55 protein-coding genes and 1 tRNA gene (1 of these 56 cut by a window edge) are annotated in these 55523 nt (G+C 60.5%); 24 read left to right on the top strand and 32 right to left on the bottom strand.

Going from position 1 to position 55523, the window contains the following annotated elements:
* The 3 genes from BLO49_RS07980 to BLO49_RS18395 all read right to left on the bottom strand — a co-directional run.
* Positions 1-368: the 5' portion of a hypothetical protein gene (locus BLO49_RS07980; protein ID WP_090646772.1), read on the bottom strand. The gene continues 82 nt to the left of window position 1, outside the view; only the first 368 of its 450 coding nucleotides appear in the window; it begins with the start codon at positions 366-368; the stop codon falls past the left edge of the window.
* The gene (locus BLO49_RS07975) at positions 368-868 is read right to left on the bottom strand and encodes a hypothetical protein (protein ID WP_090646769.1); all 501 of its coding nucleotides are present in this window, start codon (positions 866-868) and stop codon (positions 368-370) included. The genes BLO49_RS07980 and BLO49_RS07975 overlap by 1 nt, the downstream gene beginning before the upstream one ends.
* A 231-nt stretch (positions 869-1099) precedes the next feature.
* Positions 1100-1270: a hypothetical protein gene (locus tag BLO49_RS18395; RefSeq protein WP_170828259.1), complete on the bottom strand. Its 171-nt coding sequence runs from the start codon at positions 1268-1270 to the stop codon at positions 1100-1102.
* Positions 1271-1449: 179 nt separating this feature from the next.
* On the opposite strand from BLO49_RS18395, the gene hisS reads away from it, so the two are divergent.
* Together hisS and BLO49_RS07965 are read left to right on the top strand one after the other, a co-directional pair.
* Complete coding sequence (gene hisS, locus BLO49_RS07970; protein WP_090646766.1) at positions 1450-2919, top strand: histidine--tRNA ligase; 1470 nt, start codon at positions 1450-1452, stop codon at positions 2917-2919.
* 436 nt (positions 2920-3355) lie between these two features.
* Entirely contained in the window at positions 3356-5443 is a 2088-nt protein-coding gene (locus BLO49_RS07965; RefSeq protein WP_090646765.1) for a M13 family metallopeptidase, read from the top strand.
* Positions 5444-5539: 96 nt separating this feature from the next.
* On the opposite strand, the gene BLO49_RS07960 is transcribed toward BLO49_RS07965, so the two are convergent.
* The gene (locus BLO49_RS07960) at positions 5540-5779 is read right to left on the bottom strand and encodes a hypothetical protein (protein ID WP_090646762.1); all 240 of its coding nucleotides are present in this window, start codon (positions 5777-5779) and stop codon (positions 5540-5542) included.
* Positions 5780-6051: 272 nt separating this feature from the next.
* On the opposite strand from BLO49_RS07960, the gene BLO49_RS07955 reads away from it, so the two are divergent.
* Together BLO49_RS07955 and BLO49_RS07950 are read left to right on the top strand one after the other, a co-directional pair.
* Positions 6052-6663, top strand: a complete 612-nt coding sequence (locus BLO49_RS07955; protein ID WP_245678938.1) for a TetR/AcrR family transcriptional regulator — start codon at positions 6052-6054, stop codon at positions 6661-6663.
* Positions 6636-6878 (top strand): hypothetical protein, encoded by a 243-nt coding sequence (locus BLO49_RS07950; RefSeq protein WP_139159647.1) that lies wholly within the window; start codon positions 6636-6638, stop codon positions 6876-6878. Before BLO49_RS07955 ends, BLO49_RS07950 begins: the two co-directional genes overlap by 28 nt.
* 359 nt (positions 6879-7237) lie before the next feature.
* Here BLO49_RS07950 and BLO49_RS07945 read toward each other — a convergent pair whose 3' ends face one another.
* Positions 7238-9373, bottom strand: a complete 2136-nt coding sequence (locus BLO49_RS07945; protein WP_090646754.1) for a M13 family metallopeptidase — start codon at positions 9371-9373, stop codon at positions 7238-7240.
* Between the two features lie 258 nt (positions 9374-9631).
* Between BLO49_RS07945 and BLO49_RS07940 the strand changes: the two genes are divergently transcribed.
* A complete protein-coding gene (locus BLO49_RS07940) occupies positions 9632-11506 on the top strand; it encodes a cation:proton antiporter domain-containing protein (RefSeq protein ID WP_090646752.1) in 1875 nt (624 codons plus the stop codon).
* Positions 11507-11524: 18 nt separating this feature from the next.
* On the opposite strand, the gene BLO49_RS07935 is transcribed toward BLO49_RS07940, so the two are convergent.
* Together BLO49_RS07935 and BLO49_RS07930 are read right to left on the bottom strand one after the other, a co-directional pair.
* Entirely contained in the window at positions 11525-12283 is a 759-nt protein-coding gene (locus BLO49_RS07935; protein WP_245678937.1) for a prephenate dehydrogenase/arogenate dehydrogenase family protein, read from the bottom strand.
* A gap of 143 nt (positions 12284-12426) precedes the next feature.
* Complete coding sequence (locus tag BLO49_RS07930; protein WP_090646749.1) at positions 12427-13116, bottom strand: EF-hand domain-containing protein; 690 nt, start codon at positions 13114-13116, stop codon at positions 12427-12429.
* Between the two features lie 339 nt (positions 13117-13455).
* Here BLO49_RS07930 and BLO49_RS07920 point away from each other — a divergent pair, with 339 nt between their 5' ends.
* Positions 13456-14181 (top strand): EF-hand domain-containing protein, encoded by a 726-nt coding sequence (locus tag BLO49_RS07920; RefSeq protein ID WP_139159646.1) that lies wholly within the window; start codon positions 13456-13458, stop codon positions 14179-14181.
* A gap of 58 nt (positions 14182-14239) precedes the next feature.
* On the opposite strand, the gene BLO49_RS07915 is transcribed toward BLO49_RS07920, so the two are convergent.
* Entirely contained in the window at positions 14240-14443 is a 204-nt protein-coding gene (locus BLO49_RS07915; protein ID WP_090646738.1) for a hypothetical protein, read from the bottom strand.
* 157 nt (positions 14444-14600) lie between these two features.
* Here BLO49_RS07915 and BLO49_RS07910 point away from each other — a divergent pair, with 157 nt between their 5' ends.
* The 4 genes from BLO49_RS07910 to BLO49_RS07900 are packed head-to-tail and all read left to right on the top strand — an operon-like array spanning position 14601 to position 16704.
* The gene (locus BLO49_RS07910) at positions 14601-14930 is read left to right on the top strand and encodes an MmcQ/YjbR family DNA-binding protein (RefSeq protein ID WP_090646735.1); all 330 of its coding nucleotides are present in this window, start codon (positions 14601-14603) and stop codon (positions 14928-14930) included.
* A gap of 10 nt (positions 14931-14940) precedes the next feature.
* Positions 14941-15273, top strand: coding sequence for a DUF3916 domain-containing protein (locus BLO49_RS07905; RefSeq protein ID WP_090646732.1), 333 nt, complete (start codon positions 14941-14943; stop codon positions 15271-15273).
* Positions 15243-15470, top strand: coding sequence for a DUF3916 domain-containing protein (locus tag BLO49_RS18715; protein ID WP_170828258.1), 228 nt, complete (start codon positions 15243-15245; stop codon positions 15468-15470). The genes BLO49_RS07905 and BLO49_RS18715 overlap by 31 nt, the downstream gene beginning before the upstream one ends.
* Before the next feature lies 1 nt (position 15471).
* Positions 15472-16704 (top strand): M24 family metallopeptidase, encoded by a 1233-nt coding sequence (locus BLO49_RS07900; RefSeq protein ID WP_090647352.1) that lies wholly within the window; start codon positions 15472-15474, stop codon positions 16702-16704.
* Here BLO49_RS07900 and BLO49_RS07895 read toward each other — a convergent pair.
* The gene (locus BLO49_RS07895; protein WP_090646730.1) at positions 16701-17405 is read right to left on the bottom strand and encodes a peptidylprolyl isomerase; all 705 of its coding nucleotides are present in this window, start codon (positions 17403-17405) and stop codon (positions 16701-16703) included. The two genes, BLO49_RS07900 and BLO49_RS07895, sit on opposite strands and share 4 nt — an antisense overlap.
* Before the next feature lie 59 nt (positions 17406-17464).
* A complete protein-coding gene (locus tag BLO49_RS07890) occupies positions 17465-19657 on the bottom strand; it encodes a glycoside hydrolase family 3 C-terminal domain-containing protein (protein WP_220083714.1) in 2193 nt (730 codons plus the stop codon).
* Between the two features lie 178 nt (positions 19658-19835).
* Here BLO49_RS07890 and BLO49_RS07885 point away from each other — a divergent pair, with 178 nt between their 5' ends.
* Positions 19836-20534: a DUF899 family protein gene (locus BLO49_RS07885; RefSeq protein WP_090646727.1), complete on the top strand. Its 699-nt coding sequence runs from the start codon at positions 19836-19838 to the stop codon at positions 20532-20534.
* Here BLO49_RS07885 and BLO49_RS07880 read toward each other — a convergent pair.
* The 6 genes from BLO49_RS07880 to BLO49_RS07855 all read right to left on the bottom strand — a co-directional run bounded on the left by BLO49_RS07880 (position 20528) and on the right by BLO49_RS07855 (position 26177).
* Entirely contained in the window at positions 20528-21184 is a 657-nt protein-coding gene (locus BLO49_RS07880; RefSeq protein WP_090646724.1) for a DUF6629 family protein, read from the bottom strand. The genes BLO49_RS07885 and BLO49_RS07880 overlap by 7 nt on opposite strands.
* A 57-nt stretch (positions 21185-21241) precedes the next feature.
* The gene (locus tag BLO49_RS07875; RefSeq protein WP_090646722.1) at positions 21242-21673 is read right to left on the bottom strand and encodes a hypothetical protein; all 432 of its coding nucleotides are present in this window, start codon (positions 21671-21673) and stop codon (positions 21242-21244) included.
* A 151-nt stretch (positions 21674-21824) separates the two neighbouring features.
* A complete protein-coding gene (locus tag BLO49_RS07870) occupies positions 21825-22472 on the bottom strand; it encodes a LuxR family transcriptional regulator (protein WP_090646719.1) in 648 nt (215 codons plus the stop codon).
* Positions 22473-22551: 79 nt separating this feature from the next.
* On the bottom strand, positions 22552-24663 hold the full coding sequence (locus BLO49_RS07865) for an AsmA family protein (protein ID WP_245678936.1): 2112 nt from the start codon (positions 24661-24663) through the stop codon (positions 22552-22554).
* Positions 24664-24731: 68 nt separating this feature from the next.
* Complete coding sequence (locus BLO49_RS07860; protein ID WP_090646717.1) at positions 24732-25349, bottom strand: peptidylprolyl isomerase; 618 nt, start codon at positions 25347-25349, stop codon at positions 24732-24734.
* A 78-nt stretch (positions 25350-25427) separates the two neighbouring features.
* Positions 25428-26177 carry a hypothetical protein gene (locus BLO49_RS07855; RefSeq protein WP_090646715.1) on the bottom strand — a complete coding sequence of 250 codons (750 nt, stop codon included), beginning with the start codon at positions 26175-26177 and terminating at the stop codon, positions 25428-25430.
* Positions 26178-26299: 122 nt separating this feature from the next.
* Here BLO49_RS07855 and BLO49_RS07850 point away from each other — a divergent pair, with 122 nt between their 5' ends.
* Both BLO49_RS07850 and BLO49_RS07845 read left to right on the top strand, forming a co-directional pair.
* Complete coding sequence (locus BLO49_RS07850) at positions 26300-26671, top strand: endonuclease domain-containing protein (protein WP_090646712.1); 372 nt, start codon at positions 26300-26302, stop codon at positions 26669-26671.
* Between the two features lie 418 nt (positions 26672-27089).
* Positions 27090-27671 carry a hypothetical protein gene (locus BLO49_RS07845; RefSeq protein WP_090646710.1) on the top strand — a complete coding sequence of 194 codons (582 nt, stop codon included), beginning with the start codon at positions 27090-27092 and terminating at the stop codon, positions 27669-27671.
* Between the two features lie 135 nt (positions 27672-27806).
* On the opposite strand, the gene groL is transcribed toward BLO49_RS07845, so the two are convergent.
* Both groL and groES read right to left on the bottom strand, forming a co-directional pair.
* Positions 27807-29453 carry a chaperonin GroEL gene (gene groL, locus BLO49_RS07840; protein WP_090646708.1) on the bottom strand — a complete coding sequence of 549 codons (1647 nt, stop codon included), beginning with the start codon at positions 29451-29453 and terminating at the stop codon, positions 27807-27809.
* A 56-nt stretch (positions 29454-29509) separates the two neighbouring features.
* On the bottom strand, positions 29510-29800 hold the full coding sequence (groES, locus tag BLO49_RS07835) for a co-chaperone GroES (protein ID WP_090646706.1): 291 nt from the start codon (positions 29798-29800) through the stop codon (positions 29510-29512).
* Between the two features lie 206 nt (positions 29801-30006).
* On the opposite strand from groES, the gene BLO49_RS07830 reads away from it, so the two are divergent.
* Entirely contained in the window at positions 30007-30309 is a 303-nt protein-coding gene (locus BLO49_RS07830; RefSeq protein WP_090646703.1) for an ElaB/YgaM/YqjD family protein, read from the top strand.
* A 39-nt stretch (positions 30310-30348) separates the two neighbouring features.
* On the opposite strand, the gene BLO49_RS07825 is transcribed toward BLO49_RS07830, so the two are convergent.
* The 8 genes from BLO49_RS07825 to BLO49_RS07790 form a co-directional block, all read right to left on the bottom strand.
* Complete coding sequence (locus tag BLO49_RS07825) at positions 30349-31176, bottom strand: endonuclease/exonuclease/phosphatase family protein (protein ID WP_090646701.1); 828 nt, start codon at positions 31174-31176, stop codon at positions 30349-30351.
* Positions 31177-31245: 69 nt separating this feature from the next.
* Entirely contained in the window at positions 31246-31749 is a 504-nt protein-coding gene (locus BLO49_RS07820) for a winged helix-turn-helix transcriptional regulator (RefSeq protein ID WP_090646699.1), read from the bottom strand.
* 194 nt (positions 31750-31943) lie between these two features.
* The gene (locus BLO49_RS07815) at positions 31944-32462 is read right to left on the bottom strand and encodes a hypothetical protein (protein ID WP_245678935.1); all 519 of its coding nucleotides are present in this window, start codon (positions 32460-32462) and stop codon (positions 31944-31946) included.
* A gap of 963 nt (positions 32463-33425) precedes the next feature.
* Positions 33426-34118: a hypothetical protein gene (locus tag BLO49_RS07810; RefSeq protein ID WP_090646694.1), complete on the bottom strand. Its 693-nt coding sequence runs from the start codon at positions 34116-34118 to the stop codon at positions 33426-33428.
* 2 nt (positions 34119-34120) lie between these two features.
* Positions 34121-34810 carry a hypothetical protein gene (locus tag BLO49_RS07805; RefSeq protein WP_090646691.1) on the bottom strand — a complete coding sequence of 230 codons (690 nt, stop codon included), beginning with the start codon at positions 34808-34810 and terminating at the stop codon, positions 34121-34123.
* 120 nt (positions 34811-34930) lie between these two features.
* Positions 34931-36559: a ribosomal protection-like ABC-F family protein gene (gene abc-f, locus BLO49_RS07800; protein WP_090646689.1), complete on the bottom strand. Its 1629-nt coding sequence runs from the start codon at positions 36557-36559 to the stop codon at positions 34931-34933.
* 104 nt (positions 36560-36663) lie between these two features.
* Positions 36664-37929 (bottom strand): hypothetical protein, encoded by a 1266-nt coding sequence (locus BLO49_RS07795; RefSeq protein WP_090646686.1) that lies wholly within the window; start codon positions 37927-37929, stop codon positions 36664-36666.
* On the bottom strand, positions 37926-38444 hold the full coding sequence (locus tag BLO49_RS07790; RefSeq protein ID WP_090646683.1) for an Lrp/AsnC family transcriptional regulator: 519 nt from the start codon (positions 38442-38444) through the stop codon (positions 37926-37928). Before BLO49_RS07790 ends, BLO49_RS07795 begins: the two co-directional genes overlap by 4 nt.
* Positions 38445-38661: 217 nt before the next feature.
* Between BLO49_RS07790 and BLO49_RS07785 the strand changes: the two genes are divergently transcribed.
* Complete coding sequence (locus tag BLO49_RS07785; protein ID WP_170828257.1) at positions 38662-39696, top strand: glycosyltransferase; 1035 nt, start codon at positions 38662-38664, stop codon at positions 39694-39696.
* 81 nt (positions 39697-39777) lie between these two features.
* Positions 39778-39854, top strand: a tRNA-Met gene (locus BLO49_RS07780).
* A gap of 146 nt (positions 39855-40000) precedes the next feature.
* Here BLO49_RS07780 and BLO49_RS07775 read toward each other — a convergent pair.
* Positions 40001-40582 carry a hypothetical protein gene (locus BLO49_RS07775; RefSeq protein ID WP_090647342.1) on the bottom strand — a complete coding sequence of 194 codons (582 nt, stop codon included), beginning with the start codon at positions 40580-40582 and terminating at the stop codon, positions 40001-40003.
* A 288-nt stretch (positions 40583-40870) separates the two neighbouring features.
* Here BLO49_RS07775 and BLO49_RS07770 point away from each other — a divergent pair, with 288 nt between their 5' ends.
* On the top strand, positions 40871-41656 hold the full coding sequence (locus tag BLO49_RS07770; protein WP_090646679.1) for an ABC transporter ATP-binding protein: 786 nt from the start codon (positions 40871-40873) through the stop codon (positions 41654-41656).
* Here BLO49_RS07770 and mnmA read toward each other — a convergent pair.
* Positions 41653-42831, bottom strand: a complete 1179-nt coding sequence (gene mnmA / locus BLO49_RS07765; RefSeq protein ID WP_090646677.1) for a tRNA 2-thiouridine(34) synthase MnmA — start codon at positions 42829-42831, stop codon at positions 41653-41655. The genes BLO49_RS07770 and mnmA overlap by 4 nt on opposite strands.
* A gap of 52 nt (positions 42832-42883) precedes the next feature.
* Positions 42884-44218, bottom strand: a complete 1335-nt coding sequence (locus BLO49_RS07760; RefSeq protein WP_090646674.1) for a hypothetical protein — start codon at positions 44216-44218, stop codon at positions 42884-42886.
* 223 nt (positions 44219-44441) lie between these two features.
* Here BLO49_RS07760 and BLO49_RS07755 point away from each other — a divergent pair, with 223 nt between their 5' ends.
* From BLO49_RS07755 to BLO49_RS07745, 3 genes are read left to right on the top strand one after another with little or no spacing between them, the layout of a single operon-like run.
* On the top strand, positions 44442-44774 hold the full coding sequence (locus BLO49_RS07755) for an ArsR/SmtB family transcription factor (RefSeq protein ID WP_090646671.1): 333 nt from the start codon (positions 44442-44444) through the stop codon (positions 44772-44774).
* The gene (locus BLO49_RS07750; RefSeq protein WP_090646669.1) at positions 44768-45451 is read left to right on the top strand and encodes an aquaporin; all 684 of its coding nucleotides are present in this window, start codon (positions 44768-44770) and stop codon (positions 45449-45451) included. The genes BLO49_RS07755 and BLO49_RS07750 overlap by 7 nt, the downstream gene beginning before the upstream one ends.
* A complete protein-coding gene (locus BLO49_RS07745) occupies positions 45448-45870 on the top strand; it encodes an arsenate reductase family protein (RefSeq protein ID WP_090646666.1) in 423 nt (140 codons plus the stop codon). Before BLO49_RS07750 ends, BLO49_RS07745 begins: the two co-directional genes overlap by 4 nt.
* 5 nt (positions 45871-45875) lie before the next feature.
* Here the strand turns inward: BLO49_RS07745 and BLO49_RS07740 are convergent, their stop codons facing one another.
* Both BLO49_RS07740 and flgK read right to left on the bottom strand, forming a co-directional pair.
* On the bottom strand, positions 45876-46802 hold the full coding sequence (locus BLO49_RS07740; RefSeq protein WP_090646663.1) for a flagellin: 927 nt from the start codon (positions 46800-46802) through the stop codon (positions 45876-45878).
* 10 nt (positions 46803-46812) lie between these two features.
* Entirely contained in the window at positions 46813-48978 is a 2166-nt protein-coding gene (flgK, locus tag BLO49_RS07735) for a flagellar hook-associated protein FlgK (RefSeq protein WP_245678934.1), read from the bottom strand.
* A 512-nt stretch (positions 48979-49490) separates the two neighbouring features.
* Here flgK and BLO49_RS07730 point away from each other — a divergent pair.
* The 4 genes from BLO49_RS07730 to sciP all read left to right on the top strand — a co-directional run bounded on the left by BLO49_RS07730 (position 49491) and on the right by sciP (position 54362).
* Positions 49491-51635 carry a flagellar hook-length control protein FliK gene (locus BLO49_RS07730; protein ID WP_170828256.1) on the top strand — a complete coding sequence of 715 codons (2145 nt, stop codon included), beginning with the start codon at positions 49491-49493 and terminating at the stop codon, positions 51633-51635.
* Positions 51636-51645: 10 nt separating this feature from the next.
* The gene (locus BLO49_RS07725; protein WP_090646658.1) at positions 51646-52311 is read left to right on the top strand and encodes a flagellar hook assembly protein FlgD; all 666 of its coding nucleotides are present in this window, start codon (positions 51646-51648) and stop codon (positions 52309-52311) included.
* A 40-nt stretch (positions 52312-52351) separates the two neighbouring features.
* A complete protein-coding gene (locus BLO49_RS07720; RefSeq protein ID WP_090646655.1) occupies positions 52352-53848 on the top strand; it encodes a flagellar hook protein FlgE in 1497 nt (498 codons plus the stop codon).
* 232 nt (positions 53849-54080) lie between these two features.
* On the top strand, positions 54081-54362 hold the full coding sequence (gene sciP / locus BLO49_RS07715) for a CtrA inhibitor SciP (RefSeq protein WP_090646652.1): 282 nt from the start codon (positions 54081-54083) through the stop codon (positions 54360-54362).
* A gap of 66 nt (positions 54363-54428) precedes the next feature.
* Here the strand turns inward: sciP and BLO49_RS07710 are convergent, their stop codons facing one another.
* Entirely contained in the window at positions 54429-55457 is a 1029-nt protein-coding gene (locus tag BLO49_RS07710; RefSeq protein ID WP_090646647.1) for an aspartate-semialdehyde dehydrogenase, read from the bottom strand.
* Positions 55458-55523: the final 66 nt, after the last annotated feature.

The raw sequence follows: 55523 nt of genomic DNA, 5'->3' as shown, positions 1-55523 counted from the left end.
TGACCGGAAACGATAATCGCCTGTCCAAGGCCCAGCTTGAGCAATGACGGATAGACCGGACCGTTTTTCGCCACGATGGCCTCCAGCCTTATACCCTGGCCGATATTGATTTCCAGGTCGGCCGTGCCATCCAGCGTCGAAATGCGCAGATCCTGCACCCGGCCCTGCCAGTTTTCAAACCGGTCAAAGGTCTTGAATTTCGTACAAAAATCGTCCGAGGCCGAGCCGGTGCGGGGAATGGCCAGAAAGGCGGTCTGGCTCGCCGGCAGGGACGTGCCTTGCGCAGCGGGCGTGGCCGCCGGTTTTGGCTTGTCGCAGGCCGAAAGCGCGAGCAACGCGATAAGGGCCAGCCCGGCAATGCGGCGCATCAGGCGTCGGGTCCGAATTCGACGGTGCAGTCCAGCCCGGAATCGGCGGTGGCCGGCGTCATGATCACATCGATATTGTCGCTCAGCAGGCTTGCCATGTTGTTCAGCGCCGTTTTCATGTCGGCGTCGCTTTTCGCCGCCTCTATCGCGGTCAGCTTGATCGGCAGATCGCGTGACAGGCCGGTGAGGATGCATTTCAGGTCACGGTCGGTGCCGCGCGCTTTCAGCGTAATGTGGCCCTGCAGGTCACCGGCGGAAAGAGCCCTGATCGCCTGGGCATAGGTCTGGAAATCCGGGTGTGTCAGGAGGGAGGGGGTCGGCGTGAAGCCTTCGGTTTCGGCTTTCAGGCGTCCGGCTTCTGTCACCAACCCGGCGAAGAAGGGTTCCTGCGATATGGCGCTTTTCGCCAGCGAACCGGCGGCGGCCTCTGCGGCGAAAACAGGCGCGCCGCAAGCCAGCAGCAGGCTGACCACACAGGCGGTAATGAGAGGACGTTTCACGGCGCGCTCCGGGAGTGACACAAACTGTCCGGCACTATGCAATATGGCGGCCAAGAAAGCGTTAACGAAAAGGTGACGCCATTACAAAAGACACCACTGACGCCGCTCCGATGGGGCACGGAGCGGCGTTAATGGCCGCGTATCAGGAATGCACCTGCCAAGCGGCTCGATCACATGGACTGAGCCGGAGGACATTCCTGCAAATGACGGATGGCGAAGCCTGGAGCTTCGTCAGTAACTGACGTGCGTGGGCTCACCGCCCTTGTGACACGGAACACCGGCGGCACAACCTATCGAGTCGAAGGTCGAGAAGGCCCAGACGACAGCGCCGATCAGGGCGACGACGACGACCATGGCTACGACAAAACGCGAAAAGTTCTCTGCTGTATGCGACTTACTCATTGTTTTGCCCTCCTTAAGGGAACCATATTTATAACACTGTTTTACCGCATTTTGAAGGGGTTGATCGCATTTTTTTGACTTAAGTGTCAAAATACCGTTGTGTCCTTATTTCCCCTTGCAGGCGAACGGGTTTTTGTTTCGGCTTGTCTCCGGCGGCGGGATGCTTTAATTCGCCCGCCATGACCCAGAACAACGAAACTACCTTCCGTCCGGAAGCCCGCAGCCCGCGCGGTTTTATCGATAAGCGCAGCGGCCAGATCGCCATCGAGCGCCGGCTGATCGAAACCGTCTCGAAGGTGTATGAGGATTTCGGCTTCGAGGCCCTGCAAACCCCGGCCTTTGAATATGCCGATGCGCTCGGCAAGTTCCTGCCCGATTCGGACCGCCCAAATGTCGGCGTTTTCGCCCAGCAGGATGATGACGATCAGTGGATGGCCCTGCGCTACGACCTGACCGCGCCGCTGGCCCGTTTCGTAGCGCAGAACTGGGAAACCCTGCCCAAGCCCTTCCGCCGCTATGCCTTCGGCCCTGTCTGGCGCAATGAAAAGCCGGGCCCCGGCCGCCTGCGCGAATTCATGCAGTGCGACGCCGATATCATCGGCTCCGATCGTCCGGAAGCCGATGCTGAAATGATCGCCCTGGCCGTGGCCGGCTATAAGGCGCTCGATGTGCCGGCGCGCATTCGCATCAATAACCGCAAGCTGCTCAATGGCCTGCTGGTGAGCCTTGGCGTCACCGACTCAGGGCAACAACTGGGTGTGCTGCGCGCCATCGACAAGATGGACCGTTTTGGCCCCGAAGGCGTGGCCCTGTTGCTCGGCGCCGGCCGCAAGGACGAGAGCGGAGACTATACAAAGGGCGCGCAACTGCCCGACGCCGCCATCCAGCCGGTGCTCGATTTCGTTCTGGCCGGCGGGGCCGATACCCGCTCCGGCGTGCTCGAAAAGCTGGCGGCCGTGCTCGCCAATTCGGCCGAAGGGCAGGCCGGTCTGGAGGACCTGGCGCGCATCAATGCCGCCGTTTCGGCCATGGGCGTTAGCGAAGACGAAGCCATTTTCGATCCCGGCATCGTGCGCGGTCTGGAATACTATACCGGCCCGGTGTTCGAGGCTGAATTCCTGCGTGAACTGCGCGACGACAAGGGCAATCTGGTCCAGATGGGCAGTGTCGGCGGTGGCGGACGCTATGATGATCTCGTGGCGCGTTTCACCGGCCAGCAGACGCCGGCTACCGGTTTCTCGTTCGGTGTGTCGCGTCTGGCGGCGGCGCTCAGCCTGATCGATGCGGGCAAGCGCAGCGGTGCCCGCGGGCCGATCGTCATTATCGCCTTCTCAGATTCGGATATGGGCGAATATTTCGGATTCGCCGCCGAGTTGCGCGCTGCCGGTCTGCCAGCCGAAGTCTATCTCGGCCGTTCCGGCATGAAGGCGCAGATGAAATATGCCGACCGTCGATTCAGCCCCGCTGCGGTCATGATCGGCGAAGATGAGCTAAAATCGGGTACGGTGACCATCAAGGATCTCGATCTCGGCCGTGACCTGGCGATGCAAATAAGTGACAATAAGGCCTGGCGTGAAGGTCGGCCCGGACAGGTAACCCTGCCCCGTGCCGAAGCCGTCAAGCATCTGAAATCCATAGTGGAATCGTAACCTATTCGGGATGGTAGCGGTCCCAATACCGGTTAATTTTTGACGCTAAAAGACAATATGGCCGCATTGCTGAAATAATTTTGACGTAATGTGACAAAACCGGTTGACAGTCCTGGCAAAAAAATGTTTTCTCCACTCCAAGAGAGCAGAACTTTTCCCGTAGAGAGAAGTCAGCTCCGGCGTTTCGGGGAGGAAACGCTCTTTAATTTACAGAATAAAAAGCTCGCCGGGTTTATCCCCCCAGGCGGGCTTTTTTTTACCCTGAAAATTCGAGAAAAGTGACGCGTGTGTCAAAAAGTGGCGATTCTGGTGCGGCGGTAACTTTCGCAACAAGATTACCAAATGTTCATGAGACAGCTTTGTTAAACTGTATCAATGTGCGGACCTGATTTTGGGGGCGCGCTGATAGTCCGGCCGTCCATTGCCGGAGAGCCACATGCATTTTAAACCCTTGGCCAAATCCCTTATTTCTTCATTGGCCGTCGCGGCCGCCTTGCTGAGCGCCCCTATAGCCGCCATGCCGGCCTTTGCCGCAGCCCCGGCTGCCGTTGCCGTCCCGGAAAGCACGGTCGCCAAGACCTACGGCACCTGGGGCTTCGATACCGCCGGCATGGACAAGTCCATCAAGCCGGGCGACGACTTCTTCGACTACGCCAACGGCACGGCACTGAAGAATATGGTCATCCCCGGCGACCAGCCCGGCTATGGCAGCTTCAACGCCCTTTATGATCTCTCCGAATTGCGCCTCAAGGCCCTGGTCACCGGCCTGGCCGCCCGCACCGACCTGACCGGCGAAGACCTGAAGATCGCTGACCTCTACCGCTCGGCCATGAATGTCGACCTAAAAAACCAGCTCGATCTCAAGCCGGCACAGGCCGAACTGGCGAAGATCGCCGCCATCTCAAACAAGGACGACATGGCCGCCTTCATGGGCGCGACCTCGGAAACCTTCGGGTCGGCCTTTTTCGGCATTTTTGTCTATGACGACGCCAAGAAGCCGGGCTACCGCGCCCTGCAGATGTCGCAAGGCGGCCTGGGTCTGCCCGACCGCGACTACTACCTGCAGGACGGGTTTGCCGACAAGAAGGCCGCCTATGAGGTCTACATCAAGGACATGCTGACCATGGCCGGCTATCCCGGCGCCGAACAGGCGGCCAAGGATATCGTGGCGATGGAAACGAAGATCGCCGAGGTGAGCTGGACCAAGATAGAAAGCCGCGACGACACCAAGACCTATAACCCGATGGCGCTGAAAGACCTCAATGCCTACGCGCCGGGCTTCAACTGGGACGGCTTCTTCGCGGCGGCCCATGTTTCACAGGCGCAGAAGGTGATCGTGGCGCAGAATACCGCCATTCCGAAGATCGCCAAGATCTATGCCGATACCCCGCTGGAAACCCTGAAAGCCTGGGAAGCCTTCAACGCGCTCGACCAGGGCTCTGCCTATCTGTCGGATCGCTTCTATACCCGCCGCTTCGAGTTCCGTTCCAAGACCATGTACGGCATTGCCGAGCAACGCCCCTTATGGAAGCGCGCCGTCGGCACGACCGATGACAAGATGGGCGAAGCGCTGGGCCGCGCCTATGTCCGCGATTACTTCCCGCCGGAATCCAAGGCCAAGATGGAAGACCTTGTGCATGGCCTGCTGGCGGCCATGAAACTGCGCATCGAAAACCTGACCTGGATGAGCGCCCCCACCAAGGCCAAGGCGCTGGAAAAGCTCTCCACCTTTGGCGTCAAGATCGGTTACCCGAACAAGTGGCGCGACTATTCGGCCCTGAACATCAAGGCCGATGACCTCTACGGCAATATCGAACGTTCCTCGGCCTTCGAATGGGCCTATCAGGTGTCGCATATCGACCAGCCGATCGATCCAGAAGACTGGGAAATGACGCCGCAGACCGTCAACGCCTATTATTCACCGACCAAGAACGAAATCGTCTTCCCGGCCGCCATCCTGCAGCCGCCCTTCTTCGATCCGAAGGCCGACATGGCGGTCAATTACGGCGCCATCGGCGCGGTCATCGGCCACGAAATCACCCACGGCTTTGATGACCAGGGCCGTCATTACGATTCGACCGGCGCGCTGGTGGAATGGTGGACGCCGGAAGACGCCGCCAAGTTTGAGGCCCAGACCAAGGCGCTGGGCGCGCAATATGACACCTACGAACCGGTGGCCGGCGTTCGTGTGCAGGGCGGCCTGACCATGGGCGAAAACATCGCCGATCTCGGCGGCGTGCTGCTGGGGCTCGATGCCTACCACATGTCGCTCGGCGGCAAACCGGCGCCGGTCATCGACGGTTATACCGGCGACCAGCGGGTCTTCTTAGGCTTCGCACAGGTCTGGCAGTCGAAATACCAGCCGGATTTCCTGAAGTTTCTGGTGTCGTCCGATCCGCACTCGCCGGATAAGTTCCGCGCCATCGGCGCCGTGCGCAATGTCGATGCCTGGTATTCGGCCTTCGATGTCAAGCCGGGCCAGACCTACTATGTCAAACCGGCCGATCGCGTGAAAATCTGGTAAGGGTGCGAGGCACCCTTAACCCGGAATCGTGACGGTGGTAATCGCGCCGCCGTCGCGGTTCTCACAAAAGCCCGTCTCGCAGGAGGCGGGCTTTTCTTACGGCTGCACGCTGGTCAGCTTCATCGAGGTCCGCACCTGGCCGGAATAGCTGGCGCCATCGGTCGGATTATATTTCAGCAGCACCGGCAGGTCATTGCCCGCCAGAGCCAGGTCGCGGTTCCAGTCACGGTCGGCATAGGCGAAACCGCGCATATTCGGGCTGGCGGCCTGGAAGGCGATCCACAGGGCAAGCGTGAGCAGGCTAGCGGCGGTAATGGCGAAGATCAGGCGTTTCATCTCTCGAAACCTCGAATGGATGCCGGCGACTCTCCACCGGCGGAGCAGGCCGGGCGGCGGCGCTATCCCACCGCCGCCCGGTTACGCTACTGTGCAATCCCCCCTCATTTCCGGATGGTAAAACGTCCGGTCCCCCAAGGGTGTGAAACAGCGCTTTCTCACAGGGGCGAACCATGATATGAACGCCGTTCACAATTGTTATGTATCGCAAGCTTGAACGTTGTTCAATATAAAGATGAACTTTGTTCAAAATATTTTCGGATTGAATGCTCATGCCCGCCAAAGCCGTTTCCAGTGCGACCGCCGATCGCCGTCAGGCCCAGCTTGAAGCCCTGCTGACGGCGGCGGAAAAACGCATCTGCGAAACAGGCTCCCATGCCCTGAAGGCGCGCGATCTGGCGGCGGATATTGGCGTGGCCCTGGGCGGGCTCTATAATATCGTGCAGGACATGGACGACCTGCTGCTGCGCGTCACGGTGCGCACGCAAGGGCGGCTGGATGCCCTGTTCGAGCGTGAGACCGCGCATCGGCCGATGACGACGCGCGCGCAGGCGCTGGATCGTCTGGTGGCGGTGGCGCTGGCCTATTTCACCTTCGCCCGCGAAAACCTGCCCCTGTGGCGGATGATGTTCGAGGTGCGCATCACTACGCCGCTGCCGGAATGGGCGGTTGAGGCGCAGCTTGGGCTGTTCCGCCATGTCGGGGCGCCTCTGTCGGTGATTATGCCGGAAGCATCGCCGGAGGCCCTGACCATCCGTGCCCGCACCTTGTTTTCCGCTGTGCATGGGGTGGTCTATATCGGCCTGGAAGAACGCCTGATCGCCGTACCGCCACAAAAACTGGCGGATGAGATCGAATGGTTGATCCGGGCTGGGTGTCGATAATGCGTATAGCTTTGCCGATCAGTTTGGTTGTGACCGGCTTGCTGCTGATTGTAGGCAGCATATGGCTGACGTGGTATTTTTTTGAATATGAAAGCGATAACGCGGGTGCATTGTTCGGCATGACGGTCATGCCTCTATCAGTTGGAATTGGCAGTATTCTAACGATTATTGGAATCGTTGTGGCGGTTGTCCGTTTCGCAAATCGGAAGAAATAGCCAGACCACCTGTACCTCCCCACCTTCGGTGGGGAGGGGGACCGACGCGCCCTTCGCGCGTTGGTGGTGGGGTATCTTACTTCCCTTAACGGATATGCCATCTGAAGTAAGAAGCCCGAACCATCCCACTTCGCCAAGGCTTCGCGGGACAAGCCATTCACATGCGGCTTGCCGCCCGTAGCTTTAGCGAAGGGTGGTCCCCCTCCCCAGTAAACTGGGGAGGTATAAAAAAGCCCGTCTCCTGAGAGGCGAGCTTTCAGTATATCGTTGCGATCATTCTCTGTATTGGAAAGACGATGAGAACCGCGACGGCGGCGCCACCGCCACCGTCACGATTCCGGGTTGAGGGCTCGTGGCCCTCACCAGATGCGGACGCGGTCTTCCGGCGCCAGGTAATATTTCTCACCTGGCTGGACATTGAAGGCCTTGTACCAGTCGTCGATATTGCGCACCGGGCCGATGACGCGGAAGACGGCCGGTGAGTGCGGGTCGGTGGCGACCTGCTGCTTGACGGCGTCGTCACGATATTTCGAGCGCCACACCTGGGCGAAGCCCATGAAGACGCGCTGATCACCGGTGAAGCCATCGAGCACCGGCGCTTCGGCGCCATGCAGCGAAATGCGGTAGGCGTCGAGGCCGAGCAGGTTGCCGCCGAGATCGGCGATGTTTTCGCCCATGGTCAGGCCGCCCTGAACGTGGACGCCGGGCAGGGGCTCGAAGGCATCGTATTGTTCGCCGTACTTTTTGGCCTGGGCATTGAACTTGGCCGAGTCCTCGTCGGTCCACCAACTCTTGAGGAAACCGTTGCCGTCATAGTTGCGGCCCTGGTCGTCGAAACCGTGGGTGATTTCGTGGCCGATGACGCCGCCGATGCCGCCGTAATTGACGGCCATATCGGCGCTCGGATCAAAGAAGGGCGGTTGCAGGATGGCGGCGGGGAAGACGATCTCGTTGCGCGTCGGCGAATAGTAGGCGTTGACCGTTTGCGGCGTCATGCCCCATTCGAGCGGATCGACCGGCTTGTCTATCTTGGCGACATTCCAGGCCCATTCAAAGGCCGAAGAGCGCTCGACATTGCCATAGAGATCGCCCGGCTTGATATCGAGGGCGGAATAGTCACGCCACTTATCCGGATAGGCGATCTTGACGCCGAACTTGGAGAGCTTTTCCAGCGCCTTTTCCTTGGTGGGGGCGCTCATCCAGGTCAGGTTCTCGATACGGATCTTGAGGGCGGCGCGCAGGTCGGCCACGAGCCCTTCCATTTTGGTCTTGGAGTCGGCGGGGAAATACTGCGCCACATAGGCGCGGCCGATGGCTTCACCGAGCGCGCCGTCGGTAACGCTGATGGCGCGCTTCCAGCGTTCGCGCTGGGCCTGGGCGCCGGAAAGGTCACGCGAGCGGAATTCCCACTGGGCGGTGGCAAAGCGTTCGGAAAGATAGGGGGCAGCCTGATCGACCGTGCGGAAGGTCTGCCAGGCTTTCAGGGTCTCCAGCGGGGTATCGGCGTAGATTTGGGCGATCTTCGGGAAGGCGGTATTTTCGCTGATGATGATCTTCTTCGCCTGCGTCAGGTCGGCGCCCTCGAAATAAGCCTTCCATTCAAAGGCCGGGGCGTATTTCGCCAGTTTGGCCGGCGACATCGGGTTATAGGTCTTGGTGTCGTCGCGGCGGTCGATACGGGTCCAGCTCACCTCGGCGATCTTCGTCTCCATCGCCACGATATCCTTCGCCGCCTGGGCGGCATTGGGGTAGCCGACCATGGTCAGCATCTTGGCCACATAGGCTTCGTACTTGGTCTTCTTGTCGGCGTAGGTGTCCTTGAGATAGTAGTCGCGGTCCGGCAGGCCCAGGCCCGACTGGCCGAGATAGAGCACGTTGATCTGCGGGTTCTTGGCGTCGCCATCGATATAGGCGCCGAAGAAGCTGGAGCCGAACTCTGCGCTGGTCTTGCCCATGTAACGGGCCATCTGCGGCTTGGTCTTGATGTTGCGGATGGCGGTAAGCGCCGGGGCCAGGGGCGCGACATCCAGCTTCTGGATCGTCGCCTCATCCATCATGGCGTTATAGAGATTGGCGATCTTGGCGTCGTCGCCGGTCAGGCCGGTTTGCGAGGCGAGGCCCGTCACCAGCACCTTCATGCGGTTTTCGGAGAGTTCGCGCAGGGCTAGGAAGCTGCCGTAGGAGGTGCGGTCGGCCGGGATGACCATTTCCTTCACCGCCGTGCCGTTGACGTAATCAAAGAAGCTGTCGCCCGGCTTGACCGAGGTATCCATGCCCGAAATATCGATCCCCCAGGTGCCGTATTTTTTCGCCACCGTATTGGGGGCGGCGTCGTCGCTGCCGGAAGAGGTGTCGGCGGCCAGCAGGGCGTCGACGCTTTCCAGGCTCTGCATGTGGCAGTAGGCGTCGAAACACTCAGCGGCATGGGCCGGTACGACGGAAAGCGCAAGGCCGCTGAGGGCCGTCGAGCAGGCAAGGATTTTCAGCAATTTCATATGGAGGCACCCCTAAAGCGCAATCCGATAAAGTGGACACCACTTTTCGGATAAATTGCGCGACTAAAATGAACCGGTTTTACGCACCGGGTCCGATTGATTGAAAAAGATACTTGTTTTGACCTTAACGCTTTTATGAACGCAGCCAACATGAATTTTCCGTCATGTTTCACGAAAACGTGCGCAGCGGGGGTTACAATTCGCGCCGGGCTCCCCTTATAGTTAAGGCACACCCCTAAAGAGGATAAGTACCCGAAGATGAACGCATCCGCCGCGAGCCACATGTCCGCGATTGCGAAAGAAACCCTGGCCCCGGTGCTGAATGCCGAGGCGCAGGGCTATTACATCTTCATCATCGTCTTTCTTCTGGCTTCCGCGGTCGTCGTGCCCATCTTTCAGCGCTACAAGGTCTCCAGCGTCCTGGGCTTCCTGCTGATCGGCGTCCTTTTGGGGCCGGATGTCATGGGGCGTCTGGCCACTGCCTGGCCGGTGCTCGATGCCTTCAGCGTCATGCGCTCCCATACCGTCCACCAGCTCGCCGAGCTGGGGGTTGTCTTCCTGTTGTTCACCATCGGGCTGGAACTGACCTTCGAGCGTCTGAAATCGATGCGACGCCTGGTCTTCGGCCTTGGCGCGCTACAGGTTGTGCTATGCGCCCTGGCCCTGACCGGCCTGTTTCTGCTGATCGGGCGCAGCTTCATTTCGTCGGTGGCACTCGGCATGGCGCTGGCCCTGTCCTCCACCGCCGTCGTCATTCCCGTCCTGGCCGACCGCAAGGCGCTCAAGACCGCCTCCGGCCGCAGCGTTTTCGCGGTCCTGCTGGCCCAGGATATCGCCGTCGCCCCAATCCTGATCACCGTGGTCATGCTGGCCGGCGGCGCGGCGGGAGATGGCCGCAGCCTTTCCGGCCTGCTGGCCCTGATTCCTGCCCTGATCGGCATCGGCATACTGGTCATAGGCGGTCGCTGGCTGCTGCGTCCGTTGTTCAATACCGTCGCCTTCTCGCGGTCACGCGAACTGTTCATGGCCGCCTGTCTGCTGTGCGTGCTGGTGGCGGGACAGATATCGGTCATGGCCGGCCTCAGCATGGGGCTGGGCGCCTTCGTCGCCGGCGTGCTGCTGGCCGAAACCGAATACCGGCGCGAGATCGAAAATATGGTCGAGCCCTTCAAGGGGCTGCTGCTCGGCCTGTTCTTCGTGACCGTCGGCGCGCGGCTCGAAGTCGCTGCCGTCATCAGCCAGCCAATGCTCGTCTTCGGTCTGGCGGCGGTACTGATAGCTATCAAGATGGCGGTCATCTATCCGGTGGCGCGCCTGTTCGGTCTCATTAACCGCAGCGCCATCGAGACGGCGGCGGTGCTGGGGCCGGCGGGTGAGTTCGCCTTTGTCATCATCGACCAGGCGATCGGCCACAAGGTGCTGAATGCCGAATTTGGCCAGACGGTCATCCTGGCCTCGATCATCTCGCTGTTCTGCATTCCCTTCCTCGCCGCCGGCGCCGGGCGCCTGTCGAAAGCTCTGGCGAAAAACGGCGAAGCGCCCACAAGCGTGGCGCCGGACGTCGTCAGCGAAGCGGCCAAGGTCATTGTTGTGGGTTTCGGCCGCGTCGGCGAGCTGGTCACCGACATGCTGAAACTGCACAATATCGACTACATGGTGGTCGATATCAATCCGCAGGTTACCCAGCGCGCCCGCGCGCAGCATATCGAAGCCTGGTACGGCGATGCCTCAGCGGCGGAATTCCTGCATAGTCTGGGCATTGAGCGCGCCCGCGCCGTGGTGGTCACGGCCTCCAATCCGGCCTTTACCGATGAGGTGGTCAAGGCGGTGCGGGCCATGCGCGCCGATGTCCATATCATTGCGCGCGCGCGTGATGCCGCCCATGCCCAGCGTCTCTATCAGATGGGGGCCACCGATGCCGTTCCGGAAACCATCGAGGCGTCGCTGCAACTGGCGGAAAATACCCTGATCGATCTGGGCGTGCCTATGGGGCTGGTCCTGGCCAGCGTCCATGAACGCCGCGATGTCTTCCGCAAGATGTTCGGCATCCGCAAGCCGGAAGCCCCGGTCAGACCGAAGCGGTCGCTGGAGGAGGTGGCGGCGGCTGCGGTTGAAAAAGCCGCCGGCACCTGATTGCTCTGCCAATATGGCCTATTTGCCGCTGTCGTGCGCTTCCAGCCGGTTGCGCAGGGCGTCGATCTCGCTGAAGAAACGCTTGCGGATTTCGGCGGCGAACGGATTGTCGCGTTCGATCGACAGGAACAGTTCGTCGGAATCGCCTGAAACGAGGCCCACGCCCTGCATCATCAGGTCATACGAGCGCGTGGTGTGGACGGTCGGCAGGGGCTCCAGGCCGCTCAGCACCTTGGCGATCAGGTGGGTCAGGCCCTGCACGGCCGCCAGGGCCTTGTCGTGCTGTTCGGGCGTGGCGACGGAGACCTTCAGGTCGAGCGTCTGACTGAAAAAGCGCACCAGGGTGTCCATGTGGCGCACACGCACCGGGCACAGGACGATTTCCAGATCATGAATGCCCTTGCGCGCCGATTGCGGGCCGAACAACGGATGGGTACACAGGATCGAAACCGTGGCGGGCAGAGCATCGACCAGCCATTTGGCTGGCTTGATCTTGACCGAACCTACATCGATCACCAGCCCGTAAGGCTTTACATAGGGCGCTACGGCCTTCGCCAGAGCTTCCAGCGTGCGGATCGGCGTGGCCAGAACCACGATGTCGCAGGCCGCGGCCACCGGCAGGTCCACCAGGGTGACATTATGGCGCCGGGCGAAGGCGCGGGCTTCCGGGCTGGGGTCGCAGGCATAGATGTCGAAATAGGGGGAGAGGTGCTTGACGATCAGGCGGCCGAACGCCCCCAGACCAAATAATCCCAATTTGCGAACCGATTTGGACACTTTGTCCCTGCCTCAGATAAAAATGAAGCGGGCGGCGTACCACGAAAGTTTAGGCAAGGCGAGATAAAATATCCTGACTGGTGTATATTCAGGGGCGAATTTAACTGCATCGCCGCCGTTATGCGGACGGATTTGCCGGAAATTCAGTTTCCCATGAAACGTTTTTTCTTGTCGCCCTTGCCCTTCTTACCACCCGGCGCCGGCGCTTCGCTGGCGAACTGGGCCGGCGTTTTCAGCAGTTCTTCCGGGGTGATAAAGCCGTCCTGGTTGCTGTCCAGGATGGAAAAGCGCTGGTTCGTCGCATTGAGCCATTCGTCGGTCCTGACGCGGAAATCGAGATTGCTGTCGGCGGCGCGGATCGGCTGCGGCTCATCGATCATGCCATATTGGGAAGCGCCCACGATCTGCTTCTGATAACGCCCGGCGGTCGGATCGCTGTTCTCGCCGGAGTCATCCGCCTGGGCAACATAGTTTTTGGGCTGTTTGATGCGCGGATCGATGCGCGTGATCTCCGGGGCCACATCATTTTCGTAGGCGCTGTTTTCCGGGCTGTTGATATAGCCGTCGTGATTGGTGTCGAGCTTGTTGAAGAAGGTGGTAGCGTCGTTGACGAACTCGTCATGGCTGATCTTGCCGTCCTTGTCCGTATCGGCCTGCGCGAACCATGCCATCACCGGGTAGGGCTGGCCGGGTGCGGCGCGGAAGGGCTGGCCCGAGGGCGAGAAGAAGACGTTCAGGCTCATCCCTGCGCCGACATAGTCCTGCGCGTTCGCTGCGGTGCCAAGGCCCGCGCCAGCGATGAGAAGCGTAAAAAGGAAGCGGTAAGGGCGCATGGCGATGTCACTGTCAAGGAATGGAGGGCTGAACGATCGGTTAGGGGCTTTTTGTGGTCAATTTTAGGCCGCTTTTCAGATTAGCCGCCATGAGTTGAATAGGCAAGTGGGCTTTGTAACAGGGAAAAGCTTGCCTATGCGTTTTTTCCTACAGTAAATTTTGCTTGTATGTATGTTTACTGTGATATATTCAGAATGAATTGCTGTATATTTTAAGTCATAAATTTGGTATTTTTGTTACCATATTGAAATATAGATTAAAATAATATCCTGTTAACTTGAATATTTTCTCTTGTTATCTTGCCGGATTTCTTTCTCCGGTATTTTCAGGAGATTAACATGCAGATAGGCAGCACGGCGGGGCCATCCCTCAGCCAGCTATTGTCCCAGATGCAGGCCAAACTGGCGTCCCAAACGTCCTCCGCGTCTACGACCTCAAGCACCTCCAGTGCTTCGGGCAGCAGCGCGGCGTCGTCCTCGACCAGTTCGACAACCTCTGCATCATCAACCACCAGTGTCAGCGAAGATTTAAGCTACTTCCTCAGCCAGATGTCCGATCAACTGATGGGCGCCCTGCTGCAAAGCCAGGGGGCTGAAGGCCATCAGGGTGGTCATGGCCACGGCGGGGAAAATGGCCCGCCCTCCCTGTCCGATATGGACAGCGATGGCGATGGCGCGATCAGCAAGACCGAAATGGAAGCCTTCGACACGTCGAAATCCGGCAGCACGGATACGACGCGGGCCGACCAGATGTTCGCATCGATGGACACGGACGGCGATGGTTCGGTCACCTCATCTGAAAAGTCGGCTTTCGACGACCAGATGCAGGCGAATGGTCCGCATGGGGCTGGCGGTCCGCCATCGGGACCACCTCCCGGTGGCATGGGCGGTATGGGCGGCGGCGACGCCACTTCGTCGGCCTCCAGCGCCTTCAGCAGCAGCGATACCGCAACGGATCTTGCCAGCCTGCTGAAAGACCTGCAAAACGCCATCGAATCCTACAGTCAGGGCAGCCTGCAATCAATGGCTTCGGCCTCGGCCTCCAGCCTGTCGGTGGCCGCCTAAAGCAAAAAACGCTTCCCTGAGGCGGCGGGGAAGCGTTCTATTCAGCGGAGGGTGAATATCAGGAACGGTCCGGGAAAAACTCGCGGCGGATCGAGGCCCAGATATAGTCGAGCACCAGATAGTAGAAAACGGTCTTGACCAGTTTCACGGTCTGGATGTCGTAGAAATATTGCAGGCCGATGCACAGGATCAGCGTGGCGATCATCACCAGGCCCGCGATCATCAGCTTCTTCGGCATCAGCAGTTTTTCAGTCAAAGACATGTACGCGTCTCCACAACTTATGACATTTTAACTTTTACGATCGCCGGATTTATAATCTCTTAACACCGGTTAACGGGCGGGCGTCAATTAAAAAAATGCGCCTCAAAAGCGAACGCACGGGATTTCACCCTGCCTGTCCGCGTGATAGCGTCGCCGCATGAGCCGAGAATTTGTCAATGCGTTATGCGCCACCCTGCCCGGCGCCGAAGTCTCCGATCCGTGGGGCGGCGGCCATGATACCTGGAAGGTCGGCGGCAAGATGTTTGCCTCCATCGGCGCGGTCACGCCGGCCGTTTCGGTCAAGACGGCCGGCATCGAAGTGGCCGACATGCTGGTCGAGGCCGGCATCGGCCAGCGCGACAAATACATGCACCGATCCTGGATACAACTGCCGTGGGGCACGCCGGAAGACGAACTGCGCGTCCGCATTCTCGAGTCTTACCGGATCATACGTAACAGCTTGCCGAAAAAGGTGCAGGCCGGTTGAAGTCGATCGAATGACCGATAGTGTCAGCGAAGAGACTGAGGCCATGATGAAGTGCCTGGCCGATTGGGCGGATAAGATGGTTGGCTTTTTCCCGGCGTCACCGGTTCGCGAAGGGTATGGCTACAACCATTATAAGATACCCGGTTCGCGAACTTTGTTGACGCCGCCAGTAGCTATGCGGCAAGCCTATGAGCGCTGTGCACGGGAAATACTTCGAGCCGCAGTAAATATATCCAATGCCAAGCCTGAGAAGGCTAAATTGGCAAAAGTGGCCGGTATAGTCGGATACCCGGATATGTTTTCAAGCGAAGTTTGTGTTTTTTTGACGAAAGCTATTGGTTAAGCTTTGCTGATCGTGACAGCGATGAGGAAAGGTGGAAACCGTTGCCGCCCGAAAGTAGCCTGGCTACCAGATTGGGATTTATAGTTCCGCCAGGTTTTCATGAGCAAGGCTACTCGACATACGCACGCGATGACTCATTTGAGCCACCTTTTGAAGAGGTAGGTGAAGTGTGGATATATAACGATGTGGGGCAATAAGATGATCTCGAAACGCGCCTTTCTGACCGGATTGGCAGCCTCGGCCGTGGCTGGTCCGGCCCTGGCTCAGACTCAGACGGTCCCCGCATCTCTGGCCGCCAATGCCAAACCGATTGACGCCGCCGAGCGGCTGGCCCGCATCGATAAACTGCAAGGGCTGATGCAGGCGCAAGGTATTGCCGCCCTGCTGGTTGAATTCGGCTCCACGCTCGATTATTTCACCGGCATCCAGTGGTGGACTTCCGAACGCGTCACAGCGGCCGTCCTGCCGGCGAAAGGCGCGGCCATTATCGTTACCCCGGCCTTCGAGGAACCGAGCGTCCGCGAAACCCTGCAGATCGAGGCCGATGTCCGGCCGTGGAACGAGCATGAAAACCCGGAAGCCCTGATTGTCCAGGCCCTCAAAGATCGTGGGTTCACCTCCGGCCGGATCGCCATCGAACCCGATGTCCGCTTCTTCATCGTCGATGCCCTGAAAGCGCAGTCACCGGCCTATGAGCTGGTTTCCGGCCAGGGGCTGGTCAATGCCTGCCGCCAGATCAAGTCTCCCGCTGAACTGGCCCTGATACAGGTGGCCAATGACATCACCATCGCGGCCCTGCGCCAGGTTCATAGTGCGGTCAAGGCGGGCATGACGAGCCATGATATCTCCACCCTGATGAACCAGGCGACCGTGGCGCTGGGTGGTGCACCGGAATTTTCGATGGTGCTGCTCAATGAGGCCAGCGCCTATCCGCACGGCTCGAAACAGGCGCAAACGGTGCGCGAAGGCTCGGTGATCCTGATGGATTGCGGATGCAGCGTGCATGGCTACGAGTCCGACATCTCACGCAGTTGGGTTTACGGTGAGCCATCGGCCAAACAGCGCAAGGTGTGGGAAACGGTCAAACGCGGGCAGGAAATCGCGCTGGCGGCGGCGCGTTCGGGCGTGCCGGTCGGCAGCATCGATGATGCCGTACGTACCTATTATGAAAAGGAAGGCTGGGGGCCGGGTTACCGTCTGCCGGGGCTGTCGCATCGCACCGGTCACGGCATCGGCATGGATGGCCACGAGTCGCCTTATCTGGTGCATAGCGACCTGACGCCGCTGGCCGCCGGCATGTGCTTCTCGGATGAGCCGGGCCTCTATATCCCCGGCGAATTTGGCATCCGTCTGGAAGACTGCTGGCACATGACGGAAGCCGGCCCGAAGCTCTTCACGCCCCTGGCCAGGTCCATTGACGATCCAATTTAGGACGAAGCCGAGGCCGACTCCGAGCTATCCGCAAAGGTCTCGCCGATACGCTCCGCGCCCGTGATTTCGATCGGCGCGGCCAGCATCTGGCCGGCCCAGCCGCCTTCGCGTGTATGGCTGTCGATCTTGCCCTTGAGAATGGCCTTGACCACGTCCATACCCTTGGTGACGTGGCCGAAAGCCGCATAGCCCAGCTTGTCGTCGGAACCGGATTTGCCGGCATCCAGGAAGGTATTGTCGCCGACGCACAGTATGAAGTCGCCGGTCGCGGTGCCGGGGGCGAAGCGCGACATCGAAATGGCGCCGCTGGTATGGGACAGGCCGGTCATCTTCGTCGATTCATGGGCGATCGGTGGGAAGGTCGGCCCCTGGATGCTGGCCTGGATAAAGCCGCTGGGGCCGGAATGGGCGGCGCGCCAGAAATTGGCGCCGACAATCTTGCCGGCGTCGAGATAGTGCAGGAAGTTGGCGGTGGTCAGCGGCGCCTTCTTCGCTTCCAGCAGGATTTCGATATCGCCCTTGGTGGTGGTCAGGCGCACGGTGACGGTCTCCGGCTTCGGTGGCGGGGCGGGCGGGGCCTTCGGCTTTTCAGCGCCATTTTCTGCATTTGGGGCAGCGGCCTTTTCCGGTTTTTTCGAGCAGGCAGCGACCGCTGTGGCCACAAGCGCCAGTCCTGCGCCGATAAATCCCCGTCTTTTCATACCGTCATCTCCATAACTCAGGCCCGCAGTTATCGAAATTCCGCCGGCTTTGGCAAGCCCTACTGCACGGAAAGGCGCTGACTCAGTTTGATATCGGCCGAGGATTCTCCGATCATCAGATTGACCGGTGCGGTCTCGACTGTGAAGGCTTTGGCAGCGACATTCCACCAGGCCAGTTGTGAGGCTTTCAGAGGGATGGTCACGGTCCGTGTTTCGCCGGCGACCAGATGCACCCGCCTGAAGCCTTCCAGTTCTTTCATCGGCCGCTCGACCTTCGAGTTCGGATAGCTCACATAAAGCTGAACAACCGTATCCCCCGCCATCTGGCCGGTATTGCTGACATCGACACTGACGGTGATCTCGCCGTCTTTGGCGATCTGCGGCGCGCTGGTTTTCAGATTGGTATAGCGGAAGGTGGTGTAGCTCAGGCCGTAGCCGAAGGGATAAAGCGGCTTGCCTTTTGCGTACATATAGGTGCGGCCATGACGGATATTATAGTCCATCATCGGCGGCAACTGGTCCATGGAGGCCGGCCAGGTGGTCACCAGATGGCCGCCGGGATTGTAGTCGCCGAAGATCACCTGGGCCAGGGCCGTGCCTTCGTCCTGCGACGAATGGGTCATGTGCAGGATGGCGGGGATATGATCCTGTGACCAGTTGATGGTGTAGGGAAAGCTCGAAATGAGCACCATAATGGTCTTCGGATTGGCAGCGTAAACGGCTTTCACCAAATCTTCCTGCGCCAGCGTCAGTGTCTCTCTGTCGCGGCCTTCGCGGCCATCGCCCGGATCGGCGCACGGGTTGGTGCCGGCGTCGTTCCAGTCATGCGCCATGTTGGGGCCGCACGTCGGGTCATTGCCGACAACGACAATGGCGACATCGGCGGCTTTTGCGGCGGCGACGGCAGCGCCATTGGCGTTATCGGCGGCGTAGGTCACGGCCACATCCGGCCCCAACGCGGCCTTGATGCCCGCCAGCGGCGTTACGGCGTAAGGTGGCAGGCCGCCGTACCAGTCCCAGTGGACGCTGTCGGCCAGTGGCCCGATCACCGCCACCGATTTCAACCCGGATTTTTGCAGCGGCAGCGCACCCTTGTCATTCTTCAGTAAGACCACTGATTCCAGCGCGATTTGCTTCGACACGTCGCGGCTCTGGTCGGTATTCCACGGCTCAACGCCATCGTGGATTTTCGAATACGGCACCCGGTCCGGCGGATCGAGCAGGCCGAGCCTGATGGCGATACGCATCTTGCGCCGCACGGCGTAGTCGATATCGGCCGTCGTCAGCGACCCATCGTTAAGCGCCGCATGGACCTCGTCCTTATAGGTATCGAGAAACTGGTTGATCCCGGCCTTGACGCTGGCCGCCACGGCATCTTTCTGGTTGGGGAAGGTCTTGTGCCACTTGACCAGATTGGTCACGGCGCCGCCATCGGAAGACAGCACTTCGACGCCCCACTGTTTGGTGAGGATGCTGTCAAGGATCGGATGGATGGTCATCGGCGTGCCGTTCCAGGCATTATAGGACGCCATGACGGCCTTGGCGCCGCCGTCCTCAAAGGCCATGCGGAAGGGCACGGAATAATATTCCCAGAACAGGTGCTCGTCGAAATCGGATGATGATCCGCCACGACCGTTCTCGTTACTGTTGGCCAGGAAGTGCTTCAGCAGGGCAGCCGACTGCCAATATTTGGGATCATCACCTTGCAGCCCCTTCACGAAGGCCGTTGCCATGGTGCCGTTGAAAAAGGGGTCTTCGCCATAGACCTCCTCGCTGCGCCCCCAGCGCGGATCGCGCGCCAGATCGGATTGCGGACCCCACAGCATCAGAATCTGGCGGCCGTATTTTTCGGTCTGCGAGATATAGCGCGCCTCGTAGCCTTCCACGCCGGCGGCCCTGCGCACCATCTCCGGATCCCAGGTCTCGCCCATGCCGGGCGGCTGCGGAAACTGAGTGGTAGTGATCGGTGTCAGGTTGCGCTTGCCGCCGCCGCGCTGGACGACGCCGTGAATGCCTTCCGAACTGCCGATATTGGGAATGCCTAAGCGCGGCACGCCGGTCTGGGTGCCAAGGACATCGATCTTCTCGTCGATCGTCATCAGGGAGAGGATATTGTCGATGCGCTGCTCGACGGGCAGGTCCGGATTCTGGAACGGGTACTTATCCTGCGCCCCGGTCTGGGCCATGGCCGGCAGGGCCATACAAACCGTTGCAACCGCCAGCGCGAAGGCGCGCCACATTTGACCTGTCATGCGTATCTTCTCCTGAAAAAGTCTGCTTCTCGATCGGAGCGATTTTACCGACGCAACGGGCAGTTATCGGTGAAATTTGTCATACGAAAATGGCGCTGACAAGCCTCATTTCCGGCGCATATTGCTGCCATGTTTAAGTGCGGGGCGGCATAAGGTTTCGCAAACCGGAGGCACAGCCATGACCGAACCGCTCATTCCCGCCGCCGAACTGGCGCGCGATAACCCTGTCCGTATCCGCAATGAAAGCGCCGAATATCGCGCGGCCCGCACCGCGCTTCTGGCCGAAGAGATAGAACTGCGCCGCCACCTGGAGCGCGTGGCCGCCCAGCGCCGCGCCCTGCCGCCGGGCGGTCCGGTGGAAGGGGAATACCGGTTTATGGGCGAGGAGGGGGCGGTCGATTTCGCCGGCCTGTTCGGCGACAAGCAAACCCTGGCCGTCTATTCCTACATGTTCGGTCCGCAGCGTGAAAAACCATGCCCGATGTGTACCAACCTGCTCGGGCCGCTCGATGCCAATGCCGAAGACCTGGCGCAGCGGATATCACTGGTCGTCGTGGCGCGTTCGCCGATCGAAAAGCTTAAGGCGTGGAAGGCGCATCGCGGCTGGAAGCATCTGCTGCTCTATACCGACATGAACGACAATTATTCACGCGACTATTTCGGTATCCTGCCCGATGGCGCTGAAATCCCGGCTTTTAATTTCTTCACGAAGCGCGACGGCACGATCCGTCATTTCTGGTCGGGCGAGATGACCGGCCAGACCGCCGATCCCGGTCAGGACCCGCGCGGCGCGCCGGATATGGCGCCGCTGTGGAATGTGCTCGATTGCACGCCGGAAGGCCGCGGCGAGGCCTGGTATCCGAAGCTGGATTACTGAGCGGCGATGGCCTCGGCCGCTACCCGTGAACGGCGGAAGTGATAGTAGATTAAAGCGCTCACCAGTGCGGCGAAGAAGCACCAGACCGAAGGCCAGTTCAGGTGGTAGAAGCTGTAGGCGACACCGAAGCCGCCGATCATGGCAATGCCGATCCAGCGCACGCTGCGATGCGACGACAGAAAGTAAGCGGCGCAGGTGGCGATGACATAGGCCGAACGTACCAGCAGCCCGCCGCCAAAGGGATTTGAGTAAACCAGGCAGTGATTGACCACCGCCACCTCCACGCCATAGCGCAGGATGATGATAAAGGTGCCGATCGCCACAATCACGCCGATCGCCAACACACCCGTCATCAGGCGCTTGCGTAACCGGTCAGGCTCGATCAGCAATATGCCGAGCGGAATCACCATCGGCCAGATGACGCCGATGAAGAAAGCATAGATTTGCACCAGCAGATGAGACGCCCCGCCGGTGCCGATCTGCGGCAGCAGCAGCCATAAAACGCCCTCGACGAACTGCTGCATGGCAAACAAAAGCGGCACACTGGCGAGGGGCCGCTCGGTCACGGTGCGTGTCTCCCGCAGGGCCAGTGCCCCGGCCCCGGCGACAAAAGCGCTGGCGGCGAAACTCACGGGCGCGGAAAAACACATGCTGGCCAACCCCTTGATTGTTCCGGTCAGCTTAGGGGCTTCGTCGGCAATGTAAACCTAATTCCGGCCTAAACGCCGGCGCTCGACCTGCCACATGCCGGCCATCAGGGCGAAGGTGATGGCATAGCCGCCCCACAGGCCGACCGCGGTAATCTGTGTATACATATCGACATGCGAGGAGAGATGGACGGCGAAATGGGAAATCACCGCATTGAGCTGGAAAGCGGCGATAAAAAGCGTCCAGATACGCCTTGACCACAGCGACAGGATGACAAAGGCCAGCAAACCGGCCACATCGACCGCAACAATGCCGGCGCCATCATAAACGCCCTTTGGCTGGCATATCTGCGCGACTACGGTCAGACCAAAGCCGATCAGCAGAATGCCGCCGCCCCAGCGTTCCGCCGCCTCACCCCGCCAGAAGGCCCAAAGGCAACTGCCGACCAGCAGGATGGTGCTGAGCCATACCCAGACAAAATGAATGATCATGTCGGGCGTGACCTTCGCCGCTCTACCTGCCACATGCCGGCCATCAGGGTGAGGGTGGTGAAAAGCAGGACATTGCCGGTTGTGCGGTAAAGAAACTCGATGGTCATGTGTTTTGCGCCTGGCCATAAGAGAAATCGCCAGACCTGCCCCCTCAGCCGATCTGGCGATTCAAAACCTGAAGACCTTCCAGCGTGCCGATGACCGCCGCGATGAGCCCGCTGACCACAACGGCAGAGAGTACCCCCAAGACCACGATCAGCCCCAGCCACTGAAAGGCGTTCAGCCGGGCCAGCCTCTGTTCGAGACTGTCCCCTCGTCGGTCAGCCAGGCGGTTGCCGCGATCAGGTCGAACAAGGCCGCTTCCGCGCCACTGGTCTGGTGCAGGGCCTGGATGTCCTCCAGTATGCTCCGGATCGAGGACTGCTTCTGCGGCGCCGCCATCTCGCGCCAGGCCATTTCGAGCTGATCCCAACGGATTGCCAAGTGATACGGGTTTGGAGAGAGCGGCTTGTTCATGCGGCAAGACTATTTCGCCTGCCTCGTAGTCCGCCATCGGTCCCGCTGACCATCGGTCGTCACGACCGAGGGTGGTCTCGTGCGCCGCCAGCAGCCGGGCGGCGTCGCGGCTGGTGGTCACGTCCAGCCGGCGGCGTATTTCTTCGGTATGTGTCTTGACCGTGCGTTCGCTGATATTCAGCGCGCGCGCGATTTCCTTGGTCTGGTAGTGCTGGTAAACCAGCCGCAGGATTTCCTTGTGGCGCTTTGTCAGCGCCTCTATCCCTGCCGCCTCGTTCTCCATCCCCGATCTCCCGCACGCACCTTAACCAAACTGTTCATAGCCTGAAAAGACGGGCTATTTCCAGACGGTAATAACAGACCTATTTCTGGACAGGTGGCGGAACGGCTTTTTTGGCGGCCGCTTTTGTGGTGGTCGGCGTTCCCTTGGCCTGTATATCCGCCATCAGGCCGGCGCAGTTGGCATTCTTGGCGTAATCGATACCGACGAAGGGCAGGAGGGTATTCAGCGCCAGGGCCAGCCCGCCCTGAACCGCGGCCGGACCGGGATCGACGCCAAACTTCGGCGCCGATAAATGACCGCCGACGACGATCGGCACATTGACGCGGGTCAGGCGGAATTTCTTCGGCTTGCCCTTGAAGACCAGCTTCAGATGCTCATCATTGAGATTGATCGTGCCGCTGCCGTTTACCCGTGTGACGCCAGTGTCGAAGACGGCATTGTTCGTCTGCATGACTCCATTGCGGATCTGAAAATCGGCTACGCCACAGCGAATATCGGTCTCATGCGGGTCCTTGGTCAGGAGCTGGAAAAGACCCTTGGTGGCATTGACGCCCATCAGTTCGGCAAAACTCTGCCGGATGGTGCCGCTGGGCATGACCAGGGTAAGCTGGCCATTGGCATTCGCCGCCGCCTTATGCACCGAATTGCCGGTGCCGGTGGCCTTCACCCGCGCATCGAGTATGCCTTCCAGAGGCTTCGAGCCGCCGATAGCGGGCACGAAATCCTGCACGGCCAGGCCGGTCAGGCGCATATCGAGGCTGTTCTGCTGCACGGCGTTGCGCGCATTGATCCGCGCCGTACCCTGCAAACGGCCCTGCGGGAAGCTGAACTCTACCGGATCGAGCACCAATAAACCATGATCGAGATCGACACCCAGGCTGACCTCGCGCAACGGCAGTTTGGGGCTGGCCTTTACCGAAAGCGCCTTATAGCGAACCTTGGCGTCCATGCCGCGGATGCGTTCGATATCGAGCGTAGCATCCGGCAGCAGGCGGCGCGCGGCGGTTGGCGCGGTCGGGGTCGCCGAAATCTCCGCCCCTTGCGGCGCATTGGCCGCGGTGGCGCCAAACAGCGAGCCTAAGTCCTTGAAATCGAGCAGGCGCGAACGCAGGTCGCCGGTCAGGTAGGGGCGGTTGTTGCGGCTTGTATCGACCTTCAACGCGCCTTCAAGATCGCTGCCGCCGACCCGGCCATTGATGCCGGCAATATTATAGATGCGGTCATTGCGCGTCACATTGGCGGCTATTTTGTAGGCCGGCGTATTTGGCAGGCTCAGACCGGTGAGGTAGTAGAGATCAGCCATATCGCGGCCACTGACCGTGACCGCGCCGGCCAGTTCGCCGAGATTGAACGGATGCAGCACGCGGCCTTTCGCCGTGATCCGAGTATCGCCGGCACGCACCGCCATATCGAACGGGTAGGGCACACTGGTGCGGACATTGAGCAGAGGGCCGCCGGTGGCGCTCAGGTCGAACCTGCGATTATTCAGGCTGCCGTCGCCGGTCAGGGCAAAGGCCTGGCCGCCGGCGTCAGCCGTTTCATGAGCATTGACCGTGCCGGTAAAGGTCAGTTTGCGCTGAAGGCTGGTCAGGGTCAGGTGGCCGTCCGTGATGATAAAATTCCTGATCGGCGGCAATTTGGTCGGCTTGCCCTTATTGGTGCCGTCGCTGAAATCCCAGTTGGCGCGGCCGTCCTTGTCCTGGAAAAGTGTCACATTCGGCCGGTCGACCTCAAGACGCGGCAGGACGATGCGGCCGATAAATACCGGCATCAGCTCGGCCGTGACCGCCACGGAATCCACCTCCGCCAGATAGGGCTTCAGACCGGCTTTCGCGCCCCAGTCCGGCTGGCCGATTTTCAGCCCGCCGACCGTGGCGGAAGGTGTAAGGCTGAACAGATGGACGCGCAGATTGCCGTCGATCGCCACCGGCCGATGCAGCTTTCCCGCAGCGATGGAGGAGACCAGCGGCCGCGCCCAGTTCCAGTTCGGCTGCGCCAGGAAGATCAGCACTGCGCCAATGATCAGCACAATCGCCGCCAGCAGGCCCTGGCCCCAGCGCGGCAAGGCGCGGATACGCCGCCAGATGGCCCGCGGCAAAGGCTTCAGCCATGCCCACGCCCGGCGCAGCCCGTCGAGGACGCGACCCTCGATATCGGCGATGCGCCGTCCGATGTCTGCCTTGCTTATCATGCGCAAAGCGTAGGGAGGCCGAAATCAGGAATCGATCAGTTTATGGCCGGCCCGGCCTATGGAGTCCGTCAGGTTATGCGATGGGCCGAGGTGATGACCACCGGGGTCACCAGGTTTTCGCCATTGAGGCGGCTTTTCAGAATGCGTCTGACGATATCCATGCCGGAGATCACATGACCGAAGACGGCATAGCCTTGTTTGTCCGGCGTAGCGGTGCCGCCGGCATCGAGATAGGTCATGTCGCCGACGCAGATGGTGAATTCGTTCGACGCCGTGCCTATGGCATAGCGCGCGGTTGAGATGGCGCCATCGGTATGGGAGAGGCCGGTTTGTGTCGTCGGTTCGTGCGGGATCGGCGGATAGGTCCGGTCACCGCTGTTGAACTGAATAAAGCCGGCATCTCCCGCCCGGATGGCGCGGTAGAAGGTGCCGGCGTCCAGCTTGTGCGTATCGACATAGTGCAGGAAATTGGCGGTCGATTGCGGCGCGTGCTTGCCATCGAGTTCGAGGACGATCTGGCCCTCGCTGGTCTCGATCGCCACGCGCACCGTATCGGGCGGCACGTCGAGGCCGGTTTCCGGCAGACGCTTCGGCAGGGTCGGCGCCGGCGGGGCTTTTTCAGCGGGCTTCTGGCAGGCGAAAAGGCCGAGCGCGCCGGTTAAGGTCAGAAATTGCCGCCGGATCATGGATGTCTCCCTGGTTTGGCCGCAGTCTGGCAAATCCCCGCGCGCGGGTGAAGTCCTTTTTGGTCGGCCGGTTCGATCTCAGGGCGGGGCGATGGGATCGCCGGCCTTGCGGGCATGGGAGAGGGTGAAGCGGTCGGCAGGGGGCAGGCCATCGAGCGGATCGAAGCCGGGGATGGCGAAGTTCTGATAGATGCAGCCATAATCCGGATCGGCGGGATCGTAAGGGTGGCCATCATTCCAGAAGCCGCTTTGTTTAGCGCGGCCGCGCACGATATGATCGAGGCGGAAGGCCAGGACCGCCTTATAGTCATCGCCGGTCGGTTCGCGGTCCGCGTCGTCCTCGTCGTCATCGAAACGTCCGGCGGCGGATTTGGCGACCGGCCGGGCGGTCTTCAAACCGGTGAAACCGGGCACTTCCCTACGGGTGACTTCCGGCCGTGGGGCTTCGTAAAGCTGGGACAACATGCGGTCCGTGGCCAGCACGCAGCGGCCGGCGCGCTCACCTTCGAGGAAGGTTTTCGGCAGGGGCAGGCGTTCGATGGTATCGAGCAGGCGATGGGCATAGAGGCGCAAACGCTTGCGGGCGGGCGCGATAATGGGGGCGGCTTCGGACGCGTCTTCCGCTTCCGGGATTTCCGCGACCGGCAGGTTGGTGACCAGGCGGTCGGCCATGATGACAGCGCGCGCGGCGCGTTCGCCCTCCAGAAAGGTTTCGGGCATGTCGATGGATTCGACGGCCTCGGCCACCAGCGCCGCGAAGGCGCGCAACCGCGTGCGGGCTGCTTTCAGTTCCGCCTGGTCGTTTTCGATTTCGCTGGCCTCATCCATGCAGCGATTATGCGGGTGATTGCATGGCCGGGGAGAAATGCTACTTATGCCTCCCCAGCTTTGCTGGGGAGGCGGACCGACGCGCTCTTGCGCGTTGGTGGTGGGGTACTTACTTTTCTATCATGACCGACACACCAAAACGAAAAACCGCTTTGGCCCGTCAGATGCGCAAAGCCATGACCAGTCCGGAATGGCTGCTGTGGGAGCGCCTGAAACGGCGGCTGGATGATGGGCTGGTCTTTAAGCGGCAACATGCCTTTGGGCCGTATATCCTCGACTTCTATTGCTTCAAGGCACGGCTGGCAGTTGAAGTCGATGGCGCGACGCATGGCGAGGACGCGGCAATCCTGAAAGACGCGCAACGCGACGCCTATTTACGTGGCGAAGGGCTTGAGGTTTACCGCTTATCCGCCGCCGAAGTTTACCGCGACGTGGAAGCCGTTGCAGACGGCATCCGCCTGTTGGCGCTGGAACGCGCCACACAACGCAAATAACTTCTTATACCTCCCCATCTTCGATGGGGAGGGGGACCGCGCCCGCAGGGCGGGGTGGTGGGGTATCTTACTTAAAAAGGTGGCGGCCTGACGGTCGCGCCGCACGGGTTTTTGCAGGAAGCAAGCCAGAAACCCCACCACCATTTCGCTGCGCTCATGGTCCCCCTCCCCGGCATAGCCGGGGAGGTATAAGCGTGAGCGAGGATGTTCTACCGGCCGGTCAAACAGCAGCTATCATTCGGCTCGATGCCGATGTCGTGGGGTGGTTCAAGGATGTTGGCGACGGCTACAGACACACATCAATCGTGCTTTGCAGCAGTATGTGGAGAAGCCCCAAAAGAGGACCTGAACTACCTGTGGAGGTTATCTGTCACCGAAATCACTACTTCAAACTGAGAAAATAAATTAAAATGGTGTCATGACGATTTTAAACGGCACCATCGAACACCTTTTGAATAATGTTCTGGCGGCTGCCTCCGAATATCAAGACGTGGAAATAGCGTTGAGCAAAGCCCATTCTGAAGGCGAGTGGTCTAGTCAAGCGATTACCGCAAAAAGGAAAGCCTCGGAACTAGCAATTGCTATTGATGGCTTGTCAGACCGGGCAAAAGGTGAACTCTCCAAGACGATAACTGAAGTCCGGAACGCCGTTTCGTCACTGTGTTTTTATCCTCAGAGCGGTAATTTCAGGCTGCAGGCCTTCGAGCGAGTGAATAGCGTAGCCAACGCCTATAAGCACTCTACACTTACCGACCCCAAACAGGTTATCAATGATTTTAATGATATCTTGGTGGTTGGCTTGGGTTATGGGCTTGATGGGTTCGGCGTCGGAAAGATGGGGGGCGTAGAGGTTTTGGTACGCGACAAGTCCGGCAAATCTTGGAAGTTTCTTGGTGATGTTAGTGTTGTCCTGCCCGCATGGTTCCGATTTCTAAAAGACTCTGGAGCGGCCATACCTGTGAAAACATATAAATTCTGGGGAACTGAAGTTTACCCTTAAAGTCTACTTTTGGAATCCCTCAACAAAAGCCGAACGGCTGCTCCGGGCGATTAGCGATCGTAATGGCTGCTAAATACAAAAAAGAGCGGGTCTTGCGACCCGCTCTTTCCATTTTCAGTCGGTGGTTGGGATGGATTAGAAATCCATGCCGCCCATGCCGCCCATACCGCCGCCGGGCATGGCGGGGGCAGCGGCTTCCTTCTTCGGCGCGTCGGTCACGGCGGCTTCCGTCGTGATCAGCAGGCCGGCCACGGAAGCTGCGTCTTGCAGGGCCGTGCGGACAACCTTGGCCGGATCGATAACGCCATCGGCCACCAGGTCGACGTACTTTTCAGTCTGGGCGTTGAAGCCGTAGGTGGCGCTTTCCGAAGCCAGGATGGCGTTGACAACGACCGAGCCTTCGACGCCGGCGTTTTCAGCGATCTGACGCAGCGGCGCCTGGATGGCCTTGCGCACGATGGCGATACCGGCGGTCTGGTCGGAGTTGACGCCTTCCAGGCCGGCCAGGGCCTTGGAAGCCTTCAGCAGGGCGGTGCCGCCGCCGGGGACGATGCCTTCTTCAACGGCCGCGCGGGTCGCGTTCAGGGCGTCATCGACGCGGTCCTTCTTTTCCTTGACTTCGACTTCGGTCGAGCCGCCGACGCGGATGACGGCAACGCCGCCGGCCAGCTTGGCCAGACGCTCTTGCAGCTTTTCCTTATCGTAGTCCGAGGTGGTTTCTTCGATCTGCTTCTTGATCTGGCCGATACGGGCTTCGATGTCAGCCTTTTCACCGACGCCATCAACGATGGTGGTGTTTTCCTTGGTGATGGTCACCTTCTTGGCGCGGCCGAGCTGGTCGAGCGAGACGGTTTCCAGCTTGATGCCGAGGTCTTCGGAGATCACTTCGCCCTTGGTCAGGACGGCGATGTCTTCCAGCATGGCCTTGCGGCGGTCGCCGAAGCCAGGGGCCTTGACGGCAGCGACGCGCAGGCCGCCACGCAGGCGGTTGACGACCAGGGTGGCCAGGGCTTCGCCTTCGACGTCTTCAGCGATGATCAGCAGCGGGCGGCCCGATTGCACAACGGCTTCGAGGATCGGCAGCATGGGCTGGAGCGACGAGATCTTCTTGTCGAATACCAGGATGTACGGGTCTTCGAGAACCGCTTCCATCTTGTCCGGGTTGGTGATGAAGTAGGGCGACAGGTAGCCGCGGTCGAACTGCATGCCTTCGACGACGTCGAGTTCGGTTTCGGCGGTCTTGGCTTCTTCAACCGTGATGACGCCTTCATTGCCGACCTTTTCCATGGCCTTGGCGATCATTTCGCCGACTTCGAGGTCGCCGTTGGCCGAGATGGTGCCGACCTGGGCGATTTCGCCGTTGGTGGTGACCTTCTTGGAGGACGCCTTGATCTGCTCGACGACGACGGTGACAGCCTTGTCGATGCCGCGCTTCAGGTCCATCGGGTTCATGCCGGCGGCCACGGCCTTGAGGCCCTCCTGCACGATGGCCTGGGCCAGAACGGTGGCGGTGGTGGTGCCGTCACCGGCCTTGTCGTTGGTTTTGGAGGCGACTTCGCGGATCATCTGCGCGCCCATGTTTTCGAACTTGTCTTCCAGTTCGATTTCCTTGGCGACGGAGACGCCGTCCTTGGTCGAGCGCGGGGCGCCGAAGGACTTGTCGAGCACGACGTTGCGGCCCTTGGGGCCCAGGGTCACTTTTACAGCGTTGGCGAGGATGTTCACGCCGCGCAGCATCTTTTCGCGCGCGTCGGAACCAAAGAGAACTTGTTTGGCAGCCATTGTGGATATTCCTATCTTTTGGCGTTGAATTATAAGGGTTCAGGAGGCGTCCGCGATTAGCGGGTAACGATGCCCAGGATGTCGGATTCCTTCAGGATCAGCAGGTCTTCGCCGTCGATCTTGACTTCCGTGCCGCCCCACTTGCCGAACAGGACGCGGTCGCCGGCCTTGACGTCGAGAGCGACGACATCGCCCTTGTCATTGCGTGTGCCAGGGCCAACGGCGACGACTTCGCCTTCCTGCGGCTTTTCCTTGGCGGTGTCGGGGATGATGATGCCACCCTTGGTCTTGGCTTCTTCTTCGACTCTCTTGACCAGAACGCGGTCGCCTAACGGGCGAAAGCTCATTGGATGTCTCCATTCCATTGTGATGTAATATGCGTGTTAGCACTCACCCTCAGTGAGTGCTAAGGCGGCCTTGAAGTAGTGCCGGGGCGGGAACGAGTCAAGGGCGGCGGCACACAAAAAAATTATAAAACCGACTGAAATCCGAACCGTTTAATCACTATATTAAGGTTAGGTTTGATCCTGACCATAATTCTGAGGAGCCCGTTATGCTGTCTGCCAAGGCCAAGGCCGCCGCCAAGAAGATCGAGTCGCTAAACGAGGGCGATGTCCAGTCGATTTCCGAGATGATCAAGCACGAGGTCGAGCACGCCACGCATGTGGTGGCCGAGCGTGCCAAGGAAGCCGAGGCGAAGGTGCGTGATTTCGCCGATCATGCGGCGGACGACGTGAAGCGCTATACCGGCCAGGCAAAGCACAAGATCGAGGAAAACCCGCTGCCCTCGGTGGCGATCGCCTTGGGGGTAGGGTTTATTCTCGGTGCCCTGCTGATCCGCGGCGACCGCCGCTAAATATTTAAGCCCGCCCGGTTTGATCCGCGCGGGCTTTTCTTATGGCAGGACCACATCGGCGACGATCGGGAAGTGATCCGAGATCACCCGCCCGCCGATGCTGTCGGTGAGCACGCCGAAGCGTGAAACGGTGAGTGTGCGGCCAACAAAGATATGGTCGATCGCCTCGCCATTCGTCTTTTTTATATCAAAGCCGTTGAAGGTGCCCGGCGGGCCGAAATCAATGGCGGCGCCCACGCGGGCATCCTTCAGGTTCAGGCCGCCGTCCCCCGTCAGGATGCGGTAGGGCGCGCTGTCCGTGCCGGTATTAAAGTCGCCCATGATCAGCACAATCGCGCCCGGATAGGGTGGGATGGCCATGATCTGGCGGGCGCAGTTTTCACGGGCCACCTCGCCTATATTGTCGAAATGGGTATTGCGGACATCGAGCAGACGCTCGCTGTCACGGTCGCGGAGAATCACGCGGGTAATGGTGCGGGGATAGGCGGCGTCGGCGTCCTTGCCGGGCACGTTGGGCGTCTTCGAGCACCATTGCGTAGAGGCGTCGACCCGCAAAAACCGCGTGTGATCATAGAAAAGCGTGGTGGTTTCGCCATTGACGCCGTCATCGCGGCCGATGCCGTAATGGTCATAGCCCGGCAGGCGGTCGGCCAGGTCGGCCACGGCGCCTTGGGCGGCTTCCTGTACGCCGAAAATATCCGGTGCCGTGAAGGCGATCTGCTTTGCCATCGGATCGCGGCGTTCGGCCCAGCGCGGATTATCGCCGCTGACATCGACACGGATGTTGTAGCTCATCAGCCGCAGGGTTTCGGCGTGTGCCGGCGCGGCCAGCAGGATCAGGGCGGCCGCCAGACTTACTATGCGCATGTTCAATCCTCCGCCGGGCATCAGGTCACACTCATGAGCCTAACGCAACCGGACGGTAAGGATTTGACCCTAATCAATTTCTTCAGCGACGAGGCGGGCGCGGTTCAGTTCGCCGATCGACTTGGCGTCGGGATTCTGCTGCGAGAACAGGTCGGTCATCTGCACGCGCTGTTCGCAGTGGGCGCAGTGGGCCACCGGGCTGAGCGAATGGCCGCAGGCTTCATGGATGAACTCGGTGACCGGCTTTTCCTCGCCATAGACATGGCGGGCGCCCCAGTCGCTCATGAAGACGATCATCGGGCGCAGTTCGCGGCCCTTCTGGGTCAGGATATATTCGTAGCGACGCGGACGTTCGCAATAGAGCCGCTGCTCGAAGATGCCGTGGGCGACGAGGTGTTTCAGGCGGGCGGCCAGCACATTGCGCGCCAGGCCCAGGGCTTCCTGCCACTGCTCGAAGCGGCACAGGCCGTCAAAGGCATCGCGGATAATCAGCAAGGTCCAGGGCTCGCCAACGATTTCAAGGCTGGCCGCTATGGCACACCTCTGCTTGCTGTAGTCTGCGGATCGGCCCATCTGAAACTCTTACTTTTTCGGTTATTGCGAAGCATTCTAGCCATGCCGGCGGCGCATAACCAAGCAAAATAATTTTAACAATAGGTGGAGAATGAAAGATAATGCAAAGATAATATGGCGCACAGGCTTATCTTACCGCCTTATAAATAAGGCGGCTCGACCATCTTATTGTTTGTATTTATTTATTAGCGCGATCAGCGATTGAGGGCGTAGAGCGCGGAAAAGGCGCGCGCCATGCGGGCTTCATCATTTCTGATGAAATCGGTTTCAAAGTGATCGCCTTGCCAGTGCAGAAGCACGGTGGTGTCGCCATCAAGGCCGAGAATCAGGCTGTCCTGCGTGGTGCGGATGCCGGTGGCGACGCAATCGGTGGTGTAGGTGCCGCAATCCGCCTGATAAACGCCGGCGGCGGCGACATGCAGATTGGGTGTGGTGTTGCCGCTGTCGATGCTGGTGACGCGGATATCCTGCTCGCCCTTCACCGTATTCAGGCGGACATGGACGGCGACGCGGCCCGTATCGGCTTCGCTGACCATGTAGAGTTCGTCGCTGCGGCCATCGCCGTCGAAATCACCGCTGCGCGCGATGGATTGGCCGGAGCGGCTGAACGTGTTGAAATCAGGTGTCAGGGTAGAGGCATTCGCCAGGGAAGCGATCATCTGGCCGCCGGCGGCCAGACCGGCCAGAAGAGTTCCCAAAACAACGGTTCGCATACGCATTTCCACACCTATAACCTGCGGGCCGGCTGTCCGTTTTCGGTACAGTCTCAAACCCTTTGCGTGGGGTTCACGCAAGGCCGGTGCCAGATTTGCCACAGAGGCGGGCGGATGACAATAATAATTTGTTAACTAATTAGACGATTGTAAAAATGAAGGAAATGCGGCCGACGGATTGGTGTTCAGAGGTAGCTCAGTGACGGTTTCCGCGCACAGGCGCCGGTTGTTTGGCGCGGTCCGGCGGTCATGTGTGCGCAAAAGGGCGACCAGGGCGTCCGGTCCGAGGCTCAGTAACATCATAAATGCGACTCCAATTCTGCAATTGAGAATAAATTGCATCATGAAATTGGCAAGCGATCAATGCGTCACATTTCGGTGTATGTGGAGGAAAGTGATGCGTCTGACCTCAATGACGAGCGGACCATGGCCACCACCAAGGGCGAAGCGCTTTTATATGTTGCGTCACTGCTTGGCGTTCCTGGGCATTGGCCGGTACGTCAGGCAATAGTGTCAGGCGGGTTTGCCAGTACTCGTGCGTGGTCAGTATATGGCTGCCTGAGATCAGCGCATCGCTGCAGCCACTGACGGCCCACCCGACGTCTGTCTCCGGATCGTGCGTGATCACTCTGCCAAACTCGGTCGCAACGATGATGTGCCTGAGATGCCCATCGATACGCCCGGAAAAACACGCTGTCTGGCGTTTGGCCTTGTCCAGATAATTACCGGCAGATCGCGATTCAAAAAAGGACCGGCGTCGCTGTCAAAGCGAGCATAGGCGTAATAGCCGTTGAGGCGGGGCGCGTCGTCGATCGATGGCGGCCACGTCTGTGGCTCATCTGGCGGCATTTGTAAGCCTGGCGCCGTATTTGATATCGCCTGAAACCTCCAAAGGCCCAGAAAGAGCAGGCTAATCACGGTCAAGGCACTCACCAGCCGCCAGCGCTGTGGGAGGTGTTGCATTTACATTCCGCTCAGCTTACGGCAGCGTTCGCTTTCACGCGCTTCCATACCGGCGCGTGCCGCTTCGCTTAACCCTTTGAGATGCTGACGGGTTTCCTCGCCGCACGCCATATACAGGTTGCCGGAAATGGATGAACGAATACTGGCGTGCGTCTCGTCTTTCGGCACCAGCGCCAGTATCTTCACCATGTAACTGGTCTCAGACAGGGTTTGCTTGGACGCACGAACGGCGGCGGCGCAGCCGCTGCGAATCCAGCCATACAGCCCTGTCCCGCCCATCTCATACAGGTTCTCGGCATTGTAATAAACGATCTCATGGGCGACGCCACTATCGCGCCGAATAGCGAAACATACCGCCTGATGCGACTTGTGGTCAGCGTCACGCGGGTTCACCGTTTCGAAGACAGGATGAGCAATTTCCGCGACAGCGCCGTAAATGCGGTTTTCGGGTGCATCATTTCTGGCCGAATCGAGATCGGCAAGTGTCAGGTGTATGCCTGCGCGTTTCAAGGCAAGCACCTCGCGCGCAGTTTTGGTATCCAATGTGCCGGCGTCGAGCGCGATTTCAGCGTCGCTCTTTGAAGATTTACCTCCCGACGCGCCGTGGGGTAAATTCAGCTCCGGCATAAACAGAACAGCGAGAAACACCAGGGTGGCGATGCCGGCGGCAAGAAGAAGGGTTGTCCTGTTCAAGCCTATGCTCCTGCCTTTTTCGGCTTGCTGTTCAGGCTCTGGATAATCTGCTGGCGTTGCGTATCATACTGAGGTGTCGCGGGAAGCAGGTCGCGCAGGGTTATCTTGTACTGCGTCATACTAATCGTCGGCGAGGATCGCACCGCTTCGGCACAGCCGGAATAGACCCACGTATAAAGGGCGGGCGCTTCCAATGGAATAAACCGCGCCGCATCATAAAGGAACATTTGATGGATCGACGAAAGCGAGGTGTCGCTGTCAGCGGCTGTACCGAAAGCGGGTTGCCGGATCGAAAAGCAAGCGATCTTCATATCCGTCGTGTCGATATCGTTCAGTCCCGCCATCGGCCCGCTCATTTTTGAAAGGGTGGCATAGCCGACATAGGTCTGCAGTTTCGGGGCATCATCGACAGCGGCGCGCACCTCGGCTTCCGGTCGCACCGGGCGGCCTTCTATTTTGGCATAGACTTCGGTATTCTTTACCTCCGAGTCAATCTGCTCGGCGTCCTTAACGGCCTGGGGGCGATCATCGGTCGGAACTTTGTGAAAAGTAGATTCGACGCGGCCCGTCAGCGGTCCGATCTCATAGGTTGGAGGCGCTGGTTTAAGCAGTTGATCAAACGGCAAAAACAGAACGCCGGCGAAAATAACTGCGAAAACGCTTCCGCCTGCAATGAGAGTTTTACTGTCCATGTGTCCCCCTGGGTGTGTCGCCAGGGTTGTAAGGCGTGCAGCTAAAGGCTGTGATAACAAACAGGGTTAATGCGACAACAGCACCTTTTTCAGCGGGTAATATTTTAGCTGCTGCGCCCCTTATCCGCCCGGATGCAGGCCCGGCGCTTCCTGCCCCGTGCGCGCCACATATTCGCTGTAGCCACCTTCATAGCGATGCACGCCTTCCGGTGTCAGTTCCAGCACGCGGTTCGACAGCGCCGACAGGAAATGGCGGTCGTGGGAGACGAACAGCATGGTGCCCTCGAAATCCGCCAGGGCCGCGACCAACATTTCCTTGGTCGCCATGTCGAGGTGGTTGGTCGGTTCGTCGAGAACCAAAAGATTGGGCGGATCGAACAGCATCTTGGCCATGACCAGGCGGGCCTTCTCGCCGCCGGAAAGCACGCGGCAGGGCTTTTCGACATCATCGCCGGAGAAACCAAAACAGCCGGCCAGGGTACGCAAGGCGCCTTGTCCCGCCTGCGGGAAGGAACCATCCAGCGACTCGAAGATGGTTTCCTCGCCGTCGAGCAGGTCCATGGAATGCTGCGCGAAATAGCCCATCTTCACGCTGGCGCCGATACTGACAGACCCCTGATCGGGTTTCGTGTCGCCGGCCACCAGCTTGAGCAGGGTGGACTTGCCCGCGCCATTGGCGCCCAGCACACACCAGCGCTCCTTGCGGCGCACCAGGAAATCCAGCCCGGAATAGATCGACTGGCTGCCATAGCTCTTGTGGACATTGCGCAGGTTCAGCACGTCGTCGCCAGACCGCGGCGGCGAGCGGAATTCAAACTGGATATTCTGGCGGCGGCGCGGCGCCTCGACCTTCTCGATCTTGTCGAGCTTCTTCACCCGGCTCTGCACCTGCGCGGCGTGTGAGGCGCGCGCCTTGAAGCGCTCGATGAACTTGATTTCCTTGGCCAGCATGGCCTGCTGGCGCTCATATTGCGCCTGCCGCTGGGCTTCAGTGAGCGCGCGCTGCTGTTCGTAAAAATCGAGATCGCCGGAATAGGTGATCAGTGAGCCGCCATCGATTTCGACCACCTTGCCGATGATGCGGTTCATGAAGGCGCGGTCGTGCGAGGTCATCAGCAGGGCGCCGTCATAATTCTTGAGGAAGGCTTCCAGCCAGATCAGGCTTTCGAGGTCGAGGTGGTTGGAGGGTTCGTCGAGCAACATGCCGTCCGGTCGCATCAAAAGAATACGGGCCAGGGCCACGCGCATCTTCCAGCCGCCGGAAAGAAGCCTCACATCGCCATCCATGCGTTCCTGCGAGAAGCTCAGGCCCGCCAGCACCTCGCGCGCGCGGGCCTCAACCGAATAACCGTCCAGTTCCTCGAAGCGCGCCTGCACGTCGCCATAGCGCTCGATAATGGCGTCAAACCCATCCGCCTGATCCGGATCGGCCATGGCGGCTTCCAGTTCGGCCATTTCGGCCGCCAGCGCGCTGACGGGGCCGACGCCATCCATCACCGCCGCCACGGCGCTCTGACCGGACATCTCGCCGACCTCCTGGCTGAAATAGCCGATGGTCATGCCGGGATCGATGCCGACCAGTCCGTCATCAGGCTGTTCCTGGCCGGTGATCATGCGGAAAAGCGTCGTTTTGCCAGCGCCGTTCGGCCCGACCAGCCCGACCTTTTCGCCTTTCTGGATGGACATCGAAGCGTCGATGAACAGGATCTGGTGGCCGTTTTGCTTGCTGATATTATCGAGGCGGATCATGCGGGGCTTACTAACTCAGGTATGGGACAGGGCCGCAGAGGATGTGCGCGGCATCGGGCAGCCCTCTACAGTGGCGGCGCCCGTTCGTCCAGAGCTTGCAGGCGTTAAGGCTTGAGCTTGATCACGCCGATCACCGCCGGGGCGGGGGCATCGCTTTTCGCATTGCCCTGATCGTCGAGATTGCTCCACTGGCTGTCGGCGACAAAGACGAACTCGTCACCGGACACTGTGCCTTGCGTCGGCTGGGACAACAGCTTCGGCGACCGCAGCAGGATTTCAACTGAATCCACCTGGTTCCAGTCTGCCGACATGTGCAGGCGCAGGATGCGGTTGGGCTTCAGGCCGTTCTGCACCGCGATCAGGTCATTGCCATAGCGGCTCAGGGAGGTGATGCCTAAAAGGTTGCCGTCCGCCGGCGGCAGCAGGCGCGCCATGGCGCCGGTGGTCAGGTCGACGCGATAGAGGCCGGAGGTGAAGTCCGTCACCATCAGGGCCGTGGCGTCGGCGTTTTCGGCCAGGCCCTGCGGGCTGTCCATATAGCCTTCGGGGATCAGGGTTTCCAGCGTGTCGCCATAGCCGGTCAGGCGCAGCACCTCGCCATGCGCCGTATCGGTGACATAAAGATCGTCACGGCCCAGCAGCAGATGGCCGAATTCGCGGTCTTTCTTGGCCGGATCGCTGACCGCCCTCAGCACCTTGCCGTCGGCGGCGCTGAAGGCGACAATCTTGGAATTGATCGGCTTGGCCGCATCATAACCCTGGGTCAGGCGGCTGTGGACCGTGGCGGCATAAAGCGTGCCGTCGCGCAGGCCCAGACCATAGGCGGCGACGCCGGGGCGAAAATTGATGACATCGCGCGCCCCTTCCGGCGACATGGCGATGACCTTGCCGTCATGGATACTGGTCAGGTAAAGCTGTTGCTGGTCCGGCAGATAGGCCAGCCCCTCCACGATATTGAAACCCTTAAGCGCTGTCAGCCCCTCCATGTCGCCCACAGTTGTCTGGTTAAGCTGAAGCTGGTTTTCCAGATCCGTGTTCCAGACGGCGTTGAAATCGGTATTTTTGGCGAGGTCCAGTTGGTTGCCGCGCTTCAGGTAATCGAGCAGGGCAGCCCTGGCTTCCGATTTGCGCTTCTGCGCCAGGAAGACCTGCGCGCGCAGCAGCGGAATGGAGGGCGAGTCCGGCAGTATGGCCTGGGCCTTGTCGAAATCATCGAGCGCCGTGGCGGTGTCGCCCTTATCGAGCGCCGTCATGCCGTCGCCGCGAAGGGTGCGGAACCGGCCGAGATCGGAGGCCGGATCGACGGTCTGGGCCTGAGCGGTTGCGGCCAGGACCATAATCAGGGTCGAGACAAGGATCAGGCGTTTCATTTGCCGGCAGCCGTTTTGGGTGCTTCTGTTTTCGTCATGTCGACCACCAGGCTGATCGGCACCGCCGTCGTCTGGCGGACGCTGCGCATGATGATGCGGCTTTCGACGCCGGAAACGAGGTCCGAGGCCAGCAGCTTGTCGCGCAGGAAATCGTCATAGGCGTGCATGTCGCGCGTCATCACCCGCAGCATATAGTCCTCGTGGCCGGTGACGGTCTGACAACTGACGACCTCCGGCCAGTTTTCCAGCCGCGCCTCGAAGGCTTCCAGATTGGCGCGCGAGGGCAGGGCCAGCTTGACCGAAATATAGACCTCGAAGCCCAGACCCAGCTTTTCAGAATCGAGCACCGTCACCCGTTTGCGGATCACGCCCAGATCTTCCAGCCGCTTGATGCGGCGCCAGCAGGGCGAGGGAGACAGCCCGACGCGCTCCGCCAGGTCGGCCACGGAGAGCGAGGCGTCTTCCTGGATCAGTTCCAGGATACGTGCGTCGAGTTCATCGATCAGATCTGACAAAATTTACCCCCAAAAACGCGGCAATGCACAGCAGTCCTCTATTACTGGGCATAAACAGTGGAAATTTCTACCCAAAAAAGCACCAACGGGTGTCAAAGGCCACAAAACTGCGGCTAATGGACATCCACGCAGGAAATTGGCGGCAAAGGGCTGTAATTCCGCCGAATATATGTACGATACCGCCTACATTTTCGTCTGCCTCCGGATAAGTCCTTTCATGCGCGTCCTCAATATCATGCTGGCCCAGGTGCGTGGTGGCGTCGAAACCATGTCCCTGCGCTATCATGAGGCGATGACGGCCGCCGGTATCGATGTTCTCAGTCTTGGCCACAGCGATGGCGTGCTGGCGCATCACCTGCCGGCTGAGTGCTTCCGGCCGGTCAATGCCCTGGTCAATCATGATCCGTTCGCTGCCTGGGCCCTGCGCCGCATCGCCCGCGACTTCCGGCCGGATATCGTGCTGACCCACGGCAACCGCGCCACCGGCATTGCGCTCCTGCCCTTTCTCGGCACGGCGGAAAAGACGGTGCAGGTGGTGCATAATTTCCGCCACAAGGGCCAGCTCAGCCGTTTGCGCGCCGCGATTTGCGTCTCCGATTCGGTGCATGACAGCGTGGCCGCGGTGCATCCGGATATGCCCCTGTTCACGGTCGCCAATTTCGGCCCGCTCACCGAACGCCCGGTCAAGCCGGCGCCCGCGGGCACGCCGGTGCTGGGGACACTCGGCCGCCTGCATGTCAACAAGGGCATAGACGTCATGGTGCGTGCCATGGCTTTGCTCAAGGCGCAGGGCGTTAAGGCCGTGCTGAAAATTGCCGGCGACGGCCCGGAATTGCCGCGCCTGACACGCCTGATCATCGATGAGGGCGTTTCCGGCCGCGTCCAGTTCGCCGGCTGGATCGAAGGGCCGGCGGATTACCTGCACGGCCTCGACCTGTTCGTTCTGCCGTCGCGCGTCGAGCCGTTCGGGCTGGTGGTGGCCGAAAGCATGGCGGCGGGCGTGCCGGTGGTGGCGACCGATATCGACGGGCCGAAGGAGATTTTACAACACGGGGCGCTGGGCCAACTGTGCGCGGCGGAAGATCCGGAAGCATTGGCGGCGGCCATAGCCCTGGCGCTCGCCGACTGGAAAACCACGCTGGAAAAGGCCCGCGCCGCGCAAAGCCATGCCCTGTCGCAGTTCAGCCTGGCGGCCGGACAGAAGCGGCTGGTGGAAACCCTGCAACAAATTGCGCAAAATCACTTATCTTAAGTCTTGAACCCCGCAGACATATTGGCTATAGGCCCTCCCTCCGGGAGCGTGAGCCATCCGCTCTCATACGGACACTGGTACGGTTGGGTAGCTCAGATGGTTAGAGCGGTGGATTCATAACCCACAGGTCGGCGGTTCGATCCCGCCTCCAACCACCAGGGGCGCCCGTCAGGGTCGCGGACCCTGGACCCGTAACACAACAGCGCGGGCGGCAGGGACCATATCCAATTACAAATCCTATTGATCGGCTGTCTTAATGCTAAGTGCGAATCTAGGGCCAAATTGCAGACGTATCTATGCGAGTTTAAAATATATTTTCGCTAATATAGTTTTTCAGAGATAGGCCACTGTCTCCGAAGACTTTTAAATATATGATTTTTCCATTTTTATTTGCGGCCAACTTTATCGGTCCTTTTTTATCCCTGTCTTCGGCAGTTAAAACAATAGAATAGAAAGAATGAGATGCGACTGCAGCATCCGCTTGATTTCGAGTTAAACCTGTTGGGCGCTTACTATTTCCGTTTAGCATCGATTGCACATCCTGCGATGCATACCAGCCTCGTCCTTTGTCGGATTGAAAAGTCCCTTGGCCAAAACCACCATATGTTTGAACCGATGACGGCGTTCCATCTGGTTCTAAGGTCGCAAATCCAAAAACTGATGTCGTCTGAATTTGGTTCGCATGGATTGTCTTGTAAATATAAGCTTTAAGAGGAATGTTGTCGGTTCCGTTCTTAGACGTGTCTGGAATGGCCGCTATTTCGATTTCCACTTCTCGCGGCATAAATATTGAAAATCTCTCCTTAGGCAGTTCGACAGATAAATCTAACCCGCGATCGAAGAAATAATTCCAAGCGCAGCAATCGATACAAACGGCCTGCTTCATTTCAATTCCCATGTTAAAATTAGATGTTTTAGTTTTAGAGAGCGTCGATTTGAGGTCATTAAATACAATTGTCCATTTATGAATGACCGAGGGCAACGTATTTTTTGCGGCTTATTCATATTGCTGCGTCAAGTTGAGCGAAGCCCTCATGGCGACCGCCATGATCGATGACTTAACCGGGCGTAACTCGATATCGGTAATCCGCTGGCGTAACCCTTATTTCCGTATCATACCGGATAAACTGATCCCTTACTGGTATTTCGATCAAAGGCCCTGTAAGAGCGCCGCATGTCCGACCTGTCTCTGCTTACCATACGCGACGCCTCGGTGGTGCGCGGCAAACGTTATCTACTTAACGGCCTGAGCCTGACGCTCAAGGCTGGCCAGCATACCGCCATCCTGGGGCCGAACGGCTCCGGCAAGTCCACCCTGGTCAAGCTGATTACGCGCCAGCTCTATCCGCTGGCGGGCGGCCATGTAGAGATTTTCGGTCAAACGCGCTGGAACGTCACCGAACTGCGCGGCCTGATCGGGATCGTGTCGTCTTCTATGCAGCTCGATTTCGACGCCCATCCGCCGCTGGAGGTTTTTGACTGCGTCGTCTCCGGTTTCTTCGCGGCGCGCGGCCTGTGGAAGCAGCACGCCGTCACCGAAGAGATGCGGGTGCGCAGCCGGGAGGCCCTGATTCAGACCGGCGCGGATCATCTGGTGGGCCGCGACATGTCGACGCTTTCCACTGGCGAGGCCAGGCGCGTGCTGATCGCGCGGGCGCTGGTTCACAGGCCGAAAGCCCTGCTGCTCGATGAACCGTGCGCCGGGCTCGATCCGGCGTCGCGGCGGGTCTTCCTGGAATCCCTGCGCCGCCTGGCCGCCAATACCACCCTGATCATGGTCACCCATCATATCGAGGAAATCCTGCCGGAGATCGGTCATATCGTCATGCTGCGCGATGGAAGGGTATTGCACGAAGGCGGCAAAGCCGACCTGCTCGACAGCGCGCACCTGACCGAGCTTTTCGGGATGCCGGTCGAGGTCACCGGGCGCGGCGACTGGTACAGCGCCAGCGTGGACTAAATGGCCGCGCGGGTGCTCGATATAAAGCCGCCGCCCAATACCCGGCCGTCATCGGCGGGATCATAGAGCACGCAGGCCTGGCCGGGGGCCACGCCTTCCTCGGCGCCGTCGAACTCGACCTCAATGCCGGTGTCACTGGCGATCAAACGCGCCGGCACCGGCGGGCGGGTGGAGCGCACGCGCGCCAGAACCGGCTTTTGCGCCGTGGCGGCCACCATGAGATCGGCCTCATCGCCCAGCCAGTTGGTTTCTTTCAGCGTCAGGGCGCGGGTCAGCAGGGCCTCGCGTGGGCCGACAATGATCGCCTTTTCGTCCGGATCGATGCGGGTGACGAACAGGGGCTCGCCGACGGCGATATTCAGCCCCCGGCGCTGGCCGATGGTGTAGCCGGTGATGCCGTCATGACGGCCCAGTACGCGGCCGTCGATATGGCGGATATCGCCCTTTTCGCGGCCTTGCGGGCGCAGTTTGTCGATCAGAGTCGTGTACTTGCCTTCGGGAACGAAACAGATGTCCTGGCTGTCGGGCTTGTGGGCGATTTTCAGGCCGAGTTGCTGGGCGATATCGCGCACTTGCGGCTTGGGGATGCCGGCCAGCGGAAAGCGCAGAAAATCGAGCTGTTCGCGCGTGGTGGCGAAGAGGAAATAGCTCTGGTCGCGCGATTGATCGGCGGCGCGGCGCAATTGTCCGTCTACGGAACGTTCGACATAGTGGCCGGTGGCCATGGCCTCGGCGCCCAGATCGCGGGCGACATCGAGCAGGTCGTGGAACTTGACCGATTGGTTGCAGCGGATGCACGGCACCGGTGTTTCGCCGCGCAGGTAGCTGTCGGCAAATTCCTCGATCACACTGTCGCGGAACCGACTTTCGTAATCGAGCACATAGTGCGGAATGCCGATCTTTTCGGCCGCCATGCGGGCGTCGTGGATGTCCTGGCCGGCGCAGCAGGCGCCCGTCTTTTTCAGGGCTGCGCCGTGGTCGTAAAGCTGGAGGGTGACGCCGATGACCTCATAGCCGGCCTGATGCAGCAGGGCGGCGACCACGGTGGAATCCACCCCGCCCGACATGGCGGCGACCACGCGCGATCCCTCCGGCAGCCCGACGCTCAGACGGGTGGCGGCGATGGCGGCATCGAGATCGGCCGATTGGATAAGCGGAACAGCACAGACGGTCATGCGCCGCTAAATAAGGGAAAACCGAGTAAATTGCTAGGGTATCGCCGAAAACTTATTGCCTATAGCCCCAGGTGAACATCCAGCGGTCGATGCCAGTCAGCGAGGTCAGGTCCTTGCCCTTGTCATATTCCAGGCCGAAGACATAGTGGCTCTGCGGCGTGGGGTAATAGGCGGCGCGCGAGATCAGGCGGTCGGCGGTGGCGCCCTGGTTACTCAGATCCTGGCGGCGGTTGTATTGCAGGTTGAAGCCGAAGCTGGGCTTGTCAGGCCCGCGATTGAGCCGGACATCCCACTGGGCGTCGAAGCCGGCGCGGGCATATTGCGGCAGGTCGATGAGGGCCGCCTTGGCGCCCGGATCGCTGACATCGACATAGTCCGTCACCAGGGTCATGCTGGTGGTCTGGCAGATGACGCACTGGGCGTCGTTTCCGGCTGAACTTAAGCCCGGCAGGCTGGCATCCAGCCACGTCTTGACCGGCAGGGTGAGCGACGCTTCAAAGCGGGTGAGGGCCGATTCCAGCCGGTCGTCGGTTTCATAGGCCGCGGTCAGGCCGCCGATATAGGCTTCCTTGCCGTCATTGCGGGCGAAGCGGAAATGGCCGCGCAGGCCGAGATCGAGATTATTGACCTCATTGGCGACGTTAATATTGGAAATGCGTTCATAGCTGGTGAAGGGGCGGATATCGCCGAAGCCCTGTGTCGCCACCGTCTGGTCGCCCCAGGTGACGATGGCCGGCGCAGCGATGGTGCCCTTGGCGGAAATGACGGCCGCGGCATCGGCGGCATTGTCGGTATAGGTCAGGCGGGCCGGGTCGCGCTTGGTATAGTCGTCCTTTTCAGTCTCGCTGACGGTCGAGGCAATGCGCCAGTGCGAGATAGCGGCGCGCAGGCCCGTTTCGGGCGTTTTGTCCTCGGGCAGGTCGGCAACGATCGCCGGCGCGGGGGGCAGGGGCGCGGCAGCCAGGCAGGTCAGGGTGTAGGTCGGGCGTGACAGGTCGAAGAAGGCAGCGATGCGCTCCGGGCGGCTGGCCGGTTCGGGGGTGTCGCCGGTCCAGCTCAGGCGCAACTGGCTGTTTTCGCGGGCATCGAGCACGGCCGCGACCGCCGCGTTCAGCCGGGCGTAACTGCTGCCGTCTGCCGGACAGGCATCATCCGGGCAAGCATTGGCCACGCGCTGGGCCAGGGGCGTTTGCGGGCCGCTGAAATCGGCGACATCGACAACGATCGGGTAACGCGCCAGAAGCTGGGCGATCGCCTTCTGCCGGGGCAATTGCCGGGCCTCGCCTTCACCTTCGCAGGCAACGGTATCAAAGCCTGTAAGGGCATTGATATCCGGAATCGTTGCCGCTTCGGCGGAAATAAGCAGGCTGGCCAAAAGGCTGATCATGGGGCGAATGCTTCCCAGAAACGGGCCTTAACCAGAAAGGCCCTTCATGGATGCGTGGCTAAAGGCCGCGCGGCTCCCCCGTCATAACTGCGCAGATGAACCGCAGATGACTAAAATAGCCGCTGAAACCGGAAGGTCCACCCCGAAAGCGCAATAAAAACAGGGTTATCCGGTGGCGGCAATTTTATCTTGAATAAATCAATATATCATGTAATCTTGATTTATGGATAAACTACACGCTCTCGATGCCTTTTCCGCGCTCGGCCAGGAGACCCGGCTCGATGTCTTTCGCCTGCTGATTCAGGCGGGGCCGGAAGGCATGTTGGCCGGTGAAATCGGTGAGGCGCTGAGTGTGCGGCAGAACACCATGTCGGCCAATCTGGCGATCCTCACCCAGGCCGGCTTGATCCGCCCTGTGCGCGAAGGCCGGGCGATCCGCTATTTTGCCGATATGGAGGGCGTGAAGGGCCTGCTGGCCTTCCTGCTCGAAGACTGCTGTGGCGGCCGTAAGGCGCTTTGCCAGCCCGTGATCGACAAACTGGCCTGCGGATGCTGATTGTGCCGGATTTGAAACGCCGCCTGTTTTCTGAATGTATCGGCACGGGTTTCCTGCTGGCCACGGTTGTCGGCTCCGGCATCATGGCGCAGAGACTGGCGGGCGGCAATGACGCCATTGCCCTGCTCGGCAACACGCTGGCGACCGGCGCCATGCTGGTGGTGCTGATCACCATGCTGGGGCCCATATCCGGCGCGCATTTCAATCCTGCGGTGACGCTGATCATCGCCCTGCGGCGCGAGATAAAAGCCCTGCCGGCCCTGGCCTTTGTCGTGGCCCAGATCATCGGCGCCGTCGCCGGGGTCTGGCTGGCACACGCCATGTTCGGCGAGGCCATTCTTCAGCTTTCGCAGAAGGTCCGCGCTGGTCCGGCACAGGCCCTGTCGGAAGGGGTGGCGACCTTCGGCCTGATCCTGACCATTTTCGCCACGCATCAGGCGCGCCGGGATTTCGTGCCGGTGGCGGTGGGGCTCTATATCACGGGCGCCTACTGGTTCACCGCCTCGACCTCCTTCGCCAATCCGGCCGTGACGATTGCGCGCAGCCTTTCCGACACCTTCGCCGGCATCCGCCCGGCAGATGCGCCCGCCTTTGTCCTGGCGCAGATCTCCGGCGCCCTGCTGGCCCTGGCCGTCTGCACCTGGTTCCTGAAACCCGCACACGAGAAATCCGCATGACCCCGATCATTTTCCACAATCCCGACTGCGGCACCTCGCGCAATGTGCTGGCCGTGCTGGAAGCCGCCGGCTACCGGCCGGAGGTTTTCGAATACCTGAAAACCGGATGGACGCGCGAATTGCTCCTCACCCTGCTGACCGTCTCCGGCCTCACGCCGCGTCAGGCGCTGCGTGAAACCAAGTCGCCGGCTAAGGAACTGGGTCTGCTGGAAGATGGCGTCAGCGACGAGACGATCCTTGCCGCCATGCTGGAAACGCCGGTCCTGGTCAACCGGCCTTTCGTTGTCACCGATCGCGGCGTGAAACTGTGCCGCCCCTCGGAGTTAGTGCTCGACCTGACTGACCGCTATCCGCCAGGGCCTTTCGCCAAGGAAGACGGGCAACTGATGATCGATGCGGATGGCCAGCGCCTGATTTAAGCGGGTTATTTCAGTAGGTTGAGCAGGCTGGTCGAGTTGAGGTTGGCCAGCACCTGGGCCGAGGCCTGGACGGCCACCTGCGCCTGTTGCAGGTTGGAATAGGCTTCGGCCATATCGACCGAGGTGCGCTTATCGACCAGTTGCGACAGCGAATCCGCCTGGCCCTGCAGGGAGGTCTGCGTGTTTTCGACCCGCTTCTGCATGGTGCCGTTGAGCGCGCCCTGTTGCAGCATGTCATCATAGAGCTTGCCGAATTCCTGCGACTTGGTGGTCAGGAAGTCCTTCTGCGCGTCGGTGAGTTGGTCGCCGAAGGGGCCGGTCGTCGGGTCGTCATTATAGTCCTGCACCTCCTTGTAGAGGCTCATCAGCTTGCTGCCCAGTTCGGAGGCCAGCATGCCGGTCTGGATGGTGGTGCCGGCATCGATCTGCGAGCTTTTCTTGACCGTGCCGTTGGTGAAGACATCGTCGGACGAGGTGACGCCGGCCAGTTGCGACATGCTGGTGATCGAGACCGGCGCGGCATTGTCATTGCCGCCGTTGAAAAGATACTGGCCATTGTGACGATAGTTCAGGCCGGAGAGTGCCGCCGAAAAACTGCCCTGCATGTCGAGCATCAGGGTGGTGCCGGTGCCATTGGCCAGCGAACTCATGATCGAATCCTTGGCGGAAGAGACGGCGTCGCTCGTGGTGGTGATGGCCAGGTCCTGGCTGTTCAGGCGGTCGGCCACGGTCTGGGTCACGTCGAGATAGGCATTGGTGCGCGACAGGGACGACTGATACGAGGCGATGATTTCCGAGGTGCGGCCATAGCCGCCCAGGTCGGTGGCCACCTTCTGGGTGGCGACCTGGTCATTGGCGGTCTGCTGGCGGGTCTGTGCGCTCATGAGGTTATTGAGGGCGTTGGACCAGGATTCGGATGTCGAAATACGCATGTTTTCGGCCTTACATCATGTTCAGCAGGACGTCATACATGTCCTTGGCGGCCTGGACGAGGCGGCCGGCGGCGCTGTAAGCCTGCTGGTACGTGGTGAGATGGATGAGTTCCTCATCGAGATTGACGCCTTCCTGGCTGGAGCGGCGCGAGGTCGCCTCATCGAGCAGGGAGGCATTGCTTTCCTTGGTGGTCTTGGCGGTGGCGGCCAGATTGCCGACCTGGCCCGCCAGATCGGAGCCGTAGCGCTCAAGAGTCGAGGTGCCGCCGGCATTCAGGCCGGCCGCGTTGAAGGTGGTGGACTGGGTGCCGATGGCCGCCATGGCCAGGCCGCCAGCGCCATCACCGCCGGCCAGGGCACTGACGCCGGTGGCGGCGTTCAGATTGACCTGAGCCAGGGAGAGATTGGCGACATTGTTTTCGATGCGCGTGGCGACAGTGAGATGGTTCGCCGCATTGCCGGCGCTGTCAGCCAGGCCGAAGAACTGGGTGAAGGAGGCGCCCGTGCCGTTGCGTGAGGTGGTGTCGCTGGTAACGCCCAGGGTGTTGGCCGGATTGCCGAAGCCGGTAAAGGTGAGCTGGCCATTGCCGTCGAGCGCGAAGGCGCCGTAGCGGCCGAGCCCGGTGGTGGTGTCGTTCAGCCCGCCCGCGCCGGTGACCAGGTCGGTCATGGTGGTGGCGCCGGCCGGAATGGCATACTTGACATTGGCGACGGTGGCGCCGGTGGCCGACTTGATGGCGAAGCTGATCGTGTCGCCCGCCGTGAAGCCGTGGGCGCTGCTGCCGGTCAGGCCGGTCTTGAAATTGGTCGGGACGTCCGAGGTGACCAGGTCATTCAGGCCGAAGAATTGCGAAAAGCCCTGACCCAGCTTGTTGGAAGGCGTGGTGCTGGTGGCCGTATTCGCCGGGGAATCGACGACGGCCACGCCATCCGTGCCGCCGGAGGTCAGGCTCATCTTGCCGTTGGTGAAGTCGAGCGTCGCCGCCCCGCCCAGACCGGCATTGATGTCGCTGACGAAGCTGGACGCCGAGAAGGTGCCAGCCACGCCATCCATCAGGTAGCTGCCATTGCCGCTGCCGTCGGTATCGAAGGTCAGAGTCATCTTGTGGGTGATATTGCCCGATGAATCGAGCGTGACGATATTGGTCTCGCCCTGGAAGCCGGTAATGGCCTCTTCCTCGGTCAGGCTGGTATTCTTGCCGGTGAGCGAGGTGGGGGCGGGCACGGCGCTGGAGGCATTGTGCGCGGCATTGAGCTGGTTGCTGAACTGGGTGACATACTCGTTGAGCTGATCGTTGATCGCCACCGAGGTCTTGTCGCGGATGTCGAGCAAGCCCTTGATCTCGCCTGAAGCCAGACTGTCGGCGAAGTCGCGGGTTTCGTTATTGACGCCGGTGAGGGTAATCGGGCCGAAGCTGGTGGAGGCGTCGACACTGGTGGCCGGCGTATAGGCCAGGGTGGCGGCACTGGCGCCGGAAACCAGCACCGTGCCGGACTGTGTGCGCAGGGTAACGCCGCCATTGGCTTCCTGGGTGACGCGGACATCGACCAGTTTCGACAACTGGTCGATATAGCTCATCTGCGTGGTCTGGGCGCCGGTGGTGTCGGTGCCGGAAACGGCGGCGCCCGAAATCGAGCCATTGAGATCGCGGATGCTGACCAGCAGGTCGTTGACCGAGGTCACGGCGCTGGCGATGCGGGTATCGGCATCGCCGCGGATGGTCTGGATCTTGGTCGAAATCCGGCCGGCTTCGGACAGGAAGCCCGACACATAGCTGATCGCTTCCTGACGGCTGGCGCTGGAGGTCGGATCTTCGCCGAGCTGGGCCATCGAGGACAGGACGGAACTGGCCTGGCCGAACAGGTTGTTGGTGTCGGTGATATCGCCGAACTGCGCCTGCATCTGGTCGAGCAGTTCGTAGGACGTGTCGGACTGGGCCGAGATCGAGCTGGCCTTCAGGGTGGCCGCCTGGAGGAATTTGTCGGCGGCCAGAGTGACCTGGCCCGACTGCACGCCCATGCCGACGCCGGCGGTGACCACGCTGGTCTGATGCGAAACCTTGCGGATATAGCCCGGCGTGTTGAGATTGGCGATATTGTCGGAGACGACGTGCAATTGGTCCTGCGCGGTCATCAGCCCCGAAACGCCGATGTTCATGATCGAACCTAGTGACATGCGGCGGGCTCCCGGCGGGCGTTCATAGGCAAACCCTGCACCTGACCCGGCAAAAATGACCGGGGGCTTTTATGGCTTAATTTTAAAAAACGTTTTGTTTTCATAAACTTAGCATTTCGTTGGTGGCGAGGGTGGCGGTTATCTGCATTAACAGTTTCAAGTCCTGTGCCAGCATAGCCTGTCGTCAAGGTACGCACCCGCGCGCGGGGTCATCATATCGCGCGCCTGCGCGTGAGGGGGGCGGGGGCGGCGTCGGTGATGTCGCCTGATGGAGGGCCGGCGCCCGGCGAAAAACGCCGCCGCTCTAGGCAAATTTGACCTCAGATATCGGCAAAGACCACCCCTTCGGGTCTGCTGAAAAGGGCATAATTTTAGTTAAATCAATTGGTTAATGACTGGCCCGGCGTTTGCAGGGGCTTTTCGGATCAGATGCGCAAAATGCGTTGACTTCGCCCCCGACCGCCTGCCGCAAGATGCGACCGGCCGTTCCCGATGTTCTCGCGGATACCCGAATGCCTGCGCTGTTCGATTTCCCCTTCCTGCCGATGGCGGCGTCCGGTGTATCCACCGGCGGGGATACGGCTGCGCCGCAAACTACAAATCTGGCTGGAAACACGGCGGGGAGCCTTGCAGCCGCCACCACCGCCGCTGATTTCGCCAGCCTCCTGGCGGGTCTGAACGCCGCGCCGACCGCAAAGGGGGCGGCATCCGGGCTGCCTAACGGCCTGCCGCCGGTCGCCGTGCCGTCCGCCGTCAATCCGGTCGTTGTGCCCGTGATGGCGACTGGCGATGTCCCGGCCCTGCCGGTCACCGCGACCCGGTTGCAGGCGCAGGTGCCGGTGGTGGAAACTGCCCAGGCCGCCACGCCGGCGGCGGTTGCGGCTGTGACTGTGCCTGAGGCCATGACGCAAACGGTTCAGCCCCAAATTCCGGACACGATTCTGGCTCCGGTTTTGGCCCCGGCTGTCGCGGCCGAAGCCGCGCCGGCCTTGCCTGACGCCCAGCCAGTGACGTCAAAAACGGCAACGCCAAAGCCGGTGCTGCACGCCGAAGCGCCAGTGACCGAAATGCCCGTCGCGATGGTGACAAAGGCTGAGGTGCCTCAAACTCAGGCGCCTCAAGCCGAGGTGGCACAGGTCCAGGTGACCGAGGCGGCGGTCGTGACCCCGCAAGCCCTCGCTGCTCAGGCGCAGACGCTGAAGGCCGCCGTGCCGGTTGCCCAGACACCCGTTCTGATCGAAACACCGGTCGTCACTGCGCCGGTCATCAAAACGGCCGAGGCGAAACCTGGCAAAAGCAAAACGGCGGATGCCGAAACCGGCAAGACAGCCGTCAAGGCCGATGACGCCACTGACGTTACGCCGGATGAGGCCAGCCTTGCCGTGATTGCGCCGGTCGTGGCATCTGTGACGCCACCTGCCATTCAGCCCGCCAGCGCGCCCGCCACTCAGCCCGTTATCGCCGCCGGCGATGACAAGGTCACGCCTGCACCAATTGGCAAGCAAGCCCCGGCCGCTCCACAAGCGCCCGCGCCGCAAAATCAAGCCGATGCCGCTGATGCCGATACCGCCGACAATAAGCCAGAGGCCGCCGCCCAGCCGAAATTTGCCGCTCTGATGACTGCGGTGCCGCAAACCGCCGCGCCCTTTGCAAAGGCGCAGGCGCCAGCGGTCATCGCCTCGTCGGCGGGCGCTCCCGCCATTGCGGCTGCGCGCACTGAAACGTCTGCCCCTGTAGCCGCAAATGACGCCGCGTCGACGCAGGCGGCGCAAACGCGCTCTGCGCCGGTTCAGGCCGCGCCGGTTCAGGTATTTCAGCAGACATCTCAGACTCAGGCGCCTCAGGTTCAGGCATCTCAGGCCAAGGCCGCCCAAGTTCAAAACCAGGTCCAGGCGACCGCTCGCAAGCCCGCCAGCCTCCCGGTAGAGAACAGCAGCGAGCCGGCTCCCCCGCCGGTCGCCGCCGCGCCGTCCGGTTTCTCACTGGCCAGTACGCCGGTGTCTAACGATACAACCGGCTACACGCCCGCCGCCACGCCACAGGCGCCGGCCACCAGCCTGATGTCGCAGACCGCCGTCGATAACCTCAATGCCCTGAGCGTGCAGATCAACCGCCGCCATGCCGAGGGCGCGACGAAGTTCACCATGGAGTTGCATCCGGCCGATCTAGGCAAGGTCGACGTAGCGCTCAGCATCGGCCGTGACGGCCGGATGACGGCGCATATGACCTTCGATTCCGACGTCACTGCCGCCACCTTCAGCGCCCACGAAACCGAGCTGCGCCAGCAACTACGCGATACCGGCCTGCAACTCTCCGACGACGCCTTGAGCTTCTCGACGCGCCAGAAGACCGATGCGGTGGTTCAGGCGCAGGCGCATACGGTCAATGCCAGTGCCCGCAGCGCGGATGATTCGTCTTCCGGGGGGGGCTCTGCCGGCGGTTCGCCACAGCAGCAAAACACTTTCACTCAGGCGGATAGCCAGCAGGGCCAGAACCGTCCGAACAGCCAGCATCTGGCCCAGATGGCGCGCAACCAGGCCGCCGCCGATCAGGTTGATGCCGACCTAGATGCCCTCAATGGCGCTATCGATCCGGCCGCCGCCCGCCTGAATTACCGTCAATCCTCATCGCGTCTCGCGCTCGATCTCAGCGTCTAGGAAGCCCCCCATGGTCACCAGCGTCGCCAACACCAATTCCGCCAGCAATCCCACCTCGAATACCGCGGCGGATTCCTCGAAGTTCAGCACCGACTACACCACCTTCCTCAACCTGCTGACGGCGCAGGTAAAGAACCAGGATCCGCTGTCGCCGATGGATACGACCGAGTGGACCAACCAGTTGGTGCAGTATTCCTCGGTCGAGCAACAGATCAAGGCCAACGGCTATCTGGAGACCATCGCCAATGCCTCCGGCGCCTCCGGCTCCATGACCTCAGCCGTCAACTATATCGGCAAGACCATCGGCAGCGACGAGCCGACCGCCACGCTCACCGATGGCGGGTCGGCCACCTGGAACTACACGCTTGGGTCCACGGCCACGTCGGCCACCCTGACCATCAAGGATGCCGACGGCAAGACCGTCTGGTCCGATTCCGCCGATGACCTGACCGCCGGCACGCACAGCTTCGCCTGGGACGGCAAGGACAGTTCCGGCAATGCGGTGGGCGCGGGCAAGTACACGCTCAGCGTCTCCGCCGCCAATGCCGACGGCGCCATCGATGCCTCGGCCGGCCTGACCGGCATCGTTACCTCCGCCCAGACAGAGAACGGCAGCACCGTCCTCAAGATCGGCAATTCATCCGTTTCGCTCGACAGCATCACCAGCGTTTCCTGATTTTAACCCTGCTTCACACCGTTTTCCGGGAGTTCCACACATGAGTATCAACAGCGCCATGCAATCCGGGGTTACCGCGCTCGCCGCGAACGCCACGGCTCTTGCCACCATCTCGAACAATATCGCCAACTCGAACACCACCGGCTACAAGCGCGTCACCACGAGCTTCACCGATCTGGTCAGCGGCACCAGCAACAAGCACTCCTATACGTCGGGCGGCGTGGTCTCGGTCAATCGCCAGACCAATACCACCCAAGGCGAGCTGAACAGCGATACCTCCGGCTACAGCCTGGGCGTCAACGGTCAGGGCTTCTTCGTCGTCTCGGATCAGGCCGGCACGGTGAGTTCCTCCAGTTCGCTGCTATTTACGCGCGACGGCACCTTCTCGACCGATACGGAAGGCAACCTCGTCAATTCCGGCGGCTTCTATCTGCAAGGCTGGCCAGCCGATTCCACCGGCACCATCACCACCTCGGCCACCGATGCCAACCTGCTGGCGCCGATCAATGTCAGCGATCTGGCCAACAAGCCAGCCGCCACGACGAACGTCAACTTCAAAGCCAACCTGAATTCGAAGACCACGGTGTCTACGGCGGTCAATCCTGATCCCAACGATTCCACGACCTTCGGCACCGGCACCTATGCCGATGCCATCACCAACAGCACGCTCGACGCCACCACGGCCATGTCGACCTACAGTTCGACCGCGAACACCGGCACCAAGCCCGACGCCACCATCTCGGCCAGCATCTCGGATTCGCTGGGCCAGGAGCACACGATTACCATTTCGCTGCTGAAGGGGAACATCGATTCCACGACCGGCAAGACGCAATGGTATTATGAAGTCTCGTCTCCCGATGTCACCAGTTCTGTCGGCGGCACGGACAACGGCTTGCACCAGATCGACATAGGCTCGCTCTATTTCGATGCCAATGGCAACCTATCCACCGATCCGACGGATTATGGCGGCACCCTGCCGGCCATACTGAGCGGCGGCTTTACCATTGGCGCTTCGGCCGATGCCGCCGCGCCGCCGGCGGATGGCGCCTACTGGAATTCCAATGTGGGGGCCGCCGGTCAGTCCATCGATATGGGCTTCGGCACCTCGGGGCTCAGCAGCATTACCCAGGTCGCCAGCGACACCACCACCAAGTCGATCACGGCCGACGGCACGGAATTCGGTTCGCTGTCCAATGTCGAGATCGGCAAGGACGGCCTGGTGACGGCCATCTATAATAACGGCCACACCAAGACCCTGGCCCAGATCGCGCTGGCCACCTTCCTCAATCCCAATGGCCTGACGGGAGTCAGCGGCAATGCCTACAAGGTCTCGACCGACTCGGGCGCCTATTCGCTGAAGGTGCCGAGCACCAATGGCGCCGGCAGTATTGACGCCGATACCCTGGAAGCCTCGACCGTTGATATCGCGCAGGAATTCACCGGTCTGATCACGACCCAGCGCGCCTATTCGGCGGCCTCGAAGATCGTCACCACGGCCGACGACATGCTCCAGGAACTGCTGAGCATCAAGCGCTAACTGAATTGTAGAGCGGTTATTGAAGTTTTAATCGCTCTTTTCACTCTATACTTATGTGTATAAAAACGATTAATACGCGTTAATCTTGAAATTGAAGCCTTAACACATACTAAACAGAGTATTAACGATACCTTACCGCAAATTTTACGCCATATTTACCATGGCAATTAAGCGGATATTTAAGGAGGTCGTGTAGGATGCTCTCATGTGATGGTAACAAAGGCAAAACGCCATGCTTCAAGAGCAACGCCGCGATAACAAAGGCGAAAAATACGTGATTGGTCCTACCGGGGCAAAACTGACACTCAACGACCTGCCGCCCGCCGGCACGGAACGCTGGGTGATCCGCCGCAAGGCGGAGGTGGTGGCGGCCGTGCGCGGCGGTCTCCTGACCTTCGACGAGGCGTGCGAGCGCTACAACATTACCTCGGAAGAGTTCCTGGGTTGGCAAAAGGCCATCGAGACCCATGGTATGGCCGGTCTGCGCACCACGCGCATCCAGAGCTACCGCTAACTCTCAGGGTACGACGAGATTTGACAGCCACGCCTGAGTGATCAGGTGTGGCTGTTGTCGTTTGCGTCACCCTTGCTTCAGCAGAACTTCGGCGATCTGCACGGCATTGAGCGCGGCGCCTTTGCGCAGGTTGTCGCCAGCCACGAACAGCACTAGGCCGTTATCGGCTGAAGCGTCGCGGCGGATACGGCCGACCTGCACCGGGTCACGACCGGTCACGGCCAGCGGGTTCGGCACATCGGCGATTTCCACGCCCGGCGCAGTGCGCAGCAGTTCCAGCGCCGCTTCGGGGGAGAGGGGGTGCTCGAACTCGACATTGATCGACAGCGAGTGACCGGTAAAGACCGGCACGCGCACGCAGGTGGCGGCTACCTTCAGGTCGGGCAGACCCAAAATCTTGCGGCTTTCATCGCGCAGCTTCAGTTCTTCCTCGGTATAGTCGTCCTCGCCGAGCACATAGTTGAGCGGCACGACATTGAAGCCGATCGGCACGGCCCATTTGCGGATATCGCCCATGTCGACGGCCGCGCCATCATGCGCCAGCTTTTCAATATCCTTGCCAGCAGCCAGGATCTGATCGCGCAGGATTTCGATGCCCTCGATGCCGCCGCCGGAGACTGCCTGATAGGTACTGGCCACGAGACGGGTCAAACCGGCCGCCTCGTGCAGGGGCTTCAGCACCGGCATGGCGGCCATGGTGGTGCAGTTGGGGTTGGCGACAATGCCCTTCGGGATATGGCGCAGGGCCTCGGGATTGACCTCGGAAACGACCAGCGGCACGTCGGGATCGCTGCGCCAGGCCGAGGAGTTGTCGATCACGATGGCGCCCGCCGCGGCCACCTTCGGCGCCAGGGCCCTGGAGGTCGAGCCGCCGGCCGAGAAGAAGACGATATCGAGCCCGCCAAAGTCTGCCGTGGCGGCGTCCTCGATAACGATGTCCTGGCCCTTGAAGGCCACGCTTTTGCCGGCGGAACGCGCGGAAGCAAACAGGCGCAAGCTCGCCAGCGGGAAATTGCGCTCAGCCAGCAGGGCCAGCATCATGCTGCCGACCAGACCGCTGGCGCCGACAATACCGATATTGGGTTGGGTTTTCATAAGTCACGTCTCCTTGAAAATTAGGCGGAAACGCAGGGGTATGGTTGTGGAATACAGACCGGCCCC

Source organism: Asticcacaulis taihuensis (genome assembly GCF_900100255.1).
In the GTDB taxonomy this organism is placed as follows: Bacteria; Pseudomonadota; Alphaproteobacteria; order Caulobacterales; family Caulobacteraceae; genus Asticcacaulis; species Asticcacaulis taihuensis.
This window is presented reverse-complemented; position numbering and strand designations above follow the sequence as displayed.

Coding starts and splice junctions, on each gene's coding strand:
- BLO49_RS07865 (WP_245678936.1), bottom strand. CDS start 24,663: ATGATAAGCAAGGCAGACATCGGACGGCGCATCGCCGATATCGAGGGT.
- BLO49_RS07815 (WP_245678935.1), bottom strand. CDS start 32,462: ATGCGAACCGTTGTTTTGGGAACTCTTCTGGCCGGTCTGGCCGCCGGC.
- BLO49_RS07710 (WP_090646647.1), bottom strand. CDS start 55,457: ATGAAAACCCAACCCAATATCGGTATTGTCGGCGCCAGCGGTCTGGTC.
- BLO49_RS07955 (WP_245678938.1), top strand. CDS start 6,052: ATGCCCGCCAAAGCCGTTTCCAGTGCGACCGCCGATCGCCGTCAGGCC.
- BLO49_RS07965 (WP_090646765.1), top strand. CDS start 3,356: ATGCATTTTAAACCCTTGGCCAAATCCCTTATTTCTTCATTGGCCGTC.
- BLO49_RS07745 (WP_090646666.1), top strand. CDS start 45,448: ATGACCCCGATCATTTTCCACAATCCCGACTGCGGCACCTCGCGCAAT.
- BLO49_RS07825 (WP_090646701.1), bottom strand. CDS start 31,176: ATGCGCATAGTAAGTCTGGCGGCCGCCCTGATCCTGCTGGCCGCGCCG.
- BLO49_RS07820 (WP_090646699.1), bottom strand. CDS start 31,749: ATGGGCCGATCCGCAGACTACAGCAAGCAGAGGTGTGCCATAGCGGCC.
- flgK (WP_245678934.1), bottom strand. CDS start 48,978: ATGTCACTAGGTTCGATCATGAACATCGGCGTTTCGGGGCTGATGACC.
- BLO49_RS07755 (WP_090646671.1), top strand. CDS start 44,442: ATGGATAAACTACACGCTCTCGATGCCTTTTCCGCGCTCGGCCAGGAG.
- BLO49_RS07785 (WP_170828257.1), top strand. CDS start 38,662: ATGCGCGTCCTCAATATCATGCTGGCCCAGGTGCGTGGTGGCGTCGAA.
- BLO49_RS07945 (WP_090646754.1), bottom strand. CDS start 9,373: ATGAAATTGCTGAAAATCCTTGCCTGCTCGACGGCCCTCAGCGGCCTT.
- BLO49_RS07890 (WP_220083714.1), bottom strand. CDS start 19,657: ATGACAGGTCAAATGTGGCGCGCCTTCGCGCTGGCGGTTGCAACGGTT.
- BLO49_RS07750 (WP_090646669.1), top strand. CDS start 44,768: ATGCTGATTGTGCCGGATTTGAAACGCCGCCTGTTTTCTGAATGTATC.
- BLO49_RS07910 (WP_090646735.1), top strand. CDS start 14,601: ATGAGCCGAGAATTTGTCAATGCGTTATGCGCCACCCTGCCCGGCGCC.
- BLO49_RS07940 (WP_090646752.1), top strand. CDS start 9,632: ATGAACGCATCCGCCGCGAGCCACATGTCCGCGATTGCGAAAGAAACC.
- BLO49_RS07880 (WP_090646724.1), bottom strand. CDS start 21,184: ATGTGTTTTTCCGCGCCCGTGAGTTTCGCCGCCAGCGCTTTTGTCGCC.
- BLO49_RS07845 (WP_090646710.1), top strand. CDS start 27,090: ATGACGATTTTAAACGGCACCATCGAACACCTTTTGAATAATGTTCTG.
- BLO49_RS07720 (WP_090646655.1), top strand. CDS start 52,352: ATGAGTATCAACAGCGCCATGCAATCCGGGGTTACCGCGCTCGCCGCG.
- BLO49_RS07900 (WP_090647352.1), top strand. CDS start 15,472: ATGATCTCGAAACGCGCCTTTCTGACCGGATTGGCAGCCTCGGCCGTG.
- groL (WP_090646708.1), bottom strand. CDS start 29,453: ATGGCTGCCAAACAAGTTCTCTTTGGTTCCGACGCGCGCGAAAAGATG.
- BLO49_RS07760 (WP_090646674.1), bottom strand. CDS start 44,218: ATGATCAGCCTTTTGGCCAGCCTGCTTATTTCCGCCGAAGCGGCAACG.
- BLO49_RS07915 (WP_090646738.1), bottom strand. CDS start 14,443: ATGTCTTTGACTGAAAAACTGCTGATGCCGAAGAAGCTGATGATCGCG.
- BLO49_RS07850 (WP_090646712.1), top strand. CDS start 26,300: ATGACCGACACACCAAAACGAAAAACCGCTTTGGCCCGTCAGATGCGC.
- BLO49_RS07860 (WP_090646717.1), bottom strand. CDS start 25,349: ATGATCCGGCGGCAATTTCTGACCTTAACCGGCGCGCTCGGCCTTTTC.
- BLO49_RS07830 (WP_090646703.1), top strand. CDS start 30,007: ATGCTGTCTGCCAAGGCCAAGGCCGCCGCCAAGAAGATCGAGTCGCTA.
- BLO49_RS18395 (WP_170828259.1), bottom strand. CDS start 1,270: ATGAGTAAGTCGCATACAGCAGAGAACTTTTCGCGTTTTGTCGTAGCC.
- sciP (WP_090646652.1), top strand. CDS start 54,081: ATGCTTCAAGAGCAACGCCGCGATAACAAAGGCGAAAAATACGTGATT.
- BLO49_RS07740 (WP_090646663.1), bottom strand. CDS start 46,802: ATGCGTATTTCGACATCCGAATCCTGGTCCAACGCCCTCAATAACCTC.
- BLO49_RS07855 (WP_090646715.1), bottom strand. CDS start 26,177: ATGGATGAGGCCAGCGAAATCGAAAACGACCAGGCGGAACTGAAAGCA.
- BLO49_RS07805 (WP_090646691.1), bottom strand. CDS start 34,810: ATGGACAGTAAAACTCTCATTGCAGGCGGAAGCGTTTTCGCAGTTATT.
- BLO49_RS07960 (WP_090646762.1), bottom strand. CDS start 5,779: ATGAAACGCCTGATCTTCGCCATTACCGCCGCTAGCCTGCTCACGCTT.
- BLO49_RS07930 (WP_090646749.1), bottom strand. CDS start 13,116: ATGCGCCCTTACCGCTTCCTTTTTACGCTTCTCATCGCTGGCGCGGGC.
- BLO49_RS07870 (WP_090646719.1), bottom strand. CDS start 22,472: ATGGAGAACGAGGCGGCAGGGATAGAGGCGCTGACAAAGCGCCACAAG.
- abc-f (WP_090646689.1), bottom strand. CDS start 36,559: ATGATCCGCCTCGATAATATCAGCAAGCAAAACGGCCACCAGATCCTG.
- BLO49_RS07795 (WP_090646686.1), bottom strand. CDS start 37,929: ATGAAACGCCTGATCCTTGTCTCGACCCTGATTATGGTCCTGGCCGCA.
- BLO49_RS07770 (WP_090646679.1), top strand. CDS start 40,871: ATGTCCGACCTGTCTCTGCTTACCATACGCGACGCCTCGGTGGTGCGC.
- BLO49_RS07950 (WP_139159647.1), top strand. CDS start 6,636: ATGGTTGATCCGGGCTGGGTGTCGATAATGCGTATAGCTTTGCCGATC.
- BLO49_RS07730 (WP_170828256.1), top strand. CDS start 49,491: ATGCCTGCGCTGTTCGATTTCCCCTTCCTGCCGATGGCGGCGTCCGGT.
- BLO49_RS07885 (WP_090646727.1), top strand. CDS start 19,836: ATGACCGAACCGCTCATTCCCGCCGCCGAACTGGCGCGCGATAACCCT.
- hisS (WP_090646766.1), top strand. CDS start 1,450: ATGACCCAGAACAACGAAACTACCTTCCGTCCGGAAGCCCGCAGCCCG.
- BLO49_RS07895 (WP_090646730.1), bottom strand. CDS start 17,405: ATGAAAAGACGGGGATTTATCGGCGCAGGACTGGCGCTTGTGGCCACA.
- BLO49_RS07875 (WP_090646722.1), bottom strand. CDS start 21,673: ATGATCATTCATTTTGTCTGGGTATGGCTCAGCACCATCCTGCTGGTC.
- BLO49_RS07775 (WP_090647342.1), bottom strand. CDS start 40,582: ATGAAGCAGGCCGTTTGTATCGATTGCTGCGCTTGGAATTATTTCTTC.
- BLO49_RS07920 (WP_139159646.1), top strand. CDS start 13,456: ATGCAGATAGGCAGCACGGCGGGGCCATCCCTCAGCCAGCTATTGTCC.
- groES (WP_090646706.1), bottom strand. CDS start 29,800: ATGAGCTTTCGCCCGTTAGGCGACCGCGTTCTGGTCAAGAGAGTCGAA.
- BLO49_RS07725 (WP_090646658.1), top strand. CDS start 51,646: ATGGTCACCAGCGTCGCCAACACCAATTCCGCCAGCAATCCCACCTCG.
- BLO49_RS07905 (WP_090646732.1), top strand. CDS start 14,941: ATGACCGATAGTGTCAGCGAAGAGACTGAGGCCATGATGAAGTGCCTG.
- mnmA (WP_090646677.1), bottom strand. CDS start 42,831: ATGACCGTCTGTGCTGTTCCGCTTATCCAATCGGCCGATCTCGATGCC.